Here is a 57,671-nt window from a genome sequence, read left to right on the forward strand (position 1 = left end):
CCATAGCAGAACCTGTATTTAACTCCTGAAGTGTTTCTCCTTTAAAATTTGAAGAAGCACCTGTAATTAAAGCTTTCTTTTGCGTACCGTAACCAATAACAACCACTTCATTTAAACTTTGAGAAGCGGCAGTAAGTACCACATTAAATTTAGTTCGACCGTTTACAGCCTCATTAACTGTATTAAAACCAACGAAACTAATTACCAAAGTTCCATTTGAAGGAACACTGATCTGAAATTTTCCATCGAAATCAGACGCGGTAGCTTTATTAGTTCCCTTAACTAAAATCGTTGCCCCTGGGACGGGCAATCCACTTTCATCATTAATTGTCCCATTTACCGTAATATCCTGAGCGAATGCGATAACTGAAAACAATAAAGACGAAACACAAAAAATAAGTAATTTTGTCAATTTCATTTTTCTAAAAATTTTGGTTAATTAATTAGCAATTTAATGCAATTATAATGTTAAAATTCAACAAAGTAGAATTAAAATTCCTTACAAAAACACTTCAAACTAAATATCATTACACTACAAAAACACAACATTTTTTTTTTAATTAATTAATTTACTGTACTTTAGATTCAATAAAAATTTGTTATAAAAATGTTAATTAAAAAAAATGTATATTACATTAGTTTAACATCAACTACAACGTTATAAATTAAAAATAATTTAAAAAAACAGATTGATAAAGATTGAAAAATCAACATTTTAATCACATTATTAAGCATTTCTAATAAAAATACATTTAAAATTTTATGAAATTCATAGTTAAAACCATAATACTAATATTACTATTTTTCATACAAAACATAAGTTTTTCACAAGTAAAAGACATTGGAATTCCAGACATAAAAAATTACAAGAGATCAGAATATAAAGGTGGCACTCAAAACTGGAGCATTGACCAGGACAAAAACGGAAATATTTATTTTGCCAACAACAGTGGTTTAATTCAATTTGATGGTTCAAACTGGCATAAATATTCATTACCTAACAAATCCGAGATAAGAAGCCTTAAAATTGATGCTTTAGGAAGAATATTTGTGGGCGGAAATAATGAGTTTGGATATTTTAAGATTGATGAAAAAGGAATCTTACAGTATTATTCCTTATACAATCTGTTAAGTCCTATCGACAAAGAAAACATAAATCTGATCTGGAGAATCCACATTTTTAATGGCGAAGTGATTTTTCAGTCTTTTACAAAAGTATTCTTTCTTAAAGGTGAAAAAATAACTACCCTAAATGCTCCACATAAATTTCAGTTTTCATTTTTAGTAAACAAACGCCTTTATTTTCAGGACAAAACTTTAGGTGTACTTGAATACAAGAACAGAAGACTAACAGCTGTAAAAGGAACCACTGTATTTAATGATAAAGAAATCTGGTCATTATTTCCACTTTCCAATAATCGTCTACTCTATGCCACCTTAGAAAAAGGTCTTTTTGTCTCTGAAAACGGTACAATAAAACCCTGGGCAACCGAAGCTAATGATTTTATAAAGAAAAACACCTCTCTGGGCGGTTCCATCATTAAAAACAAATTTATCATTCTTAATTCCGTGTTAGACGGTGCAATTATCTGTGATCTAAACGGAAAGATAATCCAGCACCTGAACAGACAAAAAGGGCTTCAAAACAACACCATTTTAGCATCATTTATAGACAATAAAAACAATATATGGCTGGGACTAGACAATGGTATAACATTTATAAACGAAAACTCTCCTTTTTCTTATTTCGATTACAGCTATAATATCGGAACTGTCTATGCTTCCACAACATTTCAAGGAAATTTATATGTTGCCACAAATCAGGGCTTATTCTACCATCCCTGGGAAACCTCTTTTAGAGACAGCCCGTTTATACGGGTAGAAGGGACAATTTCTCAAGTTTGGAATATTCAGGTTTTAAACGACGTACTTATATGTGCCAGCAATAGTGGTGCATTAATAATTGAAAAAAACAGAGTTTCAAAAATTCTCGATAAAAAGGGGTATTTTGGATTTAAAAAAATCCCAAACCATCAAGACTATATTATAGGAGAAAGTTACAATGGTTTTTCTGTTTTCAAAAAATCCGGCACGGGTTACGACTATCTCCATCAGGTAAAAGGTTTTGATGAAACTACCAATAATTTTTCTGTCGAAATAGACGAAAATTATTTGTGGCTGAAAAAAAATCCATTTCTATATCAGGTAAAATTATCTGATGATCTACTGAGATTCGATTTCATGAAAAAACATGTCAATATATCCGAAAATTACAAAGGAATCAATAGCCTTCAAAACATCAACAATAAGGTATACTTTCAGGTAAAAAATCATTTCTACAGGTACTCCGTTGAACAAGAAACCTTTTTTGAAGACAAAAAGATCACCAGTTTATTTAAAGGAATCCCAACTATAAATACATTAATTGAAGATCCTTCCGGCAATTTATGGTATGCTTTTAATGAATCTATCGGAGTATTAGTTAAAAACAAAAACGGAACTTATACCAGAAAACAGTCTATTTTTTCGAATCTGACAGGGAATCTGGTGAACAATTACATATCTGTAAATGCAATTGACTCACAAAACATTTTTATAGGATTAACAGACCGATTAACTCATTATAATTCTACAATACCTAATACATTTATGACAAAACCGAAAGCTTTCATCGAAAGTTTTTCATTCCCCGGAGATACTATTTTAACAGGCAACCTGACCAATAAAGCAGAATCTTATAATTTACCTTATAAATATAACCGTGTAAAATTCACTTTTGCATCACCTACATATGAAAATCAGGAAAATGTAATGTATTCATATAAATTGGAACCCTTTGAAGAAAACTGGAGAGGATGGTCACCAACATCCATGAAAGAGTATACCAATTTGAGAGAAGGGAATTATGTAATGAAACTCAAAGCAAGAAACAGTTATGGAATAGAATCCAATATCACCGAAGTTGAATTTACAGTTTCTCCACCATGGTACAGGCATTTCCTTGCTTATTTATTTTATCTGATCCTAATTTTATTGGGAGCTTATCTAATATCTGTCAGAATCAAACTAAAAATCAGAAAAAACAGATATTATGAAACAATTGAACAGCGCAGATTATATCTTGAAAAAGAGTCGAAAATCAGACATGAACAGCATGATTTGGAAAAAGAAATCGAAAAGTTAAAAAACGACAAACTTCAAATCAAAATTTTAGCAAAAGACAAAGAACTCGTAAACAACTCATTACAAGTTGTAAAAAAGAACAAAGTATTAAACGGAATTATTCACAAGCTTAAAGATATAGACACTAGTATATTAGACGACAATAGTAAAGCCGAATTTAGCAAATTACATAAAAGCATTGTCAAAGAAGTCAATACCGATAAGAGTTGGAAAGACTTAGAAAAACATATTAAAAACGTTCACTTTGAATTCTTAAAACGTCTAAAAGGTCAATATCCAACTATTTCACCAAGAGAATTAGATTTGTCAACGTATTTATTAATGAATATGTCTACAAAAGAAATAGCAGAGATCATGAATATTTCAACCGGAGGTGTTGAATTAGCACGTTATCGCCTAAGAAAGAAGCTAGGCTTAAACAAGAAAGAAAACCTAATTGGATTTTTAATGACTATTTAAAAAGAAAGCCATTCAAATATGAATGGCTTTCCTTTTTATGAAATGTATTCTAAAGTTCGCTCAAGAGCCATTCCTCTGGAACCTTTAATTAAAATAGTATTAGAAGTGAATTTAAAGGTTTTAAGAAAATCAGCAAAGGCATCAAATGTTTCAAAAAACTTTATATTTCCTTTTGATTCCTGATTTGCAAAAAAAGACTTTCCTATTAAAAAACACAACGATTGTTCCTGACTTGCCAGAGAATCCACAATAACTTTATGCTCATAAAGACTTTCCTCTCCCAATTCAAACATATCTCCAAGAATCATAATCTTATTACCCTTATCTAATTGAAGAAAATTTGTTATGGCTACAGCCATACTACTTGGATTTGCATTATAAGCATCTAAAATAATCTCATTTGAACCTTTTTGCATCATTTGAGATCTATTGTTAGCTGGGATATAATTTTCAATAGCGTCCTTTATATCGCTTTCATTAACTTCAAAATATTTCCCAATAGCTACAGCTGCATTTATATTATTAGCATTGTACAGCCCTATTAAATGTGATTCAATTTTAAATTCATTATAACTAACCGTAACAAATGGATTTGCAGTGATTTCCTGAATATTCAAATTTGCATTTTCCTTTTTTACACCAAAAGTAAATGATTTAATTCCCTTTGATTTCTCCACCTGAATAGTATCTTCCAGATTCACAAAAACTGTTTTTTGATTGGCCGCAAGATACTGATACATTTCACTTTTTCCGGCTATTACACCTTCAACACCTCCAAACCCCTCTAAATGTGCTTTTCCAAAGTTCGTGATATATCCAAAATCTGGTTGTGCGATTTGACACAGGAATTCAATTTCCTTTTGATGATTCGCCCCCATTTCTACAATCCCAATCTCCGTTTCCTTTGTAAAAGAAAGAAGCGTTAACGGTACACCGATATGGTTATTTAAGTTCCCAACAGTGGCTTTTGTTTTGAATTTTTTAGACAAGACAACATTAATCAATTCTTTAGTTGTTGTTTTACCATTACTTCCAGTTAAGGCAACAATTGGAAGCGCTAAATAGGAACGGTGGAATTTCGCCAGCTCCTGAAGGATATGCAAACTATTTTCGACCAAAATAGTTCTTTTATCAATAAAGTAAGATTTATTATCAATAACAACAAATAAAGCACCTAACTCCAAAGCTTCTTTAGCAAATTTGTTGGCATCAAAATTCTCTCCTTTAATTGCAAAAAACATCGAATTCTTTTCAATCTTTCTGGTATCAATAGAAAGAGAACTGCATTGTAAAAACAAGTTATGAATGTCTTGAATATTCATTTATAAAATTTTAAATAGATCATAAAAATAAAAAAAAACAATAAAAAAATTCCAAATTCCACACTGAATATTCAGCTTTTGGAATTTGGAATTTTTATGCTAGAAATTCTAAATATTAGTTTCTAGGAGATTTTCTCTTTTCAGATTTTGAACCTACTCTTGACATTGCACATCTGAAACCAATATAGTCAGTTGCCATATCCTGAGGGAAATATCTTCTTTGAGCCGGATCTAACCAGTAAGCTCTATCTCTCCAAGATCCTCCTTTATAAACTCTTACTTTATCATCAATTAAAGTAGTACGTTTACTAGAATTATCGTATTTTCTTATCATTTTCCCTAAACTGTCTGTAGTAACATTATGTTTAGGAGAATTGTACATTGCCTGATCTGCTTTTGAACCTGATTCAGAATCACCAAAGTCAAAATATCTTGAAGATTGTTTGTCACCATCTCTGTAGTTGATATTGTCACTAGTGCTGAAGTTTTGTCTCAAATAAGTTTCCTGCTCGTCAACCGGAACCTGAGCAATCTCTCCAGGAAGGTTTCTAGCAATAACTTTACCATTACTTAAAGTATCATACTTAATTGTTGAAGTTGTAACAATTTCGATTTTACCATCTTTACCAATTTTATTTTTAGCATATTGGTTTCCTCTGTAATAGTTGAAATCATTTGCTTCATTATCAATAATTGGTCTGTAAACGTCAGCTACCCATTCTGCAACGTTTCCGGCCATATCATATAAACCGAAATCGTTTGGAGCATAGCTTTTCACAGCATTTGTAATATCAGCTCCGTCATCTGACCACCCTGCAATTCCACCGTAATCACCGTTTCCTTGTTTGAAGTTAGCCAATTGATCACCTTTGTTTTTACGTTTGTTAGAACGTGTATAATCTCCGGACCAAGGGTATTTCTTTTGTCCTTTGTAGATATTGTATTCTCTTTGTCCAACATCTGCAGCTGCAGCATATTCCCATTCTGCCTCAGTAGGAAGTCTGTATTCAGGTAAAATAATACCGGAAGAACGTTGTGCGTACACATTTTTCTCTTCAGGAACTACACCGTCTTTACCAGCTTTTGGTCTTCTTCCAGTTGGGTTTTTCTTTAATACTATTTCTTCGTTTCCTCCACGTGATGTACTTGGGGACATTAAATATCCTTCCGTATTAAATGCATTTTCAGCATTAACATCATTCGTTTTAGCACCTCTTTGAAGATATCCGTTTTTCTCTAAAACTGCCTCGTTCACACGGTCAGTTCTCCATTTACTAAATTCCACTGCCTGAATCCAGTTCACACCAACTACAGGATAGTTAGCATAAGAAGGATGTCTCAGGTAATTATTAGTCATCGTTTCGTTATAACCTAAGCGATTTCTCCAAACAAGAGTATCTGGTGATGCTCCTTCGTAAATATTTTTGTAATTTTCTTCAGTTGGCGGGAAAACCTTCTTTAACCATTCCAGGTATTCTAAGTACATACCATTAGTAACTTCGGTTTCATCCATATAGAATGACTGAACGTGTTGTTGGGTAGGTGTGTTATTCCAGTCATGCATAACATCATCCTGTACTTTACCCATAGTAAACGTACCTCCTTCAACAAAAACCAAACCAGGACCAGCCTGTTGTTTTTTACCTGCATTTCTGGCAGCAGTTCCATTCTGACTATCTACGTCCCAACCAGTGGCTCTTGAAGCGTGAGTGGAACTCGATTTTTTGCTACAACTAGCCGTGCCCAACATCAATACCATTGACATCATTAACTGCAAGACTACAATTTTGTTTACTTTCATACTCATTCTTAGGTGATAAATTTAGGTGCTGCAATATAATAATTAACATTTAATTGGCAACATCTGTTCTAATAATTTTATTCAGCTGTTTTTTACCAGAAAAATAACCTTTAGTTACGAACGCAAAAATATACTTTTTATTATTTACTGTAACATGAAATACTATATTTTTACTTACTAATTATTTTTTAATTAAATTTCGCTTTTTAAACCAATGAAACAGTTAATTTTCATCTATCTCTTTTTGATCCCAATTTTAGCTTTTCCCCAGTTAAATGGGGAGATAACGATCAATTGGCAAACTAAAAAAGAGACAAATTATGGCGAAAATAAAATTATAATTCCCTACTTCACGGGAAGTAGTTTTCGCTTTGACATGACAAAAAAAAGCATCTCTTTATTAGAAAATTTAAATCTGCCTAACCTTTCAAATGGGAGTTCCATACAAATCAGCAACGTTATATACGAATCGGTTTCAAGAGCTGACTTAGGAGATTTGGCAGTCGAAAATGTTCCTCAAAAACCAAATGAATCCTTAATAATTACAAATGCCAGAGATTTAAAACATACATTTCTATACATCAATCCAATCATTAAAGAAGGAAATAGCTTTAAACGAATCAGGTCTTTTTCTTACATTATCAACAATTCTACTGCCAGAAGTACTAATAACGCTGTTTTTCGAAAAACTGCCGCAGTTTCAAATTCTGTATTAGCATCAGGAGACTGGTACCGATTCTATATTCAAAAATCAGGCATCTACAAGGTTACCAGATCTTTTTTACAAAGCCTGGGACTTGATCCGTCAAAAGTTGATCCGCGAAGAATAAAAATATACGGAAACGGCGGAAGAATGCTTCCATTAGCCAACAGCTCCTACTATCCGGATGACTTAACCGAAAATGCAATTCAGGTTATCGGGGAAAATGATGGAATTTTCAACAATGAAGACTACATTCTTTTTTATGCTGAAGGAATCGAAAACTGGAATTCCGAAAGCCAAACTAATTTAAATTTATACGATTCCAAATCTTATTATTACATTACAGCTTCAGGCGGAGACGGAAAGAGAATTCCAAACTTTAATCAGCCAACCGGAAGCAGCACATTAGAACTAAACACGTTTGATGACTATCAATTTCATGAAATAGACCAAACCAACATTGTACATTTAGGCCGTCAATGGTTTGGAGAATCATTTGACATTAATCCGGAACAGGAATTCTCTTTTAATTTTCCAAACCTTGACACCTCTATTCCGGTAAAAATAAGAACAACTACAGCATCTGCAGCCTTTACCAATACATCATTTACTGTTTTTGCTAACGGACAAAATGTGGGAACCATTAACCATAGTTTCTTAACCGTAAATTCAGACATTAAATACGACCTTAATAGTTTAGCAACAAACACAACATTCACAGGAGCTGACAACATCAAAATTAAACTCGCTTATAATAATAACGGAGTACCCGGATCAAAAGGCTATCTGGATTATATTGCGTTAACCGCAAAACGAAAACTTCTGGGAACAGGAAAACAATTCCTTTTTCAATATAACGATGCAGGCTCCGTAGCAGGAGTAGCCAATTATACTATTGGAAACGCTTCCGGAATATCACAAATATGGGACATTACTGACCTATATAATATATCCAAAATTGAAAATCAAAATCAAGCCAGTTTTAGCTTTAAAGCCAATTTGGGAGAAGTAAGAAAATATGTCGCAATAGATGCGTCTGATTATTACACTCCTTTAAAAGAAAATCAGTCTAAAATTGCAAATCAAAACCTGAAAGGAACCATTTTCAGAAACAACCAAAACACTTTTCAGGATATCGATTATTTAATTGTAACACAAAAAAACTTAATTTCTCAGGCTGAAAGACTAGCCTCTTTTCACCGTACCTATTCAAACTTAAATGTTAAAGTTGTTTCACTTGAAAATATCTACCAGGAATTCTCTTCTGGGAAACAGGACATTGCAGGGATCAGAAATTTTGTAAAATACATTTATGAGAATGCCTCTTCATCAGAAAAAAGAATAAAGTATTTAAATCTGTTTGGTGACGCTTCATACGACTACAAAGACCGAATTACAAACAACAATAATATTGTACCTATATACCAGTCACTCATAAGCAATACTGTAGGCGAAAAAGGATTTGCTTCTGACGATTTTTATGGACTTATGGATTCTGACGAAGGAATTATTGACGAACCTTTTAGCGGAATTGACATTGCTGTTGGACGTATGCTGGTTTCTGACAATGCACAGGCACAGGAAATGGTAAACAAAGTCTTAGAATATCATGACGCCAAATCATACGGAAACTGGAGAAACAATTTTATCTTAATTAGTGATGATTCCGATAAAGCCGGCGATGAGACATTACAAGCACGTCAAAATGCATTAGCCGATTTAATTACAACCGAAAAGCCTTTTTTTAATATCGAAAAAATATTTCTGGATGCTTATACACAAGAAGCATCTGCAGGAGGATCAAGATATCCTAAAGCCCGAACTGATTTCTTTAATGCTTTTGAAAAAGGCGCTTTAATTTTTAATTATTTAGGTCACGGTGGAGAAGACGGATTAGCCAGTGAAAGAATCTGGGAAAAATCAGATAGTCAAAATCTAAACAACCAATACAAATACCCTTTATTCATCACAATAACATGCGAATTTTCAAGATTTGATGACCCCACAAGACCAACAGCAGGTGAATATGTTTACTGGAACCCTAAAGGAGGCGCAATTTCTATGCTTACAACAATTCGGGAAATTGGTCAGATTAATGGCCAAAACTTCAACGACGAGTTAAGCAAAAACCTTTTATCTTACGGATCAAACCAATATAATAGCATAGCTGAATCACTTAGGATCTCAAAAAACGAAAAACCTAGCTCCGGAAGCAACGTAGTCACCTACATTGGTGATCCAGCCTTAATGTTGGCAATTCCAAAGCCAAGAATCAATCTGACAAAGGTAAACGACATTGCCATAACACAACCTATACCGGACTTTAAATCATTATCTAAAATTAAAATATCAGGAGAAATTACAGATGAAAACAATACGCTTTTAAGCAATTATAACGGGGAGTTAGCAACTGCTATTTTCGATAAAATGATTACAAATACAACTTTAAACAATGATGGCTTCAGTCCACCGATGCAATTTAAAACTTTAGGTGAAACTATTTTTAGAGGAAATGCCTCTGTTACAAATGGTCAGTTTGAATTTAGCTTTGTGGTTCCAAGAGACATTCGAATCCCGGTTGACAACGGAAAAATCAGTTTTTATTCGAAGAAAAATACTGCTTTAGAAAACCAAACAGGCTATAACAATACTATCAAAATAGGCGGAATTAACGAAAATGCACCTCAGGACAATATTAGTCCAAAAGTTAAGTTATATATGAACGATGAAACTTTTGTATCCGGAAGTATTACAAACGAATCTCCTTTTCTTCTGGCTTTTTTAGAAGATGAAAACGGAATAAATACAGCAAGTGGAATCGGGCATGATATTGTTGCGATTTTAGATGGAGATGTTAGCAATCCTTATATTTTGAATGATTACTATCAGACAAAATTAGACGATTACACTAACGGAAACTTACGCTTTCCTTTTAGAAATTTAGCTCCGGGACTGCATACTATAAGTTTTACTGCCTGGGACGTTTACAACAACCCTGTTACAAGCGAGATTCAATTTACGGTTGTAGGAGACGAATCACTAACATTATCACATGTTCTTAACTATCCTAATCCCTTTTCGACTTACACACAATTTTGGTTTTCTCACAACAGACCTTACGAACCTCTCGATGTGCAAGTACAGGTGATGACCATAACCGGAAAAGTAGTTTGGACAAAAAACCAAACTATAACTACGGAAGGATTTTTATCCAGAGAAATTACATGGGACGGAAAAGACGATTTTGGCGACAGAATCGGAAAAGGAGTGTATATTTACAAACTAACTGTAAAATCAAATTTAACAAATAAAAAAGCAGAAAAGTACGAAAAGCTTGTCATCCTATAATATTATATATATTTGCACCACCAAAAAACATTAGTCCCTATAAATGAAAAAACTATCACTTTTATTAATTTGCCTTTTTACTCTTTATAATTCAAAGGCTCAGGAATCAAGACCAATCGTAACCGGAGTTCCTTTTCTATTAGTTGCTGCAGACGCGAGAGCAGCAGGTTTGGGCGACCAGGGAGTCGCTACTTCTGCCGACGTTTTCTCACAACAATGGAATCCGGCAAAATACGCCTTTTCAGAAGACGCACAAGGTCTTTCTATCAGTTACACTCCTTACCTAACAGATCTTGCAAATGACATTTCTTTGGGTCAGGTAACCTATTACAATAAAATCAATGAACGAAGCGCATTTGCAGGAAGTTTTCGTTATTTTGGTTTTGGGGGAATTGAACTAAGATATACCGGAGATCCAAATGAAGCGGTACGTACAGTAAATCCAAACGAATTTGCTTTAGATGGCTCTTATTCACTAAAATTAAGTGAAGAATTCTCTATGGCAGTTGCTGCACGTTTCATCAATTCTAATTTAAAAGTTGCTTCAGAAGAAGTTGACGCATCTGCCGCAAGTACATTTGCGGTTGACATTGCTGCCTTTTATCAGTCTGAAGAAATTGCTTATCAGGATTTCAACGGAAGATGGAGAGCTGGTATCAACATGCAAAATTTAGGACAGAAAATCAGTTATGACAGAGACGATTTAAGCTCAAACTTCTTACCTGCCAATTTAAGATTAGGAGGCGGATTTGAATTTATTTTTGATGATTACAATAAACTTGCTGTTAGTGCAGAACTTACTAAACTTTTAGTTCCTACTCCTCCGGGAATTCAGGCTGCTGTTGACGGAAACGGCGATGGCGATTTTAATGATCCGGAAGATATTACACAACAACAAGCAACAGACGCCGCTTATAACAACTATAGAAATATCGGATGGGTTTCGGGAATATTCAAATCATTTGGAGACGCTCCAGGCGGATTCAGCGAAGAGATGAAAGAAGTCACCTATAGCCTTGCTGCAGAATATATGTATCAGGATGCATTTGCAATGCGTTTAGGATACTATCACGAAAGTCCGGAAAAAGGTGCTAAACAGTTTTTCTCTTTAGGAGCCGGGTTTAAATACAACATCATGAAAATAGACGTTTCTTACCTGTTCTCTGCTTCAAAAATAAAAAACCCTTTAGAAAACACACTTCGTTTCTCTTTAACGTTTAACTTTGGAGATAAATACGAGACGTATTAAGAAAACAGACTAAAATAAAAATAATACAATCCAAATTCCGGCATTTTAGGAATTTGGATTTTTTTTCCCTTAAAAACAGATGAAAGAAATCAATATAACAACTTCATTTACAATATTTGATAATTTAAGCGAGCTGACTGAAGAAATTCAGAGCTTAATGAACCAGGCAATTGAAATTAGAAAGAAAGCGTATGCACCTTATTCAAAGTTCAGAGTTGGTGCAGCCTTACTTTTAGATAATGGAAAAATTGTTTTGGGCTCCAATCAGGAAAACGCCGCTTATCCATCCGGACTTTGTGCTGAACGAACTGCAATTTTTTATGCCGGAAGCGCATATCCGGAAGCCAAAATTTTAAAAATGGCAATTACAGCTGCTTCAGACACTAATCAAACCACTGCTCCAATTCCGCCTTGTGGTTCTTGCCGACAATCAATTGCAGAATATGAGATAAAACAAGAAACTCCTATTGAAATCTATTTTATGGGTGAAATTGGCGAAGTTTATAAATCATCATCATTGAAAAATTTACTCCCATTAATGTTTGATAAAAAGTTCTTGTAAAAAAAAGCCAAAAAGTAGTCATTAAATTTTAGTTCTTAAATGTAATGTCTTATTTTTGCATCCCGACCTTTCGGGCGCAAATTTGTGGGAGGAAACTATTTTGCGTTACAGGCACAATAATCGATAACACAAACAACTTTAGCAAAAGAAAGAATTCAGATGAAAGAAGTTACAAAAGAGGTATATTTAAAGTGGTATGAAGACATGCTACTTTGGAGAAAGTTTGAAGACAAACTTGCAGCATTATACATTCAACAAAAAGTTAGAGGTTTTCTACACCTATATAATGGTCAAGAAGCTGTATTAGCTGGCGCACTGCACGCTATGGATTTGACCAAAGACAAAATGATTACTGCTTACAGAAACCACGTGCAGCCAATCGGTATGGGCGTTGATCCAAGAAACGTAATGGCAGAACTTTTAGGAAAAGCAACAGGAACTTCTAAAGGTATGGGAGGTTCAATGCACATTTTCTCTAAAGAGCACGGTTTTTATGGAGGTCACGGAATCGTAGGTGCTCAAATTCCTGTAGGAGCTGGTATTGCTTTTGCGGACAAATATTTTAACACTGGCGGTGTTACCATGACTTACTTTGGTGACGGAGCTGCCAGACAAGGTTCTCTTCACGAAGCTTTTAATATGGCTATGTTATGGAAACTTCCGGTTGTATTTATCGTTGAAAACAATGGTTATGCAATGGGAACTTCTGTAGAAAGAACTGCAAACCACACTGACATCTGGAAATTAGGTTTAGGTTACGAAATGCCTTGCGGACCTGTTGACGGAATGAACCCTGTAAAAGTTGCTGAAGCAATGCACGAAGCGATCGAAAGAGCTCGTCGTGGAGACGGACCAACTTTCCTTGAAATGAAAACGTACCGTTACAGAGGACACTCTATGTCTGATGCACAATTATACCGCTCTAAAGAAGAGGTTGAAGAATACAAAAAAATCGACCCAATTACTCAAGTTCTTGACGTAATCTTGGATCAAAAATATGCTACACAAGAAGAAATCGAAGTAATTGACCAAAGAGTTAAAGACTTAGTTGAAGAGTGTGCGAAATTCGCTGAAGAATCTCCATACCCAGACTTACAACAATTATACGATGTAGTATACGCACAAGAAGACTATCCATTTACACCTCATAAATTATAAGAATTATGGCAATTAAAGTAACTATGCCTCGTTTGAGCGATACAATGACGGAAGGAACGGTAGCGACTTGGCTTAAAAAAATAGGCGATAAAGTAAGCGAAGGAGATATCTTAGCTGAAATTGAAACAGACAAAGCAACAATGGAGTTCGAATCTTTTAACGAAGGAACTCTTTTACATATCGGAATTCAAGAAGGAGAAACTGCTCCTGTTGATTCATTATTAGCTATCATTGGTAAAGAAGGAGAAGATATTTCTGCTCTTTTAGCTGGTGGTGATGCTCCTGCTGCCGAAGCTCCAAAAGCGGATGCTCCTGCTGCTGAAGCAAAAACTGAAACTGCTGCTCCTGCAAAAGCAGCTGAATTACCAAAAGGAGTTATAGTAGTAACTATGCCTCGTTTAAGTGATACAATGACGGAAGGTACAGTAGCAACCTGGCTGAAAAAAGTTGGAGATACTGTAGCTGAAGGAGATATTTTAGCAGAAATTGAAACAGACAAAGCTACTATGGAGTTTGAGTCTTTCAATGCTGGAACATTATTATACATCGGAATTCAGGAAGGAAGTACTGCTCCAGTTGACAGTTTATTAGCTATCATCGGACCTGCAGGAACTGACATTTCCGGAGTTGCAGATAACTTTACTGCCGGAGGCGCTGCGACTGCAAGTGCTCCTGCTGCAGAAGAAAAAGCTGCACCTGCTGCTGAAAAAGCACCTGAAGCTGCTACTGAAACTTCAAACGGAGGAAGAATTTTAGCTTCACCATTAGCTAAAAAAATCGCTTCTGATAAAGGAATTCAATTAAGCCAGGTTAAAGGATCTGGAGAAAACGGACGTATCGTGAAAAGCGACATCGAAAACTTTACTCCTGCTGCTCAGGCACAAACTTCTGCTGTTGCACCTGCTGCAAAACAAGAAGCTTCTGCTCCTGCTGCACCAAAAGTATTTGTTCCTGCTGGAGAAGTTTACACAGAAGAGATCAAAAACTCTCAAATGCGTAAAATCATTGCTAAACGTCTTGCAGAATCTTTATTCACTGCTCCTCACTACAACTTAGTGATCGAAGTAAGCATGGACGAAGCAATGCAGGCTAGAGCTGCTATCAATAGCGTTCCGGATACAAAAGTATCTTTCAACGATATGGTAATTAAAGCTTGTGCATTAGCATTGAAAAAACACCCGAAAATCAACTCTCAGTGGAAAGAAGACGCTATCATCATCAACCACCACGTAAACATTGGTGTTGCTGTAGCTGTTGAAGACGGATTAGTAGTTCCTGTATTGAAATTTACAGACGCTATGAGTTTATCTCAAATTGGTGGTTCAGTAAGAGATCTTGCCGGAAGAGCTAAAAACAAAAAATTAGGTCCACAAGAAATGGAAGGAAGTACTTTTACAGTATCTAACCTTGGCATGTTTGGTATTACTGAATTTAATTCAATTATTAATCAGCCAAACTCTGCTATCCTTTCTGTAGGTGCAATCGTTGAGAAACCAGTAGTTAAAAACGGTCAAATCGTAGTTGGAAACACCATGATGTTATCATTAGCTTGTGACCACAGAACAATTGACGGAGCAACTGGAGCTCAGTTCTTACAAACATTAAAACAATACATCGAAAGCCCAGTTACAATGTTGGCGTAATCTTTGTTAATTTTATAATTAAATCCCGTTTTGTTTATTCAAAATGGGATTTTTTATTTAATTTTCATCCTCAAATTCAAAACCTCATAAAATGAAGAAACTAATTCTTGTGGCTTTATTTCTGACAGCAATTGCCTGCCAGAAAAAAGAGAAAACAGAAAAGACTACAGCTGCTGTTATAGACGAACACAGTTACTCTAAACCAGAACTTGCTGTTACAAAACATCTTGATCTTGATATCAAAGTTGATTTTGACACTCAGACAATTTCAGGAAAAGCATCTTGGACGATTGACAACATCAGTAAAGGAAATGAAATTATTTTCGACGAAAACACTTTAAACATTACAAAAGTTACTCTTGGCGACGAAGAAAAAGAAACTAAATTCGAACTTGGAAAAGACATTGAATTTCACGGAAAACCGCTTCATATTACTATTGAACCAAATACAACCAAAGTAAACATCTACTACAGCACAACTAAAGATGCTGTAGCATTACAATGGCTAAAACCAGAACAAACGGCAGACAAAAAGAAACCATTCTTATTCTCTCAGGGAGAAAGTATTTGGTCACGCACCTGGATTCCGTGTCAGGATTCTCCGGGAATTCGTTTTACTTACAATGCAAAAGTTACCGTTCCTAAAGATTTGCTAGCGGTTATGAGTGCTGTAAATCCGCAGAAGAAAAATGATACCGGAGTCTATACTTTCAAACAAGACAAAGCAATTCCGTCTTATTTAATGGCAATTGCAGTTGGAGATATTGAATTTCAAGCAATCGACAACAGAACAGGAGTTTATGCAGAACCATCTATGCTAAAAAAATCAGCTTATGAGTTTGCCGAACTAGGAAAAATGGTTGTAGCTGCTGAAAAATTATATGGACCTTACCGTTGGGGACGTTACGATGTTTTAGTTTTACCTCCAAGTTTCCCTTACGGCGGAATGGAAAATCCAAACTTAACTTTTTTAACTCCAGGCGTTATTGCTGGCGATCGTTCCCTAACAAGTTTATTAGCGCACGAATTAGGCCACAGCTGGAGCGGCAACTTAGTCACAAACGCTACATGGGATGATATTTGGTTAAACGAAGGCTTTACAACTTATGTAGAACACAGAATTGGCGAAGCAATCTTCGGAAAGAAAGAATTTGAAATGCAGAATGTTATCACTAACAAAGAACTGATTGATAATGTTGCTGAATACGGAGACACAAGTCCAGATACAAGATTAAAAGTTAGTCTTACAGAGAGAAATCCGGATGACGGAATCAGCATGATTCCTTATGTAAAAGGATATGCTTTTTTAAGAGTTATTGAAAATGCCGTTGGACGTGACAAATTCGATCCGTTTATTAAAAATTATTTCGATTCTCATGCTTTTCAATCTATTACAACAGAAGATTTTGTAAAGTATTTAAACGAAAATCTTATCAAAGGAGACAAAGCTTTAGCAGACAAAATCAAATTAGAAGATTGGATTTACAAACCTGGAATTCCATCAAACATAACTCCTGTAAGTTCAGCTGATTTTGATGCTATTGACAAAATCCAAAAAAGCTGGAGAGAAACTGGCGTTGTAGGCTTAAGCAAAAAAATTACTACCACTGCAGAAAAACAGCATTTTATAGATCATCTTCCTGCTGATATTACAGCAAAAGAAATGGAAGCGATTGACAACGAATTCAACTTTACAAAAGGCGGAAATTTCATTATAAAACGCCAATGGTTTGTCCAGGCATTAATTCATCAATACAAACCTGCTTATCCTTCTATTGAACAATTTTTAATTGGAATCAGCAGAACGGGCTCTGTAATGATGCTTTATAAAGAAATGGTTAAAACTCCTGAAGGAAAAGTTTGGGCAAAACAGGTTTTTGATAAAGCTAAATCTGGTTATCATACTACTACTATTCAGGCTGTTGAAGGGGTTTTGAAATAGGCTTTTCCAAGAATATAATTTTTAAAAACGGATTGTTCTAAGGACAATCCGTTTTTTTTACGCTTAGTTTTTTATTTCTAGGAACGAGAAATCGCACTAGAAATTCCGCAAAACAATCAACACAATCTTGTCATGAATGACAAACCGGGCGTAAAAGCCAAACGGAACGTTTATAATCTTTGTCGAGCTTCTCGCGGAGATTTCTCCTTCGTCGAAATTGACAAACTTGAACCGAAAACTAAGTCGAATAGCCCCAATCTTTGTCGAGTTTCGTATGTGATCCTTCCCTCGTCAGGATGACAAACTATGCGAAAAACACTCTTATGAAACCGAGTGTCCTAGCCCCGATAGAAGTGGAAATCCTTTTGTGCCGGGGTTCGGCACAAAAGATTGGAACGGATAGCGGGAAACAGCTCCTGAAAAACTTTATCATTAAAACCGAAACACCAAGACAATTCTTCACTAAAAAAAGTCAGGGAAAATTGTCCATCACATAGCGTACATTCTCCATGTCCCAAAACCTGTAATCGTCGCAACTTTGTAATGTCAAAAGACAATAACAAATAATAACTTTAAAAATTAAATACAATGGCACGATTAACAGCATTAAACCCAGAAGAAGTAACAGGAAAAACTAAAGATTTATTCAACGCAGTTCAGGCAAAATTAGGCGTTGTACCAAACATGATGAGAACAATGGGAAATTCTCCGGCAGTTTTGGAAGGATATTTAAATTTAAGCGGCGCATTAAGCCATGGAAAATTAAGTGCAAAAACAGGTGAATTGATTGCATTAGCAGTTTCAGAAAGCAACTCGTGTGATTACTGTTTGGCAGCGCACACTTTTATTGGAGAAAGATTAATAAAAGCAGATCCGGCAGTTTTACACGCAGCAAGATCAGGAAATTCTACAGATGCTAAAACTGAAGCGATTTTACAATTGGCTAAAACATTAATAAGCAAAGGCGGTTTAGTAAATGATGAAGATGTGAATAAAGCCAAAAATGCAGGGGTTTCTGATGCTGAAATTGCAGAAACTATTGGTCATGTAGCTTTAAATGTTTTAACAAACTATTTCAACAACGTAGCAAACACAGAAATTGATTTCCCAACTGTTTAATCAAAAGTGGAACAATCATTATAACAAAAAACAATTTATAAAGATAGTTGTGAATTTATTTCATAGCTATCTTTATACTTTCAAAAATGAAACTGAATATGAGCTCTCAAAATGTTTTTACTTTAATAAATCCGCAGAATGGGAATTTGGCTTTTAAAATCCTTCCTTTTGAAGACAACAGCTATTTTGATCATTTACAGCGAAATAATTATTATTCTTTAATCTGGGTAACCAAAGGAAAAGGCAAAGTAAAAGCCGATTTTGCTGAACATCATTTTGAAGAAAACTCTCTTCTCGCCTTTTCACCTTATCAGCCCTTTATGCTTTGTGTGAGCGAACCAATTGAAGGAATCGCGATTCATTTTCATCCTGATTTTTATTGTATTCACATGCATCAAAAAGAGGTTTCGTGTAATGGCGTTTTATTCAACAATATCTATCAGCCACCGTATGTTCAGGTTACAGAACAAGCTTCACAAACTTTTAATATGGTTATTGATCAAATGAAAGCCGAAATCCAAAATGCTGAATTGGCGCAGTATGAATTGCTTATTTCTTACTTGAAAATCTTTCTAATTACAGCTTCAAGATTAAAAACAGAACAATTGGAAGAAATGAAATCGGTTCCGGATTCTAAAGAGCCTGTAATTCTTCAAAATTTAAAAGACGCGATTGAACTAAATTTCAAAACCAAACATTCCGCTGGAAATTATGCTGAATTATTAAATATTTCCCCAAAAGCGCTGGCCAAAATATCTAAGAATTATTTCAACAAAACTTTAACCGATTTAATTTCGGAAAGAATCATTATTGAAGCTAAAAGAGAATTGTATCTAACCAGCAAAACAGTCAAAGAAATTGCTTATGAATTGGGCTATGACGACGAACATTATTTTAGTCGTTTCTTTAAAACCAATGCCGATGTTTCGCCTCAAATTTATCGTGAAACTGTAGGATTTGGAAAAATGGACGCTTAGTTTAGAGTTTTCAGTTTTCAGTCACAGTTTTCAGTAATTATTAGGTCTGAAAACTGTGACTGAAAACTGCGACTATTTATTCTTCGCTTCAATCCATTTTGACATATACATGGTGCTTTTATAAGCGTGATGCTGGAGCAGATTTCCCATAAAATTATGAAGACGATGACTTTCGGAATTAACTAAAAGTGAATTTGTCAACGAAATTAATTTATCTGAATAATCCTGTTTTTGATAACATTTATTGATAATGTTGATTCCGTTTTTCTGAGCTTGTTTCCATAGATTTTCATCTTGATAAAGTTCAATTGCTTTTTTTGCAAAAGCTTCCGGATTATCTTCAATACAACCATTCCATGGCAAATCTAAATGCATCGCTTCTGAACCAATTGAAGTAGTTACACTTGGTGTTCCGCATTGCATGGCTTCTAGTAATTTTCCTTTTAAACCTGCACCGAAACGAATTGGAGCTAAAACTATCCTGGCTTTTTTTACTACTTCATTGGCATTTTCTGCCCTTCCCATAATAAAAAAACCATTTTTGGGTTGATGTAGCTGTAATACTTTTTGTGAAGGATAAGCACCGTAAACTTCTAAAACCGCTTCTGGAAATTCTTTTTTTAGAAAAGGCCAAATCGATTCTTTTAAATGTTGAACGGTATTCCAATTCGGTTCATGAAGAAAATTTCCGATGAAGACAAAATTCTTACGATCTTCAAAAGGAGACAATTTCAATAACTCTTCTTCATTCATTTTATCCACTAAAAAAGGAAGATAAAAAAGTAACTCTTTGTTTATTTTAAAAACATCTTCGAGAATATTCATTTCAAATTCTGAAATAACCAAGGACAAATCACATCTTAAAATACTGGCGATTTCTCGTTTTGCTACTTCTTCAGATAATAAATCAATTAGCTCAAAATTTCTGTTTTCTTTAAAAGCTTTTTGTCTAGCTGTTCTTAAGCAATGTAAATCTTCAGTATCTAAAATTCGGATTGCTTTTGGACAGTTTTCAATTACTCTCCATCCAAATTGTTCTTCGATCATAAATCGATCAAACAAAACAACATTAGGATTTAATGCTGCTATAAAATCATCAAAACTGGAAGAATTAAGTTCTATGCTTTTTTTCTCAACTCCAAATTCAGCTAAATCAACCATAAAATCACTGTCCTGCGCGGCGCTGGCAAAGGTAATTTCGAATCCATTTTCTTTGAAAACAGAAATCAGTTGCATCATTCTTCCGCCCGCCGCAGACGAGTTGGGTTCCGGCCATACAAAGCCAATAATTAAAAGTTTTTTCAGCCGTTCCATTTTAATTGGTTTCATTTTACAAAATAATGCTTTTTTGAACGTTTTTGCACCATTTTTACTGACTTTTGGTTGTAAAAAAAGACTAATTTTGCAGCATATAAATTACGCCGCCATGTTAGGATTAAAATTAGCCACAGACCCACGCTGGGTAAATATCGTCGAATCAAATATCGAAGAAATCTTGACCGACCACGCCTGGTGTGAACAAAAAGCTGCTTCAAACGCCATTAGCATTGTAACTTACAATTCTGAAATAGAAGAATTGGTAACCGAAATGCTTGTTATTGCAAGAGAAGAACTGGAACATTTTCAGATGGTTCACGACATCATAAAACAGCGCGGACTTACTTTAGGCCGAGAAAGAAAAGATCATTATGTAAATGAACTTTTTAAATTCATGAAAAAAGACGGAAGCAGAAGAGATGCTCTTTGCGATCGCTTATTGTTTTCTGCGATGATTGAAGCCAGAAGCTGCGAGCGGTTTAAAGTACTTTCTGAAAACATTCAAGATCCGGAATTAGCCAAATTTTATCGCGATTTAATGATTTCTGAAGCCGGACATTACACTACATTTTTAGGATTCGCCAGAAAATATCAGGACAATATAGACATTGATAAAAGATGGAAAGAATGGATTGAATATGAAGGTTCTATTATTACCAATTATGGTAAAAGTGAAACCGTGCACGGATAAATTACACTCTTTTTTGATTCTATTTTATATCTAAATACCACAATTCGCTATGCAAAAAAGTAAATCCAGATCGATCGTATTTAAAATTGCGAAGTATATCGGAATCACTTTCGCTGTTCTTTTAGGATTACTATTTTTAACGCCTGTCGTTTTTGAAGATCAGATTAAGGAACAAATTAAGAAAACAGCTAACGAAAAATTAAGTGCAGAGCTTAATTATTCTGATGTTTCAGTTTCTTTTTTCCGTCATTTCCCTTCTTTAACTTTAACATTAGACAATTTAAGTCTTAATGGTTCGGCTCCATACAAAAACGAAAAATTTATCACAGCGAAAGAGGTTTCTTTTGGAATTAACGTTGCTAGTTTGATTTTCAGCAAATCGGTAAAAATCGACCAGATTTATTTGTCTGATTCTTTCATCAATGTAAAAGTAAATCCAAACGGAGAAGCAAATTACAACATTTACAAATCTCAGGAACAAGCTTCAAAGTCTAAAGACAGTAGTGATACGGCTTTAAAACTGGAACGAATTGAGATTTTAAACAGTAAAATTATTTATGACGATAAATCGACAAAAGTTCATTTTGATGCTTTTGGATTTAATTATTTAGGAAAAGGAGATTTAAACAAAGCGGTTTTTGATTTGTACTCAAAAGCTAAAATCGAAAAACTAAATATTGTTTATGAAGATGAACCTTATTTAATGAACAAAAAGATCGATGCCGATTTGATTACTAAAGTAAACATCAACTCGCTTTCGTTCTTTTTCCAGCAGAACAACTTAAAAATCAATCAGCTTTTGGTCGATTTTAAAGGTAAATTTGACATTTTAAAAGATGGCTACAACATGGATTTTGTGATTAAATCTGACAACAGCAAGCTGTACGACGTTTTTACCGCCTTTCCTCCAAAATATATCACCTGGCTTGCTCAAACTGAATTAAAAGGAAACACCAACCTTCTTTTTACTTTGAAAGGAAAATATATTACATCACAGAATATTGCCCCAGACCTTAATTTAGACGTAAAAATAAACGATGGATTTGTCAATTATAACAAAAGTGCATTTCCTGTTTCTAACTTAAATTTAGACATTAAAACAAAAGTTCCGTCTCTAAATCCGGACTTAGTAATTGTTGATGCTCAAAATTTATCTTTAAGCATTAATCAGGATTATTTAAAATCGAAGTTTATTGTTAAAGGCGTAAATACGCCGGATATCAATGGAGATTTTAAAGCTAAAATTGACCTTGAAAAACTGATTAATGCTCTTGGAATTCCGGACATAAAACTAAAAGGAAACCTACTAAGCGACATTAAAACAAACGGAGTATTTGATCAAAAAAACAAACGTTTTCCTGTAACGAATGGTACAATTAATCTGGAAAATGGTTATTTGAAAACACCTTATTATCCAAATCCGATTACGAACATTACGATCAAATCTAAAATTGAAAATCAAAAAGGAACTTTTCAGGATCTGAAAGTAAACCTAAAACCAACTCAATTTACTTTTGAAGGAAAACCTGTTTTTGTTGAAGCAGATTTAAGCAATTTTGATGATTTGACTTATGATGTAAAGGCAAAAGGAGAATTGGACGTTAATAAAATCTATAAAGTATTCTCACAGAAAGGACTTGATTTAGATGGTTTTGTAAAAGCCGATTTGGTTTTGAAAGGAAAACAAAGCGATGCTGAAAAAGGAAATTACAGCAAATTACACAACAAAGGAACTCTTGAGTTGAGAAACATTGGAATTGCTTCTGAATTTCTTCCAAAGAAATTTGTGATCAAAGAAGGGATTTTTAAAATCAATCAGGACAAAATGTCGTTTAATAATTTCTTAGCCGCTTATGGGGAATCTGATTTTAAAATGAATGGTTATCTGCAGAATGTAATCAATTACGTAACAACAAATACTGGTGTTTTAAGAGGCTCTTTTAAAGTAACTTCAAGATATATCAATATCGACGAATTTATGTCTAATGCACCTGAAAGCACGCCCGTAACGCAGACTCAAAATTCTGCTCCGAAAAAAGAAACACAGACAAACGAAACCGGAGTAATCGTTATTCCAACCAACTTAGATTTACAATTACTGGCAAATGCTCAAAAAGTAAATTTTGACAAACTAAATTTAAATAGCGCTGTCGGAAATTTAAATATGAACAAAGGAAAGCTTACAATGCAAAATACCGGTTTTGATTTAATTGGCTGCAAAGTGGATATGACTGCAAATTACCAAGCTGTAACAACCAAAAAAGCGAATTTTGACTATGCGATAAAAGCTTCAGATTTTGATATTAAACGAGCTTACAATGAAATTGAAGTTTTCAGAAAAATGGCAACCGCTGCAGAAAAAGCACAAGGAATTGTTTCTTTAGATTATAAATTAAAAGGGCGTTTAAATGCCAACATGGAACCTGTCTACCCATCACTTGTTGGAGGCGGAACACTTTCTGTAAAAGATGTAAAAGTTCGTGGTCTGAAAATGTTTAATGCTGTTAGCAAACAAACAAACTCAGAATCAATGAAAAATCCTGATGTTTCTAAAGTGGACATCAAAACTACAGTTAAGAACAACATCATCACTGTCGATCGTTTTAAATTTAAATTTGCGGGCTTTCGACCAAGAATTGAAGGCACAACAAGCTTAGACGGTAAACTGAACTTAAAAATGCGCTTGGGACTTCCGCCTTTTGGAATTTTCGGAATTCCATTAACTGTTACGGGAACTCAGGACAATCCTAAAGTAAAAGTAGGACGTAAGACTGAGGATTTGGAAGAAACTAAAGACACGGAAGAATAAATCTCAATTTTGAAATTCCAAATTTCAAATCTTTTTGCTAAAGCTCGAATCCGAATTCCCTTTTTTCAAATAAAGCATTCCAAAAGTTATAATAAAAATGGTCTCCAAAAGAATAAAAATAGTTTTAATAATAATTGCGAACTTAGGATTCTTATGGGCTATTTACAACATGTTTTATTACAAAAAAGCTTCTTTTGACACTTCTGAAAAAGCCCAAATAAGTACAGATAAGATAATCAAAATAAGTAGCGAGGCAGGAAACTGGGAATGGAATAAAATAAATTATGATTTTTACAAAGAATTCTATTTTGACTTAAACAAAAATGAAATCATTGAATTTTGCAAGATTGCAAATTCATCAAATGCAAAATATATTGAAAACATTCGAGCCGAAAAATGGATTGAAATAGAAATCAAAGAAAACACATCTAAAACGACAATATATTTGAAACAGAATATTGAAAATGAAATATACTTTGAAATCGATCATAAAACTTTTGAAGGAAAAGAATTAGAAAAATATATTCAAAAACATGTAAGGGAGCAGCTTTAAAATCAAAATATATAGAATAAAATTCCAAATATTTGAAGTATCAATTCCAGACCTTTGTCAAAGCATAAAACCTTGACAAAGGTTTTTTCTTTTACAGACAATCAAATTACAAATAGTAGCTTGGAAAAATACAAAATTCCTTTCCCTAAAACCCATAATAAAGCAGCAAGACCCAACAATTTCCAAGCCCAAGAATTCCCTCTTTTCCAACTCGAAAAGAAAGCAAAAATCTCCAGGTATTTTAGAATGACAAACAAACAACTTCCTATCAGTGAAAACCAGATTAGTTCATTTGAATGCATCTCATAACTATACAGGAATACAAGAACTAAGAATAGAACTGCAATAAACTGCAAGTAATAATAGTTCCTTAAATTATACTTACAATTCACTTTTGAGGACAGAATCAGAAATGAAAAAATCTCCAAACTTATAAATGCTGCAATAACATTATAAAAAGCAGTATTCCATTGCAAAATGAGTACAACAGTTAAAACAATTGCTATAACAGTACATGCACCAAGAGAATTGATACTTCTTGCTCTATACCCTTCATTTTTAAAAGGGAATAAAATTGGATAAATATATTTTTCTAAATTCCGCCAAAAAGGCAATGCATAAATAGAAGCAATTCCTGAAATCACAATTTCATAATTATAAAAAATATCAGCAGGAACTTTATACAAGACAGACCAAAGCGCCAATGTAACCAAAACAGCCGGGAGACATATTGTTTTTATGGTTTCCCACGGCTCTTTTCCCCAGAAATTACTTTCTATCTCAAAAATATATTTTTTAACCCAATATTCTTTAGTAAACAAGGCCGTTGACTGACTCCATAATAAGAATAAGCCCAAGTGAATAATCACAGTTCGCACTACAAAATCTTCAATAGAAACTGCATAAAACACACAAGCGATTCCAACTATCAACAATTCACAAGTCAATAATAAAGGAGAAAACAAATACCTCAAAACAGGCTCTAAACGCTTAAGAAGAAATCCAATTAACAAACTCCAATACTTTTTAAAAAGCGCAATAACAGCACAAATGGCTATAAAAGCCGACAAATAAAACATCCAATTGGTCAGCAATTGTGTTTGCATCCAGATTTGAACTGCAGAGTTTTTTTGAGGTTTATAAACAACACTGGAATTTTCAAAAATCTGCTGCGCTAATTCGTCTCTTGTTTTAGCATCAAGTTCTGAAAACTGATTTTTGTTTTCCTGCCAAAACTGATCTGTTTTGCAGCCGTTTCTTTTTAAAACTTCAAATTCATACAATGTATTTCTTTGTTTTTCATTTAATGAACTTAAATGACTTACGATATTTTCTGAAGGAGTATTTGCATAAGCGCCAAGACAGCACAACAAAAACAGTAATAAAATCTTTTTCAAACTTTTTTATTTAAAGAGACTAAACAAATGTAAGTTTTAAAGTCTTCCCAAAAAAATCATAGAAATAAAAAAAACCCGATCATTTCTGAACGGGTTTTGTAAAAAGTAATCTATGATTATTATGCCTCGAATGGGATAATAGATACATAAGATTTGTTATCTCTTTTCTTTTGGAACTTAACAACTCCAGCAACTCTTGCGTGAAGAGTGTGATCTTTACTAATGTAAACGTTTTCACCTGGATTATGTTTTGAACCTCTTTGTCTAACGATGATGTTCCCAGCAATAGCAGCTTGTCCACCATAAATCTTAACGCCTAGACGTTTTGATTCTGATTCTCTACCATTCTTCGAACTACCGACACCTTTCTTGTGAGCCATGACGTATGAGTTTAAATATTGTTATTATTCTTTAGTAGCTTCTTTTTTTGCTTTTGGAGCTGCTTTTTTTGCTTTTGGAGCTTCTACTTCTTCAGTAGCTGCTTCTTCTGCTACAACCGCTTTTTTAGCTGCTGCTTTTTTAGTTCCTCCTGCTGCAGAAATACCTTCAATTACAATTTGTGTAAGATATTGTCTGTGACCATTTCTTTTTTTGTATCCTTTTCTTCTTTTCTTTTTGAAAACGATAACTTTATCACCTTTTAAGTGTTGTAACACTTTAGCTTCTACTGAAGCACCTTCTATAGCTGGGGCGCCTAAAGTTACATTTCCGTTATCATCTAATAAAAGAACTTTGTCAAAAGTAACTTTTGAACCTTCTTCGTTAGCTAAACGGTGAACATAAACCTTTAAGTCTTTGCTTACTTTAAATTGTTGCCCTGCTATCTCTACGATTGCATACATATCAAATTGATTTATTGAATTTTAAGGTTGCAAATATACAACTAATAATTTACTATGCAACCTATAGAAGTAAAAATATTTTATTCATAAAAAACACTGTATATCAAGCACTTTTAAAATCAAAATTCATTTAATTTAAAGTAAAAGATTGTTAAATTATCACCTTATTGTAAACAAATCTGTAATTGATAATTAAAAAAAACTATTTTTGATGTAACTAAAATCAACTCTGGTCTACCTACTCTTGTTTGATATATAAAATTATTAATCTTTATGAAAAAATCAATAATGATGTTAAGTGCTGCATTAATGCTTGGCGGAGTAGCTCATGCTCAAAAAGTAGCTTTTGAAGAATACGATTTAAACAATGGATTGCATGTTATTTTACATAACGACCCTTCCGCTCCGGTTGTTATTACATCAGTAATGTATCATGTTGGATCTAAAGATGAACGTCCGGACAGAACAGGATTCGCACACTTTTTTGAACACCTGTTGTTTGAAGGAACACAAAACATCAAGCGTGGCGAATGGATGAAAATCGTTACTGCAAACGGAGGTGTTAATAACGCTAACACATCAGACGACAGAACGTACTATTACGAAGTTTTTCCTTCCAATAGTTTAGAATTGGGTTTATGGATGGAATCTGAAAGGTTAATGCATCCTATTATTAATAAGGTTGGTGTAGACACACAAAATGAAGTTGTAAAAGAAGAAAAAAGAATGCGTTATGACAATCAGCCATACGGAAATATTCTGGCAGAGGTTAAGAAAAACATGTTCAAAAATCATCCTTACAGATGGACAACTATCGGATCTATGAAAGATCTTGATGCTGCAACTCTTCAAGAATTTCAGGCTTTTAATAAAAAATTCTATACTCCTAATAATGCTGTTTTAGTTGTTGCAGGTGATTTCGAAAAAGCAAAAACAAAAGAATGGATCGAGAAATACTTCGGACCTATTCCGAGAGGCGAAGAAGTTAAAAAACAAACTTTTACTGAGGAACCTATCACACAAACCATTAAAGCTACTTACGAAGACCCGAACATTCAGATCCCAATGATTGTGGCTTCGTACAGAACGCCTTCAATGAAAACAAGAGATGCAAGAGTTTTAGACTTAATCTCTTCTTATTTAAGTGACGGAAAAAGCTCTAAACTTTATAAAAAAATAGTTGATGACAAAAAAATGGCATTACAAATTGGTGCTGTAGGTTTTAGTCAGGAAGATTACGGAACATACATTTTATATGGTTTACCAATGGCACCTAACACAACTGCTGATATATTGAAAGAAATAGACGAAGAAATTGTAAAAATTCAAACCGATCTTATTTCTGAAAAAGATTATGAAAAACTACAAAACAAATTCGATAATAATTATATAAATGCCAATGCCAGTGTAGAAGGAATTGCAGAAAACTTAGCTTCTTATTATCTGCTTTATGGCAATGTAAATTTAATTAATACAGAAATTGACATCTATCATTCTATTACCAGAGAAGAAATTAGAGAAGTTGCCAAGAAGTATTTAAATCATAATCAACGCTTAATTTTAGATTATATTCCGACGCCTAAATCTCAAAACTAAGAATATCGAATCATGAAAAATATATATACTTTTTTAATCCTTTTATTCCTTACCGGAATTATGCAAGCACAAGATCGTCCACAACCCAAACCAGGAAACGCCCCAGTAGTCAACATCAAAAAACCGCAGACTTTTGTTTTGGCAAACGGCATGAAAGTTTTGATTGTCGAAAATCACAAATTACCCCGAGTGAGCTTTACACTTACTTTAGACAATGCACCATTTACTGAAGGTAATAAAAAGGGAGTTGACGAATTAACCAGCAGTTTAATCGGAAACGGAACTAAAAAAACTACCAAAGAAGCTTTTAATGAAGAAATTGACTTTTATGGAGCTAATATAAATTTCACTTCACAAGGAGCATACGCTAGTTCATTATCTAAATATTCAGGACGAGTTCTAGAACTTTTAGCAGAAGGTGCTTTACAGCCCAATTTCACTGAAACAGAATTTGATAAAGAAAAAGCAAAATTACTTGAAGGGTTAAAAGCTGATGAGAAAAGTGTTCCTGCAATTTCAAACCGAGTGGTTGATGTTTTAGCATTTGGAAAAAATCATCCTAATGGAGAATACCTTTCTGAGGAAACAGTAAAAAATGTCACTCTTACTGATGTTCAAAATAACTACAATATTCATTTTGTTCCTGAAAATGCATATTTAGTCATTATTGGTGACATTAAATTTAAGGAAACAAAATCTGCCGTAGAGAAATTATTCAGCGGATGGAAAAAACAAAGCACACCAAAAAACTCTTATCCGGACCCTGTAAACCCATCAAAATTACAAATTGATTTTGTAGACGTTCCAAATGCTGTTCAGTCTGAAATTTCATTGGTAAATACTGTTAATTTAAAAATGAGCGATCCTGATTTTTTCCCTGCAGTAATTGCAAATCAAATTTTAGGAGGCGATTTTAATAGTTATTTAAACATGAATTTACGCGAGCAACACGCCTGGACTTACGGCGCAAGTTCAAGTATTGGAAGCGGAAAATATGTAACTAAATTTAAGGCTAATTCAGCCGTTAGAAATACTGTAACAGACAGTGCAGTTGTTCAGTTTATTAAAGAAATTAAAAGAATTCGTACTGAAAGAGTAGATCCTGAAGTTTTAAGAAATGTAAAAGCCGGTTATATCGGAAGATTTGTGATGCAGGTTGAAAAACCTCAGGCAGTTGCACGTTATGCCTTAAATATTGAAACCGAAAAACTTCCAGCCGATTTCTACGAAAAATACATCCAGACCATCAATAATGTTACAGCCGATGATATTTATCGTGTCGCTAACAAGTATTTCTTATTAGACAATATGCGTATTGTTATTGTGGGAAAAGGCTCTGATGTTCTTTCAGGTTTAGAAAAACTTCAAATTCCAATATCCTATTTTGACAAATATGGAAATCCTGTTGAGAAACCTTCAACTAAAAAAGAAGCTCCAAAAGATATTACAGCCAAAACTGTTTTCGAAAATTACATCAAAGCAATCGGAGGAGAAAAAGCGGTTACAGCAGTAAAAACACTTTACATGAATGGTTCGACAACAATTCCGCAGGCTCCTACCCCATTAACTTTTGTTTCCAAATTAGATGCTAAAGGAAAAATGATGGTTTCACTTTCTATGGGAACTATGAATATCATGAAACAAGTTGTAAACGGAAAAAGTGCCTATATCGAGCAACAAGGACAAAGAAAGAATCTCGAAGGAGACGATTTAGTCGAAATGAAAGCAAACGCTGCTCCTTTTGAAGAATTACAGCTTGTAAAAAGAACCGACCTGAAAGTAGAAGGAATTGAACCTGTAAACGGAAGTGATGCTTATGTAATTAAAGACGGTAAAACGACTTATTACTACGATGTTAAATCCGGTTTAAAAACTGCTGAATCTAAAGTTCGCGAACAAGGCGGAAAATCAGCAGAGCAAATCACTAATTTCAACGATTATAAGGAAGTAAAAGGCGTTAAAGTTCCTTTTAACTTAGTTCAGAATGTTGGTTTCGAATTGGATATTAAAATGTCTGATGTTAAAATCAACGAAGGAGTTTCTGATACAGATTTTTTATGATCTAAGTTGCTATCCCGATAGCTATCGGGACTAAGGTACTGAGATACTAAGATTTTTGAAGGCTTTGTCAAAGTTTTAAACTTTGACAAAGCTTTTTTTTATTGAACTATTTTACAAAGTTTAAAAAAATCTTATTTCTTAGCCGACAAATAAACCCCAATCAAAATAATAAATGCACCTACTGACTGAATCGGAGTCAGCATTTCATTATCCAATAATCCCCAGAAAAAAGCAACGATTGGAATCAAATACGTTACCGATGTTGCGAAAACCGGAGACGACATCTGAATCAGTTTAAAAAACAAAATATTAGCAATTCCTGTCCCCAAAACTCCCAAAATCATTACAAAAAATATCGAATGTTGCGTTTCTGCAAAATGCATTTTCTGGCTAATATCTGTTGTACTTAAAATGATTAATGCAGGAAGAAAAAGCACTGCAAAGTTTCCGGTTGTAATGCTTATTGAATTTAAATCGTGAAGGTATTTTTTAATCAAATTAACATTAATAGCATAACTAAGCGTGGCAATTACAACCAACAGAACATATAAATAGTTTTGAGTTCCGCCAGCAGAATCTCCACTTAAAACCAACAGTAAACAACCAACAAGACCAATAAAAACTCCTAAAACCTGTCTTTTTTGAAACTGAATCCCAAAAGCTATTATTCCTAAAATCAAAGTATTTAAAGGTGTCAGCGAATTTAAAATGGCCACAATAGAACTATTTACCTGAGTTTCGGCAATAGCAAAAAGATAAGCCGGCACAAAAGTTCCAAAAAATGAAGTGATTGCCACATACTTCCACTGACGACGAGAAATTTTTCTTAAACTATTGAAACCGATAATCAATAAAAACAAAGCGGCAAAAATGATTCGGAATGAGCCAACTTGAATAGCAGTCAAACCAATTAAACCCTTTTTTATCAAAATAAAAGAGCTTCCCCAAATAAGAGACAGAATTGCTAAGTACAGCCATTTTAACTGCTTTGTTTCCATAGATCAAGTTTTAATGCAAATTTGTAATTATTTTACGAACTGACGACTCTCTTTTTATTAATTTTGCAGGCAATTAATTAGCAATTTAAAATTTATATATAATGAAAATTTCAAAAATCTTAATCGCCGCAACAATCGCTGGTTTGGTATTCGTTGGCTGTAAAAAAGAAGAAGATAAAAGCCTTCAGGTTGTAAATGCAGAAAAAAGCGCTCCAAAAGAACACAAACCAATTGCTGCAGAAAATTTACAAACAGCAAGTTTTACAATCGACGGAATGACTTGTGCTGTTGGATGTGCTAAAACAATCGAAGAAGAATTAGCCAATCTTGACGGTGTTGACAAAGCAACAGTTGATTTTGACAAAAAAACAGCAACAGTAAGTTTTGACAAAACAGTTCAAAACTCACAATCTTTAACAAAAGTAGTTCAGGAAACGGGAGATGGAAAAACATATAAAGTTTCGAATTTTAAGTCTTAATTGATTTTAATTATAGTAAAGGCGTTCAAATGAACGCCTTTCTTTGTTTAAATACCACAATAAAAAATGAAATCAGAACAAGCTCATATTACCAATCCGCTTATTGAGCAATTCAGAAAATATGGAGATCTTAGTAATGAAGCCGCAAAAGAGATTAATCTGAGAACAAAGTATTTTCTTAAAAAGAAGAATGAACATTTTTTAAAGGAAGGTCAAAACATATCCAGCTATTTTGTAATTTCAAAAGGATTAATACGCGTCTATTTTCATAGAAATGAAAAAGAAGTGAATGCCTGGTTTGGAGAAGAAAATCAGATTTTTGGTTCCATATTACCTATTTATGCCAACAAACCTTCATTTGAAAACATTCAGTTTCTTGAAGATTCAGAAATATATGCTATCTCAGTGAATGATTTAAATGAATTATATCGAATCTATCCTGAATTGAATTTAATTGGCAGAAAAATAGCCGAAGAAGTTTGTATTATTCTTGAAGAAAGAACAATGTCATTACACATCGAGTCAGCAGCAGAACGTTATGAGACATTAATGAGACTGCAACCCAATCTCCTTAACCGGATCAATCTGGGACATATTGCATCTTATTTAGGAATTACCCAGGAAACTTTAAGCAGAATCCGAAAACCATAATCGATTTTGATCTACATCAAAAAATTGCTTTTTTATATTCAAGTCCTTTGCAATTCAATATTAAATTTAAAAAAAGATGAATTGGATTGCTTTAATTATCGCTGGAATATTTGAAATTGGCTGGCCTTTGGGAATGAAAATGGCTCAACAGCCAGAGAATAATAAATTTGTCTGGATATTTACTGCTGTTTTATCAATGGTTATTAGTGGGAGCTTATTGTTTTACTCACAAAAAACAATTCCGATAGGCACCGCTTATGCCGTTTGGACAGGAATTGGAGCAGTTGGAACACTATTAGTCGGAATACTCTTTTTTGGCGATTCATCCAACATTCTTAGACTTTTATCTGCCTCTCTAATTGTTGTGGGAATCATCGGTTTAAAAATATTTTAATGATTTTAAAATAAAAAAAGGATCTAAATTGAACTGCCCCCAAAAAGTTAGACACTATTTGGGGGTAGTTCAAAGTTGAACCCTTTTTTTTATTTCCATTTCAATGTTTCCATCAAACGCTGCATATCATTCTTAACATAACTCGCAGCTGGCATAATCGAATCAAAATTTGGTTTTGCGTAAAAATACATCGAACCAATTAAAAAGTGTTTTGTGCTGTCGGTAACGTAAAACTGAGAATTTGTTGCTGCATTTCCATCTACCTGATAGAACATACCATAAACCTTTTTCTGTGGATTTAAATAGGGTTGCTCTAAAATATCATCGGCTTTAATTACATGTTCGTAAGTAAGCTTTTGAGCATCTCTTAACAACTTTTCAATATTACCATTTACAGGTTTATAAGTCAAATAAATCGTTGCTTTCATCTTTGGATAGGTAATGGCAAAACTGCATTCTTTTTCTCCTTTAATAATGGCATCCTCATTCATTTGAAAAGCAAACGGACAGTTGTTTTCAAAATTCACGTATTTCGCTTCCGGATAATCCAATCGGAGAAAGCTCGCCGGCTTTGGCAAAACATCATTTTTACAGCTTAAAACGGTTAAAGCAAGTAAAATTACTGTTATTGAAAGTATTCTATTAAACATTTTTATTTATGGTTACCTTTATTTGTTTTACACGCTTTTTGTCTACTGTTTCTACTGTAAAAACACAGTTTTCAAAAGGCACTTTTTGATCTTTTTTCGGAAAATTACCTAAAATCTCCAGAATAAATCCCGCCAGAGTTTCTGCTTCACCTTTATGAGATTCAAAAACATCTTCGTCAACATCTACAATTCTGTAGAAGTCTTTCAGATTTATTTTCCCTTCAAAAAGAAAATTATTATCGTCAATTTGTGAAAAATTCAGGTTTTCATCATCAAACTCATCACTGATATCTCCCACAATTTCTTCTATTACATCTTCTAAAGAAACCAATCCGGAAGTTCCCCCATATTCATCAACAACAATCGCCAAATGACTTTTTAGGCTCTGAAAATCTTTCAGTAGATTGTCCAGTTTTTTATTTTCAGGAACAAAAAAAGCTTCTCTAATCAAAGAAGTCCAGTCAAACTCTTCTTTATCTATATGAGGAAGTAAATCTTTAACAAAAAGCACTCCTTCAATCTGATCGATATTATCACGATAAACTGGAATTCTTGAAAAACCCGTTTCAATTATTTTCGGATAAATTTCTGCGAATGTTTCTGATACTTCCAATGCAAAAATATCAATTCTGGGACTCATTACCTGCTTTGTATCGGTATTTCCGAAAGAGACAATTCCTTCCAGTATTTTTTGTTCCTCTGTTGAAGTGCCCTCAGAATCGGTCAATTCCAAAGCCTGAGAAAGCTGATTGATTGAAAAACTATTCTTTTGTTTTCCTAATTTATGCTGCAAATATAGAGTAACAGCACGCATTGGCAAACTTATTGGAGAAAGTACTTTATCTAAAAATGCCAGCGGATAAGCAGCCCATTTTGCAAAACGAACACTATTTCTGCTAGCGTAAACCTTTGGAAGCACTTCACCAAACAATAAAATTAAAAAGGTTACCAAAATTACTTCGAGCGTAAATTTGAGTACAGGCGAACTCACATTAGCAAAAATATTCTGCCCCATATAAGCAAACAAAATAACCACTCCGATATTAAAAAAATTATTAGCAACAAGCAATGTCGCCAGAAGTTTTTTAGGTTTGTCCAGTAAATTGGAAATAATTTTACCTTTTGCCTGATTATCGTTTACAGTATCATCGATATCCTGCTGTGATAAAGAAAAGAGAGCCACTTCTGCTCCGGAAACTATTGCTGAAAGAAATAATAAAATAAATATTCCGACAAAGCCAATAATTAAATTAGTGTCTGGATTTGTAGTAAAGAATAAACTGGGCTCTGGGTCCAAATTGTATAAAATTAGTTAAACATCTCTTAGAAAGGCAGATCATTAATCGGAAGCCCTTCATTAGCAGCATCAAAGTTACTATTTTTTGTTGACTCTGCCTCTTGATTTTGTTTGGTATGAGCAGTTTCTTTTTTGGTAGTCAAAAAAGTAAATTCTGTCACCTGAATTTCTGTTGTATATTTTGTAGTTCCGTCTTCGGCCTGCCACTGACGGGATTTAATTCTTCCTTCAACATATATTTTATCTCCTTTAGAAAGATATTTTTCGCAGATTTCAGCTGCCTTGTTTCTAACAACCAAATTATGCCATTCTGTGGAAGTTATTTTTTCATTAGTCGTTTTATTGATATACACCTCATTGGTAGCCAGCTGAAAACGTCCGATGCAGTTTCCTCCATCAAAATAATGCATCTTCACATCATCGCCTAAATGGCCAATAAGCATCACTTTATTTAATGTTCCGTTCATAGTTTTTGGTGGTATTTCTACCAAAGATACATTTTTTTAGCAATTTATTTCCTGCTTTTCTATAAAATTATAAATCACAATAGGAAAAGGAAATGTTTTTAATTTTTCTGCGTCAATTCCGTTTTCAATTTTCTCTTTCACTTTAATTTTCCAGAATTGTATATGCAGATGCTGATGCGAAAGCTTGTGTACAATAGTAGATTCTGTGTAATCCTCTATACCTATAATAGTATAAGAGGGAAAGATCTCTTCTTTTGCGATTTTCGAAACCATTTCAAAATCGATAACTTCTATTGTTTCCAAAAGCGGAAACTCATATAAATTATGCCAGATTCCTTTTGCTGTTCTTTTTTGAATTATAGTATTTCCGCATACATCTTCTAAAATCAAATAATTAAAGTAACGGTTGGATATTTTTACCTTTTTAGATTTAACAGGAAGCACATTTACTTTCCCTTTCTGGAGTGCAGCACAGCTTTCATTAAAATCACACTTAGAACAGTCCGGACTTTTCGGCACGCATTGCAGTGCTCCAAACTCCATTATCGCCTGATTAAAAATTGCAGGATTATCTTTTGGCATTACTTCTTGTGCTAATGCCGTAAATTCTTTTTTCGTCGCCGGAAGTGCAATATCCGTTTCGACATCAAAATACCTTGAAAGTACACGAAATACATTTCCATCTACAACAGGAACCGATTCATTATAAGAAAAAGATGCAATTGCAGCAGCTGTATATTCACCTACTCCTTTAAGTTTTAGAAGCTCTTTATAAGAATCCGGAAAAACACCATTAAGGTCATAAGCAATGTATTGAGCCGTTTTATGAAGATTTCGAGCTCTGGAATAATACCCCAAACCCTGCCAAAGCTTTAAAACTTTCTCTTCTGAAGCATCGGCCAAATCTTTTACAGTAGGAAATTCCTTGGTAAATGCAAAAAAATAAGGCATTCCCTGCGCAACTCTCGTTTGCTGAAGCATAATTTCTGAGAGCCAAATCTGGTACGGATCGACCGTTTTTCGCCACGGCAAATCACGCTTGTTTTGTAAATACCATTTTATCAATATGTTAGAAAAATCCATTCGAAAATACTTAGAATACAAAAGTAAATGTTTATGTAATTAAAATTTAACGAATTAGCTTGATTAATTATTTTTTTAATTCCTATATTTGCAAACTCAAAAAAATAGTACACCATTTATAAAATAAAATAGGAAAGAAAATGACGAAAGCAGATATCGTAGCGAAGATTTCAGAGAAACTAGGTCTTGAAAAAGGAGACGTTCAAGCAACAGTAGAAACTTTTATGGAAGAAGTTAAAACTTCTTTAGAGACTGGAGACAATGTTTACCTAAGAGGTTTTGGTAGTTTTATCGTTAAAACTAGAGCTGAAAAAACTGGAAGAAACATTTCTAAAAACACGACAATTAAAATTCCAGCACACAACATTCCTGCGTTCAAACCTGCAAAAGTTTTTGTAGAAGGAGTAAAAACGAACAACGAAGCAAAATAATATTAATTAACATAAATCAGACACGATATGCCAAGTGGTAAAAAAAGAAAGAGACATAAGGTAGCTACTCACAAACGTAAGAAAAGAGCGAGAGCTAACCGCCACAAAAAGAAAAAGTAGTTTTAAACTACTTTTTTCTTTTTAAACGTTCATTGAAATTGAAAAAAGATGAAAGAGAAAAGAAAATAGAACATAGACGACAAAAAGTCTATTCTCTTTACTCTATTCTCAACTAATCTTCTTTTCCCCGGGTTCAATACCTGTTAAAAAATATTGTTTAATCCATCCTTGTAGAAGTTGATGGTTTTTGGTTTTTGGTTTTTGGTTTTCTTTACCAACAACTATCAACAAACAACCGACAACCAATTCACGGATAAAAATTTACAGTGTGAATAAAGAATTAATCATTAGATCTAGTTCTGAAGCAGTAGATTTTGCCTTATTAAAAGATGGAAAACTAATTGAATTACACAAAGAAGAAGAAAAAAGCAATTTTCAGGTTGGTGATATTTTTATTGCCAAAATCAGAAAACCAGTTGCCGGTCTTAATGCTGCTTTTGTAAATGTAGGCTTCGAAAAAGATGCCTTTTTGCATTATCACGATTTGGGTCCAAATCTAGCTTCCCAACTGAAATTCATAAAACTTGTAAGCGCAGGTAAATTAAAAGATTTCTCCCTAAAAACCTTTCAGTTTGAAAAAGAGATTGACAAAGATGGCATCATTACTGATATTTTAAGTGCCAATCAATCTGTCTTAGTTCAAGTAGTTAAAGAACCTATATCGACCAAAGGTCCAAGAATAAGTGCTGAGCTTTCTCTTGCCGGAAGATTTATCGTTCTGGTTCCTTTTTCTGATCGTGTTTCTATTTCTCAAAAAATAGAAGACAAAAAAGAAAAGGATCGTCTAAAAAAACTTGTTCTATCGATCAAACCTAAAGGATTTGGTGTTATTGTTCGCACAGTAGCCGAAGGCAAAAACGTAGCCGAATTAGAAAAAGATTTGCAGAACCTGCTTGGCAGATGGTCTGCAATGTGTAAAAAATTACCAACTGCTCATCATCCATCAAAAGTATTAGGAGAGCTTAACAGAGCTTCTTCAATATTAAGAGATGTATTCAACGATACCTTCAGCGGTATTCAAATAGATGATGAAGAGTTGTACCATCAAACGAAGGAATATCTGCAAGAAATTGCACCTTCAAAACAATCAATTGTCAAGTTTTATCAATCAAATGACACTCCGATTTTTGAGAAATACAATATAGAGAGACAAATCAAAACTTCATTTGGCCGAACCGTTTCCATGAGTAAAGGTGCATATCTTATCATAGAACATACCGAAGCGTTGCACGTTATTGACGTCAACAGCGGAAACCGTTCCAACAAGGCGACCAACCAAGAAGACACTGCCATGGAAGTGAATATGATTGCCGCAGCAGAAATCGCAAGACAATTACGTCTTCGAGATATGGGCGGAATTATAGTTGTTGATTTTATCGATATGTCTAATCCAGAAAACAGGAAAGTTTTGTTCGACTTCTTGCGAGAAGAAATGAGCGACGATAAAGCAAAGCATAAAATATTACCGCCAAGTAAGTTTGGACTTGTCCAGATTACCAGACAGCGAGTAAGACCAGAAGTTAACATTAAAACCAGAGAAGAAGATCCAAATAAAGTCAACGGCGAAATTGAAGCGCCAATATTAATAATTGACAAGATCACCTCTGATTTAGAAAGACTTTTAAAAACCCACAATAAAGTTGTGCTTAACACACATCCGTTTGTGGCTGCATACCTCAGTAAAGGTTTTCCATCATTACGTTCAAAATGGTTTTTTGAACATAAGAAATGGGTGAAAATCATACCTCGTGACGCTTACACGTACTTAGAATACCATTTCTATGATAAAAAAGGAAATGTTATTTCAGAATAAAAAACAAAAACCGCCTTTCGTGAGATTGGCGGTTTTTTTGTGGCTTTTTTTAAATAGCCACGACCCGAGCGATAGCGAACAGGCGAAGCAATTCACGAATGAGCACGAAATAATTTGTGTAATTCGTGGCTAATATTTTTAATAAAGAGCAAGTTCCAGCTATCCGCTTGTATCTTTTCCTGGCTAAAGAAGCCAGAAAAAGGATACCGCTTCTATCTGGGCTAGGCACTCATTTTCATTAGAATATTTCTTTTTACTATTTCATATTAAAACTCTTTATAACATAAAAAAAACTTAATAGAGCTACTAAATTATTTATATTTAAATATGTTTATGAAAATTTCATTTTTAATACTCTATTATGCCTTTTAGTAATTTTCATAAATCATATTCAGGAAAATTAGGTATTTATTGCGTACTGCTAGTCTTATTTTCTTTCAGTGCAAATGCTCAAAACACCAAATCTGATTTTACGTTTGAGCCTATTTTCTATATAAGCTACTCAGCAGCAAACAAAAGTCTTCTCACTGGCGGACTAGAATTTTGTTTGGACTGCAAAAATGAAAACAAACTCTTTCTAGGCGCGGGATATGGAATCACAAACAGTTACAACGGAAACTATTATGGACTTCCTGATGTACATTTATCCTATAGCAAAGAATTCCTATTTATAAAAACAGGAAGCTCTCATAAAAACGCTTATGCAATAGGCGGATTTACATTTTTAAATCGGTTTGATTTAGGTTTAGGATATTCTCTGCCCTATAATAATGAAAAAATACCTGCCTATAAAGGCTTTACTACTTCGCTCACTTTACGTCTAACAAAAAATGAAAAAGCGTACCAAAAGTTTAATATGATACAATAAAATTATTCCCTCACAATTTCAATTTTTCGTCTAATTTCATTTCCTGAAACATCTACAACTGTAATATAATGTATTCCTGTTGTCGGGGTAATGGGCAGTTCATGAAAGGTTTTGGTTGTAGCTTTATAAACATCATCTACATACCAAAACAATTCTTTATCTCTTTCAGAATAAGCCACTTTTAAAATAACAGGCTGAACGTTACTATTAAAATCTTTTGTCAGATAGATTTTACTGTTGGCTTTTGGATAAATAAAATCCATTGTGGTGGTTTGCGTTCCTTCACATCCTTCTTTAAACGGAGGCAATGGCAAATATTCTATATGCTGGCTTTTGTAATACCAAGCCATAACCGGAGGTAGAACAAACCAGTTTTTCGTTATAATGTTTTCGACATTTTCACAACTGCTGTTGACCTGAAACTGTTCTGTTTTATCTAAATGAATCGTTCTGTGATACGGACAAACTTTAGTCGATTTTCCTTTTTTAGCAACCCATTGTTTGATTTTCGGACAATTATCCTTTGCTAAATAACCGCTTAAACGGCAAACCTCAACTTCGGCTAAATCTTTGTAAGGTGTATCAAACCATCTTTGCCTTGGCAGTACATTAAAAACGTCGAATAAAATAGGCGCTGCACTAGTAACTCCTGTCAAAGTTGGTCTTCCTTCTCCAGTTGCATTTCCGACCCAAACACCAACCACATATCTCGAATTGGTTCCGATGGCCCATGCATCTCTATTCCCGAAACTGGTTCCTGTTTTCCAAGCGATTTTTAACGAACTGTCATAAAACTTCCAAGCCTCATCTCCTTCTGGCCTGTTAACTTCTTCCATTGCGTTATACGTTAACCAAATTGATCCTGCGCCCAGAATATTCTTCTGAGTAGTTTCTGATCCAAAATCGGGTTTAAAATCATTTTTATAATTTAACTCGGTAAACTCATTGGTTCTGTATTTCGCCTGATGTTTAGTAAAATAATTCAGTGTTGAAGATAAATTAGCGTAGGTTCTGCATAAATCCCACAAATTACTTTCGGCACCACCTAAAATAAGTGACAAGCCATAATGATCTGGCGTTTTATTTATATTTTTCAATTTGAACTTTTGCAATTCCTCATAAAATTTATTGACAGTAAATTCCTGAAGCATTAAAACTGCGGGAATATTCAGCGAACGCGATAATGCACGATGTGCCGGAACAGCTCCATCAAAAGTTAAATTGAAATTCTGAGGTGTATATCCCGAAATCTGTGTTGGAACATCAGCCACTAAAGTATTAGGCAGTAATTCGCCGTCGTCCAACATCGCACCGTACAAAAGGGGTTTCAAGATACTTCCTGTGCTCCTTGGTGCATCGATAATATCGACATCTTTTTGATGGTCTTTATCCGTTGGAGCATTTCCAACATAACTCATTACATTTCTGCTTTGAACATCAATTACCAAAATAGCCAGATTATGTACCTCATTCTGCTTGTACTGATTGTAATAATACCTCGCAATCTGATTGACACGATTTTGTAAAGCATAATCAATTGTAGTTTTTACTCTTGTCCCTTCTTCGTTTTTAGCCACTCTCTGCAATAAATGAGGCGCAATTTGAGGCAGATCATACGGTTTTTGAGGCAAAGATTCTTCTATTGAAAGTTCGTATGTCTGCTTGTCAATTATGCCTTCCTTATGCAATTTTAATAAAAGTCGGTTTCGTTTGTTCAGTAATTTTATCTGGTTTTTTCCCGGATAAATTAAACTTGGCGCATTTGGCAAAACGGCCAAAACTGCATTTTCTGCCCAAGATAATTGATTGGACTGCACACCAAAATAACGCCAAGAAGCCATTTCTAATCCTACAACATTTCCGCCAAATGGAGCATGCGCTGCGTACATTTCGAGAATCTCATCTTTGGAATATCCTAATTCTAATCGGGTTGCGAGAATTATTTCGATAATTTTTTCAAAATAAGTTCTGTTTTTTCCTTTTCTTGATAATCGGATAACTTGTTGAGTCAACGTACTTCCGCCTCGAACCACTTTACCTGCTTTTTTGTTTTGTTTAAAAGCATTGATCATCGCTCCGGGATTAAAACCGGGATGTTTATAGAAATATTCGTCTTCAAAATATACAATACACTTTTTGAATTTATCAGGAACACTGTCTTGCGCAGGAAAACGCCATTGTCCGTCACGTGCAATTTTAGCTCCTAGAAGTTCTCCTTCTTTACTTTCAATAACAGTCGAATAGGGTTCTTTGAATAAAGTTCGGGGTATTGAAAAATAGTAAATCAGCAAGAGCACAAAGGCAATTGCTGATTTTATTTTATTTCTTTTTATCCAGTTTATGATGCGTTGGAAAAACGCTTTTAATTTATTTTTCAACGTAGTAATTATTTAACCGCAAAGACGCTAAGTTATTCGCAAAGTTCGCTAAGTTTTTTACTCGCAGATTCCGCAGATTGTGCAGATTTTTATTTTTATCTGCTTGATCTGCAAAATCTGCGGGAGACCTTTTTACAAAGCTTTTTTCAGCCACAGATTAAATGGATTAACACAGATTAAAAAAATCCTTATAATCCTTATAATCTGTGGCTAATAAATTTATTTCACAACCTCAACCCAGAATCCTTTTGTTCTGGCTAAGAATGTATTATCATACATCGCTTCGCATTGCAATCCAGGTAAATAATAATTTCCTAAGTAAGATGCATTTAACAGGATACGGAACACTTTAGTTTCTCTGGCTTTCATTCCGAAGTAGAAATTCGTTCTGTCATCTCGGATATCAATATAATCAGCGATGTTGTTTACAGCATCTCCGTAATCTGTGAAACGGGTATTTACAATTTCGAATCCTGATGGCAGAATCTGTGATAACGCCACATTTTGAACACTTTCTCCTCTTTGATTTTTAACTGTAACCTCGGCAACAAATTCAGTTCCCTGATTAATTCTTGAAACGTTTATTACACTTCCTTTTCTATTTTTGAAAACAATAGAAGCTGTAACGTCAGTCTGAATCACATTTTCTTGACCAATTGGCAATATTCCTGTATTTAATACACGAACATAAACAGTATTGGCTTTATTGTTTTTCAACGTAATACTGTTTGTGCCAGAAGCAACAGACAAACTACGATCTGCAACTGATTTGCCAGTATTTATCGTCTCGCCTTTTCCGTTTTTACTAAACTGAATATTAATTCCTTTTGGGCCGTTGCTAACCGCAAATTTCGACATAGCGTACAAACAATAAGCCGTTGTCTGCGTACTCATCCACTGGTTAGCCGACATTTCTTTAGCTAATTTAGAAGCCGTTGCAAATGCTTTTTGTTTCTGGTCTAAAAGAAGCATTGTTTCTAAAGCCATCGCTCTGTTTCGTTCGCTAGAACCATAATAGTAATAACTGTAGCCATCTGAGCTTCCATCAATACTAGTTTTCAGGAACAAACTTTGTCCAGCCGATTTTTGTCCTGCCAAAACATAAGCGGCAGCCAAACGAAGCATACTTTCGTTCGAAATTCCTTTTGTTTCACGCAATCTGTTCATTGAAGATAAATCGGCACTTCCTGCTAAAGCCAAAGTGTATAATCTATAAGCCTGGGCCAAATCATTTCCATATTTAGGCTCAAAACGCCATTGTTTTGCTTCTTTCTGCTGATATGATAACCATTTTGATTTGAAATTAATTGGCAATACATATCCTTTTTTCTCTGCCTCAATTAAGAAATGTCCAGCATAAGAAGTTCCCCAGTCATCAGCAATTGCATTTCCTTGCCAGTACGGCATTCCTCCATTTGACAACTGGAAGTTACCCAATCTTGCAATTCCGGCTGCAATGTTTTTCTGAATCAGATCTTTTCGTTTCGCATCAATATCTGCCACATCACTTAAATACAATTGAGGGAAAACCGAAGAAGTAGTCTGCTCTACACAACCATGTGGATATTGAATTAAAAACTGCATTCTTCCGTTCAAATTCATTGATGGCATAGACGAAACTTCTAGTCTTGCTTTATTACTTCCAGCAATACCAAAAGTTTTCCATGAAATTGTTTTGGCACTATTTGGAGATAAAACAACATCTGTAAAAGTACTCGTAACTGGGTTTGGATTTGTCATATCGATTTCAACATCATAAGTCGATTTCTCACTTCCAGATGTTGCGATTACCTGAACTTTCGCAATTCCGGTTGCAGAACCAACAACCAAATTAAAATAAGCCATTTTCTCATCTGGCTGCGCAAAATTCAGTTTCTGAACCGCACTTCCAGCAACTTTTAACCCGTTGCTTGTTTTTACCTGAATTGTTACGTTTTTAATTTTGCTTTCAGTCGCAAAAACCGTAACTGGAAGCGTTACTTTTTCTGATGGAGAAATTTTTCTTGGCAACGAAGCCAATACCATCAGCGGACTCTTAACCTGTGTTGCTTTTTCTACACTTCCGTACGCACTTGTATTTGCATCTCCCGCTACCACCATTGTTCGAACCGAACCAATATATTTTGGGAGTTTTAATTCGTGTGATTTCGTTTCTCCTTTTCCTAATTTAAATGGCCCGTAGTACAATACAACTGGTTTAAAACGGTTTGCTTTTTTGGCTTTTCCGCCACCTAAATCCTGATCTCCACCAATACTGAAAATCTGATTTATTTTTCCGCCATAAGCGCCAATTACATCATCATAAACATCCCAGGTTTTTACACCAAGTGCTTCACGAACATAAAAACTATCCCATGCATTTGGCGTTTTAAAACGAGTTAAATCCAAAAGCCCTTCATCGACAACCGCAATGGTATAGGTCATTTCTTTACCTGATTTTTCTCCCACTTTTACTGTGAACGGCTGTTCCGGTCTTAATACATCAGGCATGTTCAGAGTTGGTGCCAAAATCGTGTTTTTATCCACCACTTCAATTGGAACAATTCCATACATACGAATTGGCGAATCGTTTTTAGTTGTCGCGTGAGGCTGTAATAATGTAATATTAAAATAAACATTTGGCGCCATTGCTCCGGTAATTGGAACCTCAACTTTTGTTTCTCCTTTTTTTGTTTCTGCCCAAATGGTTTGTACCACTCTTGAGCCATTTTCAACAGAAATCAAGGCGCGTCCGCCTTCACTAGAAGGGAAAGAAATCTGCGCTTTTTCTCCAACGGCATAATTCTTTTTATCTGTAGAAAAAACTAACATATTAGCTGTTGAAGCATCTCTGTTACGTGTTTTTCCTGACCAGATTGGCCAATCGATATTTACGGTTAAAGCAGTTGCGTGGCCGTCGTTTGTATCTTCAACACGAATTAAATAACGTCCCCATTCTTCATCGGTTAAAGCAAATTGGAAACTTCCTTTCCCGCTTGAATCGGTATTAATTACGATAGATTTATAAGCTGTAGTTGAGTTTGATGAATTGTAATTCGACAAATTATCGCTTGATGAATCCCACCACCATCTCCAGTCTACTTTGTAAATTCTAACTTCCAAATTTCTAACGGCTTTTGGTCTTCCATTTTCATCAACCGTAACTACTTCGAAACGATTATTTGTTCTCGTTTCAAGCATATTATACTTATTTAGTTCTGGCGTTTTAAGTCCGACGTAGGTTTTGTATGGCGAATAAGTCGTCGACATCACATCGGTGCTGAAATCTCCTCCTTCTTCATATACTTTTGTGATGAATGAAGCGCGCAACATTCCCGGCGCCTGACCTTGTAATCTAGGTTGAATGTTTACAGATGCTTTCCCGTTTTCATTCAATTTCCCTGAGAAAACATTGATTTCTTCTGTACTGAATTGACGAACGATATCATCAAAACTATATTTTTCATATCCTTTGAATGTCGTCGTTTGCTGTGAGAATTTAGCCTGCATTTCTACATTCAAATTCTTAGCAATTGCGCCATGGAGCCAAGTTACCTCTAGATTATCTGTGTTTGGATATGAAGCCGAAAGTGTTTTTCTGCTAAAGGTGTTTTTGATTTTTAAACGATTTGGCTTAATCGTTTCGATTTTAATGCTCTTATAAAACTTAGCACCACCGACACTTACCATCGCTTCCCAATTTCCTGTTGGAGCATCTTGATTGGTTGGTACTACAAAAGCATAATGATTTAAATCGTTTGTTCTTTGAACGGTTTGATAAACTGTTTTTCCATTTGGGTCATTTAATCTGAATTTAATTGGATGTAATTTCGGAAGTTTATTCGCTGCATCATTCAGAATAAAGGACAAATACAAATTATCTCCCGGACGCCAAACGCCTCTTTCTCCATAAATAAAGCCTTTAAGTCCTTTTTGTAAAGTCTCTCCAGCAACATCAAAATTACTGACAGATAATGAAAGTCCGTCATCTAATTTCACGTAAGTCGATTGGTCTCCCAAAGTCACAATAGCAAAATAGGCGAATTTGTCTAATTGGAAAGAAGCAATTCCTTCACTGCTTGTCGCTTCTGATGCTATTTTCTGTTGTTGGAAATTATATAAATCCACTCTTGCATTTGAAACTGGTTCAGTTGTAACAATATTATTTACAGCAAATAAATACGATTTGTTCTCACCTCGTTTCGCAATAACTCCTAAATCTGAAGCTAAAATATTGGTCGCAATTCTCGCATTATAATAGTAAGAACCTGTACAAGGATCCTGACTTTCTCGCCAATCGTAATCATCATAATAGTAATAATCGTCGTAAGAGTTGCCACTGTAGTTTACATCATTTTCATCTACTTCTTCCTCTTCTGCTTCATCATCATTTCCATCAGATGTTTCACATTTATAAAGCGAATATTTCTTTTTGTAAACAAACTCTACTCTATAAATCGCTCCTGGTTCTGGTTTGATAATTTTTGATAAATCTAAAGCATACGTATTCCATTTGGATAGATTTACGAGCGTGCTTTCTCTTAAATTGAGTGTAGTTTTAGCAATTGGCTGTGCTACTTTTTTGAGGTTTTGTCCTCCATTTAATTCATTATATTGAAGAAACTGAAGTATATTGTTTTTGTAAATCTTATACACTTTAACATCTACAGCACTTAAGTTTACGGCTTCAAAATTCAGTTTTAAATTATTGGAACTTGGCAGAATCGTTCCATTTTTCACAAAACGGATATTTGGTTTTATCTGGTCAAAGGATATTTTCTCCGAATAATTTGATTCTAATTTTTTACCGTATTGACTTTCGATTCCTTCAAAAACTTCAAGTAACAATTCTCCGGTTACAACTTGTTCAGGTTGCTCATCTGGCACATATTCAACAACATCTTCTACAACTGCTGCTGCAGAATCTACTGCAACTGCTGCAGAATCAACCACAACAGCAGCTGAATCTACCGCAACCGCAACGGGTTCTGTAACAGCGACTGCAACTGGTTCTTCTTTTTTAGTTGCATTTTGATTGGTAAAATATACTTTTAGTAAATTTCCTTGAGTCGAAAATTTTAAGTTATTCGTATTTTGAATCGAAACTAATCCGGCAAAATCCTGTCCTTTTTCTAAAGGTTCCGAAAAATTAATTAAAACCTGCTGATTATTTCCATCTGGAACTTCAACCTTAATCACTTTAAATTCATTTATACTTGTAATCGGGAAATCGATTTGTCCTTTCTGATCAATATCAAAATCATTTCCATCATAAATAATTTCCAAGTTTGAAGCTTCTGACTGACGCTGAATACTGTCAATTATAAAACGAAATTCTTTTGCAGGCCCATTCGTTTTCTCAAACTTAATTTTAAGATTATTTCCATTATGTTTGGCCTCAACCAGCTTTTGGGCAGTTTCTAAATCAATATTATCTGCTGTTTTTAAAACACAGTTTAAGTATTGATATTCCTTGCTATAGGATTGAATATCTCCTGTATTGATCGTAAAATCCTGTTTTACCGTTTTAACTGTAAAATTGAATTTAGAAAGCTCTTTTTCTTTCTCTTTTGGAATGGCAGTCAGTTTATCTAAGTTTAAGGTAACCTGATATTCTGTTCCCATTTTGAGTTTTTTCTCCGGAATAAAAGCTAAAGTATTCGTCGAAAGTGCAACAACTTTTCCGCTCACACTTGGCGAAATATCAAACAAATCATCGTCTAATTCCTGATTGGGTTTCCAGTCGTTTTTATCGAAAGCCAAAACCACACGGATATCAGAATCAGCAGAAACGATTCCGCCTGTGAAACTAGTAATGTAGTCTTTAAATAATGAGAAATCCGAATTGAAATCAGCAGCCGATTTTCTGCCACAGGATTGAAAAATAAAAAACACAAAAAATACGAGAGCTAAACCTTTTACTTTCACTTTTATCTAGAGTTAATGGTTAACAAATAAAAAATAATACGCGATTTACTGCTAAAAGTCATAACAGCAAACTACAAATTATATTACAATAAAAGTAAATTATTTTTTGAATTATTTAAGAAGAAAATTCTCTAAATTGATTATTTAACTTTTGTTGAAGCTTCTAATCTATTGTAGAGGTATTCAGGAGCTTATTCCAGCTATCCGCTATATTCTTTTCATTCGCAAAAAAGCGGATAAAAAGGATGCCGCTTCTATCTGGGCTAGGGCACTCATTTTCATAAGAACCATTAAAATTCAGTTCCTAATTTTGACAGTACTTTATCTAATTCCATAAAATGTTCCTGACTTCGTGAAGAATAAAAAAGCTGATTATTACTCATTACAATAATTACCTCGTCCTCATGATTACCATAAAAACTGACACCTTCTATCCATTTTGTAAAAGAAACACCTTTATTTTTATAATTTTTTGCAATAAAGTTTAAATCTTGATCCTCTATTTCATAAAAACATTCAGCGGTATATTCTAAAGCAAAACCAGCCTGAAGATAAGCCATTGCGGTAAAAAACTCTATTAAAGTTTCGGTTTCAAGATTCCATTCCTTCTCGTCATAACTCATATAAACGGGCGGATTCGGATTTAACAAATCGTCCTTATGAATTCCCCAAACGCAAACACGTTGGTTTTCGCAATAAAAAATCAAATAATCCTCATGTTTAAAATATTGAAATTGGTCGGGTTTGTTTAAAGAATCCTGTGTATTATTAAGTTCTTCAATTTTGCCTAATTCAGTATAATAGTCGATGAAAACTTTTGGAAGAGCTCCAAAAATATCTTTTACAATCTTAATTTCATTTTCAGTAAAACCATTTGGTTCAGTTATGCCAAAAAGCTTTTTAATTGTTGAGAAATCTGTCATGATAGTTCGTATTATTTACGTCTTTCGAGAAAAAAGCGTTTCATTAAATCAGCAGCTTCATTTGCCATTACTCCCGAAACCACAGTAGTTTTTGGATGTAGTTTTGTTCCCATGTTTAGAAATCCGCGCTGTTCATCTCTAGCTCCAAAAACAATTTTCGAAATCTGGCTCCAATACAAAGCTCCTGCACACATTTGACAAGGTTCAAGTGTTACGTAAAGGGTACAATCTTTTAAATATTTTCCGCCTAGAAAGTTTGCTGCTGCGGTTATGGACTGCATTTCGGCATGAGCCGTTACGTCATTCAGTAATTCGGTCAAATTATGACTTCTTGCAATAACTTTATCAGCCACAACAATTACAGCCCCAACAGGAATTTCGCCTTTTTCAAAAGCCATTTCAGCTTCCTGCAAAGCTTTTTTCATAAAATATTCGTCGGTGAAAGGATTTATCATAGTTGCAAAAATAAGATTTTACAACTTATTTTTTTATTACATTTAAATTTTGATTTGAATATGGAAAAAAATTATAAAATCAGCATTCCTGAGCCTTGCCATGAAGATTGGAACAAAATGACACCAAAGGAAAATGGTCGTTTTTGCATGAACTGTTCTAAAACAGTTACTGATTTTACATCGATGCTGCCACAAGAAATACAGCAGTTTTTCATTCAAAATCAAAATAATAAAATTTGCGGAAGATTTAGAAAATCACAGTTAGATACTCTGATAATTCAAATTCCGGATCGTATTTTATATTCGCAGACCAACTATCATAAAATCTTTTTACTGGCCTTATTTATTGCAATGGGAACAACTTTATTTAGCTGCGCCGATAATGAAGGAAACAAACAAAAAATTGACAAAATAGAAATTGTTGAAGATACCCCCAAAGAGAAAATTGACCAGACTGTCGAAGATAGTGTAATCGAAAAACCAAAACCGGAACTTGTAAAAATTAGTCCCCTTATTGCTTTAGAGGAGCCTTCCGGTTCTTCTGGTCGAATTGATAGCTACATCTCCGGAGACATTATTGCTCGTCCTGTTTGCTCTATTGACAAATTACCCGATTATCCCGGAGGCTCCAGAAAATTTACCGAATTTATTCAAAATGAATTTACAATTCCTAAAAAAGCCAGAAGGGCTGCAGGAGAAATGGAAGTTTCCTTTGTTATTGATAAAACAGGAACTTTAAATCAGATTAAAGTTTTTGATAATATAGGATATGAAACCGGAGAAGAGGTTATCAGGGTTTTACAAAAATCTAAAAAGTGGGTACCCGGTATGGTCGAAGGAAAAGCAGTTAATACTCCTTTTAAACTGAATATTGTTCTGCAAAAAGACAGTCTCAATTCTGAAAGAAAAAAAAGAAAGCTTTCCAAAATAGTTTCTATCGAGTTTGTAAAACAGAATGATATGCTTGTAAGTCAGGCAAATTAAATGCACACATGGAAAAAAGATATAAAATAACCCTTCCTGAACCTTGTCAGGAAGACTGGAACAAAATGACACCAACCGAAAACGGACGTTTTTGCATGAGCTGTTCTAAAACAGTTGTTGACTTTACATCGATGATGTCTGAAGAAATTCAGCTTTTTTTTGCCCAGAATCAAAACCATAAAATCTGCGGGAGATTTAGAAAATCACAGCTGGATACCATAACCATTCAAATTCCGGATCGAGTGTTATACACACAAACTAACTATTATAAAATGTTTCTGCTGGCTTTATTTATAGCAATGGGAGCTTCCTTATTCAGCTGTCAAAATAGAGTCGAAAAAAAACAAGAAATTGAAAATATTCCTGTTTCAAAAAACACTCCTAAAAAAGAACAAACTGCCACTAAAGATACTGTAACACAAAAAAAAGACGGTGTTAAAAATGATGATCAGATTACATTAAAAGCTAATCAGTCCAAATCTGCAACGCATTTAGAAAATAATGATCTAAAATCTAATAAACTAAACGACCAGAAAAATAACTCTGCAAAAGTAACCATTACCGCTTCTCCAAAAGGAGAAATTGTATCTGAAACCAATGCAGAATTTCCAGGTGGAATTGATCAGTTCTATACCTTTTTTGCAAAAGAATTTAAAAGACCCGAAGATTCAGACGCTACAAAAACAAGACTCGCTTTTGCTGTGGAAAAAAATGGTTCTGTATCGTTTCTCGAATGCTCACCTTCGGTTGATCAAGCAATCGAAAATGAAATTATAAGGGTTTTAAAATTATGTCCTAAATGGCAGCCGGGGCAATCGGATGGCAAGAAAGTAAAAAGACAATATTCTTTACCCATTACGCTGCAATAGTAATTCCTATAACATATCTCATCGCAAAAATTAAATTTAAAACCGTAAATTTGCTTTTTACCTTACAATGAAAAGCAATTTACTTTCCAACATATACAATCCAACCGATCTACGTCTTTTAAAAGAAGAACAGCTTACTCAGGTTGCTCAGGAATTACGTCAGTTCATTATTGATGTCGTTTCAGTGAAAGAAGGGCATTTGGGAGCAAGTCTCGGTGTTGTTGAATTGACAATTGCATTACATTATGTTTTTAATACTCCTGATGATTTACTGGTTTGGGATGTTGGCCACCAGGCTTACGGACATAAAATATTAACGGAAAGAAGAGACATTTTTCATACCAACAGACAAATCGACGGAATTTCCGGTTTCCCAAAAAGAACCGAAAGTGTTTATGATACTTTTGGTGTTGGGCATTCTTCAACTTCTATTTCTGCAGCACTCGGAATGGCAATTGCTTCTAAATTAAAAGGCGATTTCGAAAAAGAGCATATTGCAGTGATCGGCGATGCTTCTATCGCAAGCGGAATGGCATTTGAAGGTTTAAATCATGCGGGAGTAACAGATGCCAATATTCTGGTAATTTTAAACGACAATGCAATCGGCATCGATCCGAGTGTTGGCGCTTTAAAACAATATCTTACTGCCGTCAAAAACGGTAAAAATCCGAGACAAAATAATATCATAAAATCTCTTAATTTCGATTATTCTGGTCCAATTGACGGACATGATCTTCCGAAATTAATTAAAGAATTAAACCGGTTAAAAAAGATAAAAGGTCCAAAATTCCTTCACATAGTTACAACAAAAGGTAAAGGTTTGCAGCAAGCTGAGGAAAATCAGGTAAAATATCATGCACCTGGAAAATTTGATGCTTCGACTGGAGAAATTCATTTAAAATCGGAAGAAAATCTACCGCCTAAATATCAGGATGTCTTTGGCTTAACCATATTAGATTTAGCCCAAAAGAATGAAAAAATAATCGGTATCACACCAGCAATGCCCTCCGGAAGTTCATTGAAATTTATGATGAACGAATTACCGGAACGTGCTTTTGATGTGGGAATTGCCGAACAGCATGCCGTAACACTTGCAGCCGGAATGGCAACACAGGACATGATTGTGTATTGTAATATTTATTCGACTTTTTTACAACGCGCCTACGATCAGGTTATTCACGACGTAGCCTTACAAGATTTACCCGTAATTTTCTGCTTAGATCGTGCAGGCTTGGTAGGCGAAGATGGTGCAACTCATCATGGTGTTTTTGATATAGCGTATTTGCGTTCTATTCCAAATATGATGATTTATGCACCATTAAATGAGATTGAACTACAAAATATTCTTTATACTGTTCAATTAGAATTAAATCATCCAATCGCGATTCGATATCCGAGAGGACGCGGTGTAATCCCAAATTGGCAAGTAGAAAATTTCGGATATTATGAAAAAATTAATTTAGGTCAGGCAAAATGCTTAAAAGATGGTACGAAAATTGCTGTTCTGTCGGCCGGAACAATTGGAAATAATGTTATTGAGGCTCTGAAAGAATCATCCCATTCTGAAAGCATCGCCCATTATAACTTTAGCTTTATAAAACCACTGGATATCAATTTATTAAACACCATATTCTCAACTTTCGAAAGCATTATTACAATCGAAGACGGAGTTAAAAATGGTGGATTTGGAAGTGCTATTTTAGAGTTTGCTGCCTCTAATAATTTCAAAAATGAGATTGAAATTCTAGGAGTTCCAGACGAATTTATCGAGCATGGAACAGTAAACCAGCTGCAACAAATCTGTAAAATTGACGTTAAAAGTTTAGTAAACCTTTTTTCTAACCGTTCAAAATAATTATTTTGCGATACCAAAAAAATTACCTAATGAAATTATTGCGTTCTACCCTTTTATTATTTTTACTTTTATCTGCCTCGAGCAGTTTTGCACAAATCATACAAACGACTTTGAGTCCAAATCAGGCGCCAAAACCGCCTTCCAACTGGTCAAAAAAGAATCAATTAGGATTTGACATTTCAGAAATTGCTTTTGTCAACTGGAGTGCCGGGGGAACAAGTTCTATTTCAGGTTTATTTAAAGGTGAATTTGGAAGAACCTATGCAAAGAAAAATCATAAATGGGTAAACGAACTTATCGTAAAATATGGTTTAAATAAACAAGACGGAACCGAATTAAGAAAAACTGACGACGCTCTCCAGTTCAACTCAACTTATGGGTTCAGAAAAGATACGGCATCGAACTGGTATTATTCTTCAAAATTAAATTTCAATACACAGTTTACAAACGGTTATAACTATCCAAACAGAGACGTTGCTATCTCTAAACCTTTTGCCCCAGCTTATATCTTTCTGGGAGCCGGAGCTGAGAATGCTAATAAAGCTAAAAACAGAGTGTTTTACTTCTCTCCTATTACGTTAAAGACCACTTTAGTATTAGATCAATATCTTGCTAATCAAGGTTCTTTCGGGGTTAAAAAGGCAATTTATGCGCCAGATCCGCTAGATCCTACACAGCAAATATTAATTGAAGAAGGTCAAAAGGTAAAAGCCGAATTTGGTATTCTTTTTACTGGTTACATGAAAAACGAAATATATAAAAACGTTTTTTACGAAAACCGATTAAGTCTATATACCGATTACCTAAATAAATTCGGAAATGTCGATATCGATTATGATACTCGTTTAGACCTTGTGGTTAACGCTTACGTTAAGGCTAACATTGGAGTTCACTTAATTTATGACGACGATATTAAGACTAAAAAAGATGTTGTTGATCCAACTACAGGAACAAAAAGCCAGGTAAACGACGGACCAAGAATGCAGTTAAGACAAGTTTTGGGAGTTGGTCTGGTTTATGCTTTCAAATAATGAACACTATAAAAATAAAAAAGCATCTTTTAGAATTCTAAAAGATGCTTTTTTATTTCTGGCAAAATGTATTTAACGCTTTTTCTGCCCCTGAATTGTTTCATACAATTCCAATGCATTTCCGTCGGTAAGTAATGAAACATAATGGCAGATGTGCAATAAACGTTCATACAAATTCCCTTTATCTAAATGATGTTTTTCCGGGAGCATTTTCAAAATTAACTTGTCATAATTTGAAGCTGTTCCTTCATATTTATTATTAAAAGCAGTTATAAATTTATCCAATAACGTCTGGATAATCTGATAACCTACAATTTCTTTCTCAATTACTTCTCGGCTTTGATAGATCTTTTCAACGCTAAGTTTGATGATGTCATTCATCTGTGCTTTATATTTGCTCTTGTCAGTTAAAGCATAAGGGAATTTTCCAGCCAAAATTGCTTCTTCATTCTCAATAAAAACCTCTACCGCATCATTAATTAAAGATCCAATGGCAAGTGCACGCAGATAACTGATTCTGTCTTCTTTGGTTTCTAACGTTTTGTATTTAGCAACTCCAATATTATCTTTTACCAGTTTAATCAAATATTCTAAAGCATAATCTTCAGAAACCAAACCTAAATTTATTCCGTCTTCAAAATCAATAATAGTGTAGCAAATATCATCTGCAGCTTCAACTAAGTACGCTAAAGGATGTCTTTCAAAACCAATATTTTCTCCAGATTTATTGGCAATCATTCCCATATCTTTGGCAACTTCTTCAAAAAACAATTTATCGGATTGAAAGAAACCGTATTTTTTATCTGCTATATCATTGGTTGGCTTTTTCGGAAGACTTTCTTTTGGATATTTCATAAAAGCCCCAAGAGTTGCATACGAAATACGCAGTCCACCTTCAATTCCTGGACGGCTCGCTGTAAGAACCGAAAATCCGTTAGCATTCCCCTCAAAATCAATTAGATCCTGCCATTGTTTATCGGTTAACTGATTTCTGAATTTCTGCCCGTTTCCAATGGAAAAATATTCCCCGATTGCTTTTTCTCCGGAATGTCCAAAAGGCGGATTTCCAATATCGTGCGCCAATGAAGCTGCTGCCACAATTGCACCGAAATCGTTCATATGATAACCGTGAATTTCTTTTAAATACGGATATTTCTCAATGATTTTCTTTCCTACCAAACGTCCAAGCGAACGTCCAACAACCGAAACTTCCAAACTGTGCGTTAAACGCGTATGCACGAAATCGGTTTTAGAAAGCGGAATAACTTGTGTTTTATCTTGTAAACTTCTAAAAGCAGAGGAAAATATAATTCGGTCATAATCTACTTCAAACCCCAAACGAGTATCATCTTGTTCTACACGTAATCTTTTGCTTGTATCTCCCTGACGTTTTAAGGATAAAAGTTGTTCCCAGTTCATTTTTGAATTTTAGATTTCTGATTTTAGATTTTAGATTTTTCATCTAAACGTCAAAAATACGTTTTATTTTAGGATAAAAATAGGCACTCAATTAATTTGATTTAAGTTTTAGTGAGACCGAATTTAGTTATGATTTCGTTTCGGTTTCACTTTTGTTGGCATTCTTTTTTTTATTTGAAGCAGAAAATTTTCGGTTTCAAAATTACATCCAGTCCCGCTATCCGTTATATCTTTTCCTTGCTAAAGGAGCAAGAAAAAGGATGTCACTTCTATCGGGGCTATACGACAACTTTTAATTTTTATAAGAACTTTAGCAAATAAAAAAGCACTCCAACCAGAGTGCTTTTCATCTTTATTTAAATTGAAAACTAAAAGTTTTTAGAAACTCCCACAGAAATTGCCTGTCCTAAATTAAATTGAAATGATTTTGTTTTATAGCTATTTCCAGGAGTACCATCATAATTCATTATGTCATATTTTAATCCTCCAACGTTAAAATTCAAACCAAAACCTTTTGAGACATTAATAAAAAGAGCCGGTGTTATACTAGCATACATTCCATCACTATCAGTATAATACCTGCCAGACGCAATTGTATTTATCTGTCTTCTGTTTTGATAGCCAACACCCAAATCTGCATAGGCTGAAAAAGTATTATTTAAAGCTTTGGTATAACGCAAAAAACCTCCTAAAGAATAAGCATTGTCTTTATATTGACTTTCGGTGTAAAAATTCTGTTTGGTATTTGTAAAATTAGCTTCAACACCTGCTGTCCAATTTTCATGAAACTGATATCCAATTTTGGGTTGAAGATTAATGGTATTTTGTTTACTTTCTCCAAGTGAAGTAGAAGTGTTAGTAGAATAATAAGTTACGCTTCCCATAACTAAAATTGATCCTTTTTGAGCATTTGCAAAGCTAAAAACAAACAATGCAAGAACAACTAATATTTTTTTCATCGTATCTGTTTTAGATTAGAAGTTCTTTGAAACACCTATAGAAAATGCACGCCCTAGAGTAAAATTTAAGGTTTTTACATCTCTCCCGTTATTATCATAACTCAAGGTATTATAACCTAATCCACCTATATTAAAGTTCAAACCGAAACCTTTGTGAACATTAATAAATATAGCTGGCGTAACGTTAACATACATTCCGTCTCCTTTTTCCTCGTCCAATGGAAATGAAGGAGAATTAACTGTTTCTTTTCTACTTTGAAAACCAAGACCTAAATCGGTATAAAATGAAAAAGTTTCATTCAACGGTTTAGAATAACGAATAAACCCGCCAGCTGAAAAATTAGTAGTTTTTTGCAGTGTAACATTCTCATCCTGATTTTTAAAAGTTCCTATATTGGCTTCTAGACCTGCCGTCCAATTTTCATGAAATTGATATCCAACCTTAGGTAAAAAACCAAAATAGTCTCGGGTATTATCGCCTAATGGATAAGAGGTTTTTTGAGAATTATATTCAATACTTCCCATAACTAAAACAGACCCTTTTTGGGCATTTGCATAACTACACACAGCTAGTGCAAGAACAAGTAACATTTTTTTCATAATTGTTTGTATTTAAATTCATACGTATTTCACAACTATAATGCCACTATTTTTAACCGTTCTAAACTAAATCATTAAAGAATTAACTACCAATTGTTTAATCCTAAAAAAAATAAAACTCATTTTTCATTAAACAAAAAAGCACCCCAAACAGGAGTGCTTCTGAAATTGAATTTATAAAATTTAAAATTAGAAGTTTTTAGAAACTCCAATATTAACTGTTTTACCAAAGTTGAAATAGAAACTATTAACATCTGGTCCGTTGTTATCATAGCTTAATGTTTCGTATCCTAAACCTCCAATGCTGA

The 57,671-nt window shown here is 34.2% G+C and carries 44 protein-coding genes (2 of these 44 cut by a window edge); 24 read left to right on the forward strand and 20 right to left on the reverse strand.

Going from position 1 to position 57,671, the window contains the following annotated elements:
• Positions 1-418, reverse strand: partial view of a SusC/RagA family TonB-linked outer membrane protein gene (locus ACFS3A_RS22615; RefSeq protein WP_379827847.1) — the 5' end (the start) only. It extends 2,810 nt beyond the left edge of the window; only the first 418 of its 3,228 coding nucleotides appear in the window; it begins with the start codon at positions 416-418; the stop codon falls past the left edge of the window.
• Positions 419-762: 344 nt separating this feature from the next.
• On the opposite strand from ACFS3A_RS22615, the gene ACFS3A_RS22620 reads away from it, so the two are divergent.
• Positions 763-3,642, forward strand: coding sequence for a helix-turn-helix and ligand-binding sensor domain-containing protein (locus ACFS3A_RS22620; protein ID WP_379827848.1), 2,880 nt, complete (start codon positions 763-765; stop codon positions 3,640-3,642).
• 35 nt (positions 3,643-3,677) lie between these two features.
• Here ACFS3A_RS22620 and ACFS3A_RS22625 read toward each other — a convergent pair whose 3' ends face one another.
• Entirely contained in the window at positions 3,678-4,964 is a 1,287-nt protein-coding gene (locus ACFS3A_RS22625; RefSeq protein ID WP_379827849.1) for a UDP-N-acetylmuramoyl-tripeptide--D-alanyl-D-alanine ligase, read from the reverse strand.
• 115 nt (positions 4,965-5,079) lie between these two features.
• Entirely contained in the window at positions 5,080-6,765 is a 1,686-nt protein-coding gene (gene gldJ / locus ACFS3A_RS22630) for a gliding motility lipoprotein GldJ (RefSeq protein WP_379827913.1), read from the reverse strand.
• A 214-nt stretch (positions 6,766-6,979) separates the two neighbouring features.
• Here gldJ and porU point away from each other — a divergent pair, with 214 nt between their 5' ends.
• The 8 genes from porU to ACFS3A_RS22670 all read left to right on the forward strand — a co-directional run bounded on the left by porU (position 6,980) and on the right by ACFS3A_RS22670 (position 19,466).
• The gene (gene porU, locus ACFS3A_RS22635; RefSeq protein ID WP_379827850.1) at positions 6,980-10,816 is read left to right on the forward strand and encodes a type IX secretion system sortase PorU; all 3,837 of its coding nucleotides are present in this window, start codon (positions 6,980-6,982) and stop codon (positions 10,814-10,816) included.
• 43 nt (positions 10,817-10,859) lie between these two features.
• The gene (porV, locus tag ACFS3A_RS22640; RefSeq protein WP_379827851.1) at positions 10,860-12,065 is read left to right on the forward strand and encodes a type IX secretion system outer membrane channel protein PorV; all 1,206 of its coding nucleotides are present in this window, start codon (positions 10,860-10,862) and stop codon (positions 12,063-12,065) included.
• Positions 12,066-12,144: 79 nt separating this feature from the next.
• A complete protein-coding gene (cdd, locus tag ACFS3A_RS22645) occupies positions 12,145-12,627 on the forward strand; it encodes a cytidine deaminase (protein WP_379827852.1) in 483 nt (160 codons plus the stop codon).
• Between the two features lie 159 nt (positions 12,628-12,786).
• Positions 12,787-13,785, forward strand: a complete 999-nt coding sequence (gene pdhA, locus ACFS3A_RS22650; protein ID WP_095928018.1) for a pyruvate dehydrogenase (acetyl-transferring) E1 component subunit alpha — start codon at positions 12,787-12,789, stop codon at positions 13,783-13,785.
• Positions 13,786-13,790: 5 nt separating this feature from the next.
• A complete protein-coding gene (locus tag ACFS3A_RS22655) occupies positions 13,791-15,428 on the forward strand; it encodes a pyruvate dehydrogenase complex dihydrolipoamide acetyltransferase (RefSeq protein ID WP_379827853.1) in 1,638 nt (545 codons plus the stop codon).
• Between the two features lie 91 nt (positions 15,429-15,519).
• On the forward strand, positions 15,520-17,370 hold the full coding sequence (locus ACFS3A_RS22660; protein ID WP_379827854.1) for a hydrolase/aminopeptidase: 1,851 nt from the start codon (positions 15,520-15,522) through the stop codon (positions 17,368-17,370).
• A 588-nt stretch (positions 17,371-17,958) separates the two neighbouring features.
• Positions 17,959-18,489 carry a carboxymuconolactone decarboxylase family protein gene (locus ACFS3A_RS22665; RefSeq protein WP_379827855.1) on the forward strand — a complete coding sequence of 177 codons (531 nt, stop codon included), beginning with the start codon at positions 17,959-17,961 and terminating at the stop codon, positions 18,487-18,489.
• Positions 18,490-18,587: 98 nt separating this feature from the next.
• On the forward strand, positions 18,588-19,466 hold the full coding sequence (locus ACFS3A_RS22670) for a helix-turn-helix domain-containing protein (protein WP_379827856.1): 879 nt from the start codon (positions 18,588-18,590) through the stop codon (positions 19,464-19,466).
• A gap of 72 nt (positions 19,467-19,538) precedes the next feature.
• Here ACFS3A_RS22670 and ACFS3A_RS22675 read toward each other — a convergent pair whose 3' ends face one another.
• Positions 19,539-20,780, reverse strand: a complete 1,242-nt coding sequence (locus ACFS3A_RS22675) for a glycosyltransferase family 4 protein (RefSeq protein WP_379827914.1) — start codon at positions 20,778-20,780, stop codon at positions 19,539-19,541.
• 112 nt (positions 20,781-20,892) lie between these two features.
• Here ACFS3A_RS22675 and miaE point away from each other — a divergent pair, with 112 nt between their 5' ends.
• The 3 genes from miaE (at position 20,893) to ACFS3A_RS22690 (ending at position 24,836) form a co-directional block, all read left to right on the forward strand.
• A complete protein-coding gene (gene miaE / locus ACFS3A_RS22680) occupies positions 20,893-21,474 on the forward strand; it encodes a tRNA-(ms[2]io[6]A)-hydroxylase (RefSeq protein ID WP_289879560.1) in 582 nt (193 codons plus the stop codon).
• A gap of 49 nt (positions 21,475-21,523) precedes the next feature.
• On the forward strand, positions 21,524-24,283 hold the full coding sequence (locus tag ACFS3A_RS22685; RefSeq protein ID WP_379827857.1) for an AsmA-like C-terminal region-containing protein: 2,760 nt from the start codon (positions 21,524-21,526) through the stop codon (positions 24,281-24,283).
• A gap of 97 nt (positions 24,284-24,380) precedes the next feature.
• Entirely contained in the window at positions 24,381-24,836 is a 456-nt protein-coding gene (locus ACFS3A_RS22690) for a hypothetical protein (protein WP_379827858.1), read from the forward strand.
• Between the two features lie 101 nt (positions 24,837-24,937).
• On the opposite strand, the gene ACFS3A_RS22695 is transcribed toward ACFS3A_RS22690, so the two are convergent.
• From ACFS3A_RS22695 to rplU, 3 genes are all read right to left on the reverse strand, one after another.
• Positions 24,938-26,233: a hypothetical protein gene (locus ACFS3A_RS22695; RefSeq protein WP_379827859.1), complete on the reverse strand. Its 1,296-nt coding sequence runs from the start codon at positions 26,231-26,233 to the stop codon at positions 24,938-24,940.
• Between the two features lie 119 nt (positions 26,234-26,352).
• Positions 26,353-26,613, reverse strand: coding sequence for a 50S ribosomal protein L27 (rpmA, locus tag ACFS3A_RS22700; RefSeq protein ID WP_012023622.1), 261 nt, complete (start codon positions 26,611-26,613; stop codon positions 26,353-26,355).
• Between the two features lie 24 nt (positions 26,614-26,637).
• Positions 26,638-27,075 (reverse strand): 50S ribosomal protein L21, encoded by a 438-nt coding sequence (rplU, locus tag ACFS3A_RS22705; RefSeq protein ID WP_091493706.1) that lies wholly within the window; start codon positions 27,073-27,075, stop codon positions 26,638-26,640.
• Positions 27,076-27,348: 273 nt separating this feature from the next.
• Between rplU and ACFS3A_RS22710 the strand changes: the two genes are divergently transcribed.
• Both ACFS3A_RS22710 and ACFS3A_RS22715 read left to right on the forward strand, forming a co-directional pair.
• Positions 27,349-28,671, forward strand: a complete 1,323-nt coding sequence (locus tag ACFS3A_RS22710; RefSeq protein ID WP_379827860.1) for a M16 family metallopeptidase — start codon at positions 27,349-27,351, stop codon at positions 28,669-28,671.
• 12 nt (positions 28,672-28,683) lie between these two features.
• Positions 28,684-30,732, forward strand: a complete 2,049-nt coding sequence (locus tag ACFS3A_RS22715) for a M16 family metallopeptidase (protein WP_379827861.1) — start codon at positions 28,684-28,686, stop codon at positions 30,730-30,732.
• A 131-nt stretch (positions 30,733-30,863) separates the two neighbouring features.
• Here ACFS3A_RS22715 and ACFS3A_RS22720 read toward each other — a convergent pair whose 3' ends face one another.
• Positions 30,864-31,730, reverse strand: a complete 867-nt coding sequence (locus ACFS3A_RS22720; protein WP_379827862.1) for a DMT family transporter — start codon at positions 31,728-31,730, stop codon at positions 30,864-30,866.
• A gap of 101 nt (positions 31,731-31,831) precedes the next feature.
• On the opposite strand from ACFS3A_RS22720, the gene ACFS3A_RS22725 reads away from it, so the two are divergent.
• The 3 genes from ACFS3A_RS22725 (at position 31,832) to ACFS3A_RS22735 (ending at position 33,254) form a co-directional block, all read left to right on the forward strand.
• Positions 31,832-32,209: a heavy-metal-associated domain-containing protein gene (locus ACFS3A_RS22725; protein ID WP_379827863.1), complete on the forward strand. Its 378-nt coding sequence runs from the start codon at positions 31,832-31,834 to the stop codon at positions 32,207-32,209.
• Between the two features lie 66 nt (positions 32,210-32,275).
• Complete coding sequence (locus tag ACFS3A_RS22730) at positions 32,276-32,860, forward strand: Crp/Fnr family transcriptional regulator (RefSeq protein WP_379827864.1); 585 nt, start codon at positions 32,276-32,278, stop codon at positions 32,858-32,860.
• Between the two features lie 76 nt (positions 32,861-32,936).
• On the forward strand, positions 32,937-33,254 hold the full coding sequence (locus tag ACFS3A_RS22735; RefSeq protein ID WP_379827865.1) for a DMT family transporter: 318 nt from the start codon (positions 32,937-32,939) through the stop codon (positions 33,252-33,254).
• A gap of 89 nt (positions 33,255-33,343) precedes the next feature.
• On the opposite strand, the gene gldD is transcribed toward ACFS3A_RS22735, so the two are convergent.
• Genes gldD through mutY form a run of 4 tightly spaced genes read right to left on the reverse strand, consistent with a single transcriptional unit; the run spans position 33,344 to position 36,751 of the window.
• Complete coding sequence (gene gldD, locus ACFS3A_RS22740) at positions 33,344-33,904, reverse strand: gliding motility lipoprotein GldD (RefSeq protein ID WP_379827866.1); 561 nt, start codon at positions 33,902-33,904, stop codon at positions 33,344-33,346.
• Positions 33,897-35,201, reverse strand: coding sequence for a gliding motility-associated protein GldE (locus tag ACFS3A_RS22745; protein ID WP_379827867.1), 1,305 nt, complete (start codon positions 35,199-35,201; stop codon positions 33,897-33,899). The genes gldD and ACFS3A_RS22745 overlap by 8 nt, the downstream gene beginning before the upstream one ends.
• 26 nt (positions 35,202-35,227) lie before the next feature.
• Positions 35,228-35,668, reverse strand: coding sequence for a single-stranded DNA-binding protein (locus tag ACFS3A_RS22750; RefSeq protein WP_379827868.1), 441 nt, complete (start codon positions 35,666-35,668; stop codon positions 35,228-35,230).
• Between the two features lie 36 nt (positions 35,669-35,704).
• Positions 35,705-36,751: an A/G-specific adenine glycosylase gene (gene mutY, locus ACFS3A_RS22755; protein WP_379827869.1), complete on the reverse strand. Its 1,047-nt coding sequence runs from the start codon at positions 36,749-36,751 to the stop codon at positions 35,705-35,707.
• 140 nt (positions 36,752-36,891) lie between these two features.
• Between mutY and ACFS3A_RS22760 the strand changes: the two genes are divergently transcribed.
• The 3 genes from ACFS3A_RS22760 (at position 36,892) to ACFS3A_RS22770 (ending at position 39,983) form a co-directional block, all read left to right on the forward strand.
• The gene (locus ACFS3A_RS22760; RefSeq protein ID WP_007805026.1) at positions 36,892-37,182 is read left to right on the forward strand and encodes an HU family DNA-binding protein; all 291 of its coding nucleotides are present in this window, start codon (positions 36,892-36,894) and stop codon (positions 37,180-37,182) included.
• Positions 37,183-37,570: 388 nt separating this feature from the next.
• The gene (locus ACFS3A_RS22765; protein ID WP_109191684.1) at positions 37,571-39,115 is read left to right on the forward strand and encodes an Rne/Rng family ribonuclease; all 1,545 of its coding nucleotides are present in this window, start codon (positions 37,571-37,573) and stop codon (positions 39,113-39,115) included.
• A gap of 361 nt (positions 39,116-39,476) precedes the next feature.
• Positions 39,477-39,983, forward strand: a complete 507-nt coding sequence (locus tag ACFS3A_RS22770; protein WP_379827870.1) for a hypothetical protein — start codon at positions 39,477-39,479, stop codon at positions 39,981-39,983.
• Between the two features lie 2 nt (positions 39,984-39,985).
• On the opposite strand, the gene pbpC is transcribed toward ACFS3A_RS22770, so the two are convergent.
• The 4 genes from pbpC to ACFS3A_RS22790 all read right to left on the reverse strand — a co-directional run bounded on the left by pbpC (position 39,986) and on the right by ACFS3A_RS22790 (position 49,646).
• Entirely contained in the window at positions 39,986-42,361 is a 2,376-nt protein-coding gene (gene pbpC / locus ACFS3A_RS22775) for a penicillin-binding protein 1C (RefSeq protein WP_379827871.1), read from the reverse strand.
• 219 nt (positions 42,362-42,580) lie between these two features.
• Positions 42,581-48,268, reverse strand: a complete 5,688-nt coding sequence (locus tag ACFS3A_RS22780; protein ID WP_379827872.1) for an alpha-2-macroglobulin family protein — start codon at positions 48,266-48,268, stop codon at positions 42,581-42,583.
• A 290-nt stretch (positions 48,269-48,558) separates the two neighbouring features.
• On the reverse strand, positions 48,559-49,191 hold the full coding sequence (locus ACFS3A_RS22785) for a hypothetical protein (RefSeq protein WP_379827873.1): 633 nt from the start codon (positions 49,189-49,191) through the stop codon (positions 48,559-48,561).
• 11 nt (positions 49,192-49,202) lie between these two features.
• Complete coding sequence (locus ACFS3A_RS22790; protein ID WP_179003192.1) at positions 49,203-49,646, reverse strand: nucleoside deaminase; 444 nt, start codon at positions 49,644-49,646, stop codon at positions 49,203-49,205.
• A 60-nt stretch (positions 49,647-49,706) separates the two neighbouring features.
• Between ACFS3A_RS22790 and ACFS3A_RS22795 the strand changes: the two genes are divergently transcribed.
• From ACFS3A_RS22795 to ACFS3A_RS22810, 4 genes are all read left to right on the forward strand, one after another.
• On the forward strand, positions 49,707-50,630 hold the full coding sequence (locus ACFS3A_RS22795; RefSeq protein ID WP_379827874.1) for an energy transducer TonB: 924 nt from the start codon (positions 49,707-49,709) through the stop codon (positions 50,628-50,630).
• 8 nt (positions 50,631-50,638) lie between these two features.
• Positions 50,639-51,499 (forward strand): hypothetical protein, encoded by an 861-nt coding sequence (locus ACFS3A_RS22800; protein ID WP_379827875.1) that lies wholly within the window; start codon positions 50,639-50,641, stop codon positions 51,497-51,499.
• 67 nt (positions 51,500-51,566) lie between these two features.
• Entirely contained in the window at positions 51,567-53,354 is a 1,788-nt protein-coding gene (locus ACFS3A_RS22805; RefSeq protein ID WP_379827876.1) for a 1-deoxy-D-xylulose-5-phosphate synthase, read from the forward strand.
• Positions 53,355-53,383: 29 nt separating this feature from the next.
• Positions 53,384-54,385, forward strand: coding sequence for a DUF3078 domain-containing protein (locus ACFS3A_RS22810; protein WP_379827877.1), 1,002 nt, complete (start codon positions 53,384-53,386; stop codon positions 54,383-54,385).
• A 72-nt stretch (positions 54,386-54,457) separates the two neighbouring features.
• On the opposite strand, the gene ACFS3A_RS22815 is transcribed toward ACFS3A_RS22810, so the two are convergent.
• The 4 genes from ACFS3A_RS22815 to ACFS3A_RS22830 all read right to left on the reverse strand — a co-directional run.
• The gene (locus ACFS3A_RS22815; protein WP_379827878.1) at positions 54,458-55,804 is read right to left on the reverse strand and encodes a deoxyguanosinetriphosphate triphosphohydrolase; all 1,347 of its coding nucleotides are present in this window, start codon (positions 55,802-55,804) and stop codon (positions 54,458-54,460) included.
• A 368-nt stretch (positions 55,805-56,172) separates the two neighbouring features.
• On the reverse strand, positions 56,173-56,763 hold the full coding sequence (locus ACFS3A_RS22820) for an outer membrane beta-barrel protein (RefSeq protein ID WP_379827879.1): 591 nt from the start codon (positions 56,761-56,763) through the stop codon (positions 56,173-56,175).
• A gap of 15 nt (positions 56,764-56,778) precedes the next feature.
• Positions 56,779-57,363: an outer membrane beta-barrel protein gene (locus tag ACFS3A_RS22825; RefSeq protein WP_379827880.1), complete on the reverse strand. Its 585-nt coding sequence runs from the start codon at positions 57,361-57,363 to the stop codon at positions 56,779-56,781.
• A gap of 189 nt (positions 57,364-57,552) precedes the next feature.
• Positions 57,553-57,671: the 3' end of an outer membrane beta-barrel protein gene (locus ACFS3A_RS22830; protein ID WP_379827881.1), read on the reverse strand. Its footprint extends 454 nt past the window's final position; only the last 119 of its 573 coding nucleotides appear in the window; its start codon lies beyond the right edge, outside the window; it ends in the stop codon at positions 57,553-57,555.

Origin of the sequence: Flavobacterium notoginsengisoli, from assembly GCF_042686225.1 — a bacterium.
GTDB lineage: Bacteria > Bacteroidota > Bacteroidia > Flavobacteriales > Flavobacteriaceae > Flavobacterium > Flavobacterium notoginsengisoli.

Coding starts and splice junctions, on each gene's coding strand:
- ACFS3A_RS22620 (WP_379827848.1), top strand. CDS start 763: ATGAAATTCATAGTTAAAACCATAATACTAATATTACTATTTTTCATA.
- ACFS3A_RS22625 (WP_379827849.1), bottom strand. CDS start 4,964: ATGAATATTCAAGACATTCATAACTTGTTTTTACAATGCAGTTCTCTT.
- gldJ (WP_379827913.1), bottom strand. CDS start 6,765: ATGAAAGTAAACAAAATTGTAGTCTTGCAGTTAATGATGTCAATGGTA.
- porU (WP_379827850.1), top strand. CDS start 6,980: ATGAAACAGTTAATTTTCATCTATCTCTTTTTGATCCCAATTTTAGCT.
- porV (WP_379827851.1), top strand. CDS start 10,860: ATGAAAAAACTATCACTTTTATTAATTTGCCTTTTTACTCTTTATAAT.
- cdd (WP_379827852.1), top strand. CDS start 12,145: ATGAAAGAAATCAATATAACAACTTCATTTACAATATTTGATAATTTA.
- pdhA (WP_095928018.1), top strand. CDS start 12,787: ATGAAAGAAGTTACAAAAGAGGTATATTTAAAGTGGTATGAAGACATG.
- ACFS3A_RS22655 (WP_379827853.1), top strand. CDS start 13,791: ATGGCAATTAAAGTAACTATGCCTCGTTTGAGCGATACAATGACGGAA.
- ACFS3A_RS22660 (WP_379827854.1), top strand. CDS start 15,520: ATGAAGAAACTAATTCTTGTGGCTTTATTTCTGACAGCAATTGCCTGC.
- ACFS3A_RS22665 (WP_379827855.1), top strand. CDS start 17,959: ATGGCACGATTAACAGCATTAAACCCAGAAGAAGTAACAGGAAAAACT.
- ACFS3A_RS22670 (WP_379827856.1), top strand. CDS start 18,588: ATGAGCTCTCAAAATGTTTTTACTTTAATAAATCCGCAGAATGGGAAT.
- ACFS3A_RS22675 (WP_379827914.1), bottom strand. CDS start 20,780: ATGGAACGGCTGAAAAAACTTTTAATTATTGGCTTTGTATGGCCGGAA.
- miaE (WP_289879560.1), top strand. CDS start 20,893: ATGTTAGGATTAAAATTAGCCACAGACCCACGCTGGGTAAATATCGTC.
- ACFS3A_RS22685 (WP_379827857.1), top strand. CDS start 21,524: ATGCAAAAAAGTAAATCCAGATCGATCGTATTTAAAATTGCGAAGTAT.
- ACFS3A_RS22690 (WP_379827858.1), top strand. CDS start 24,381: ATGGTCTCCAAAAGAATAAAAATAGTTTTAATAATAATTGCGAACTTA.
- rpmA (WP_012023622.1), bottom strand. CDS start 26,613: ATGGCTCACAAGAAAGGTGTCGGTAGTTCGAAGAATGGTAGAGAATCA.
- rplU (WP_091493706.1), bottom strand. CDS start 27,075: ATGTATGCAATCGTAGAGATAGCAGGGCAACAATTTAAAGTAAGCAAA.
- ACFS3A_RS22710 (WP_379827860.1), top strand. CDS start 27,349: ATGAAAAAATCAATAATGATGTTAAGTGCTGCATTAATGCTTGGCGGA.
- ACFS3A_RS22715 (WP_379827861.1), top strand. CDS start 28,684: ATGAAAAATATATATACTTTTTTAATCCTTTTATTCCTTACCGGAATT.
- ACFS3A_RS22720 (WP_379827862.1), bottom strand. CDS start 31,730: ATGGAAACAAAGCAGTTAAAATGGCTGTACTTAGCAATTCTGTCTCTT.
- ACFS3A_RS22725 (WP_379827863.1), top strand. CDS start 31,832: ATGAAAATTTCAAAAATCTTAATCGCCGCAACAATCGCTGGTTTGGTA.
- ACFS3A_RS22730 (WP_379827864.1), top strand. CDS start 32,276: ATGAAATCAGAACAAGCTCATATTACCAATCCGCTTATTGAGCAATTC.
- ACFS3A_RS22735 (WP_379827865.1), top strand. CDS start 32,937: ATGAATTGGATTGCTTTAATTATCGCTGGAATATTTGAAATTGGCTGG.
- gldD (WP_379827866.1), bottom strand. CDS start 33,904: ATGTTTAATAGAATACTTTCAATAACAGTAATTTTACTTGCTTTAACC.
- ACFS3A_RS22750 (WP_379827868.1), bottom strand. CDS start 35,668: ATGAACGGAACATTAAATAAAGTGATGCTTATTGGCCATTTAGGCGAT.
- mutY (WP_379827869.1), bottom strand. CDS start 36,751: ATGGATTTTTCTAACATATTGATAAAATGGTATTTACAAAACAAGCGT.
- ACFS3A_RS22760 (WP_007805026.1), top strand. CDS start 36,892: ATGACGAAAGCAGATATCGTAGCGAAGATTTCAGAGAAACTAGGTCTT.
- ACFS3A_RS22770 (WP_379827870.1), top strand. CDS start 39,477: ATGCCTTTTAGTAATTTTCATAAATCATATTCAGGAAAATTAGGTATT.
- ACFS3A_RS22785 (WP_379827873.1), bottom strand. CDS start 49,191: ATGACAGATTTCTCAACAATTAAAAAGCTTTTTGGCATAACTGAACCA.
- ACFS3A_RS22790 (WP_179003192.1), bottom strand. CDS start 49,646: ATGATAAATCCTTTCACCGACGAATATTTTATGAAAAAAGCTTTGCAG.
- ACFS3A_RS22795 (WP_379827874.1), top strand. CDS start 49,707: ATGGAAAAAAATTATAAAATCAGCATTCCTGAGCCTTGCCATGAAGAT.
- ACFS3A_RS22800 (WP_379827875.1), top strand. CDS start 50,639: ATGGAAAAAAGATATAAAATAACCCTTCCTGAACCTTGTCAGGAAGAC.
- ACFS3A_RS22805 (WP_379827876.1), top strand. CDS start 51,567: ATGAAAAGCAATTTACTTTCCAACATATACAATCCAACCGATCTACGT.
- ACFS3A_RS22810 (WP_379827877.1), top strand. CDS start 53,384: ATGAAATTATTGCGTTCTACCCTTTTATTATTTTTACTTTTATCTGCC.
- ACFS3A_RS22815 (WP_379827878.1), bottom strand. CDS start 55,804: ATGAACTGGGAACAACTTTTATCCTTAAAACGTCAGGGAGATACAAGC.
- ACFS3A_RS22820 (WP_379827879.1), bottom strand. CDS start 56,763: ATGAAAAAAATATTAGTTGTTCTTGCATTGTTTGTTTTTAGCTTTGCA.
- ACFS3A_RS22825 (WP_379827880.1), bottom strand. CDS start 57,363: ATGAAAAAAATGTTACTTGTTCTTGCACTAGCTGTGTGTAGTTATGCA.